Below are 52,179 nucleotides of genomic sequence, written 5' to 3'. Positions count from 1 at the left end.
CGGATAAATTTGCATCAAAAGCGGTCAAAAGAGCACGTTATTTCTACAGTTCTCTGAATTTATCTGCGAAAAGAGCCACTTTTTCCCAATTGGTGTACTCCACCTCTTTGGTCGTATCAGTTTCGCCACCCGTCATCGACATAATGAACCTAATCATAGTTCTGTCGAACCAGCTGTAACGTGGGTAATAAAGTGCACCAGCAAAAACACCTATTAGCGTTGGTTTCCAAGGCGACTTAATTAGGAACTTGTGAATGTAGGCACTACCTTCAGGTGTATCCTTTCCTTGGTCCTCTTTACGAGCGGTTAGGTTTACGCAGAAAAATGCCACTTTATTTTGCTCCAATTGATTGAGGTTTCGCTCAATAAACTGGTATAGCTTTTTATTAAGATGGCCATAGCGAATAGAGGCGCCTATCAATACTCTGTCGTATTGGCTGAAGTCAATCGTCTCGACATTATGTAAATCCACCAGCTCACAATCGAAGTCTGGAAGTTGTTCATCTATATAGTGGAGAATTTTTTTAGTCTGCCCTTCGCGGGAAGAGTATAGAAATAATGCTTTTGCCACGATTTCCCCTTAGCTACGCCAAAACGTCGGCGTAAGTAGAATAAGTAAGGTAAAGATTTCCAAACGACCAAACAGCATAGAAACTATCAATACCCATTTTGCTTTGTCGTTAACATCACCAAAGTGCAGCGCTACTTCTCCCAAGCCAGGACCGAGGTTGTTCAGAGTCGCAGCCACCGCCGAGAACGCACTGAGCTCATCCATTCCTGTTGCAATCAACCCCAACATACAAACCACAAATACCAATGCGTATGCGGAGAAGAAACCCCAAACCGCATCGACAACACGTTGCGGTAGGGCACTGCCACCTACTTTGATGGTGTAAACCGCGCGTGGATGGACTAAACGTTTTAGTTCACGCGCACCTTGTAAGGTAAGAAGCAGGATACGGATCACTTTCATGCCGCCGCCTGTTGAACCAGCACAACCACCTATAAAGGAAGAGAACAATAACAGCACAGGTAAGAAGAGCGGCCAATCCGCAAAACCTGTTGTCGTAAAGCCCGCTGTTGTGGATATTGATACAGTTTGGAACAGAGCCTGATCGAAAGCATCGTATGTCGATGTGTAAGAGTGATGTTTCAGTAATAATAGAAAGCAAATGATAAATAGCAGCACTTGAATAAACAAGAAGGCGCGAAACTCAGGATCTTTCCAGTAATACTTGGGATGTACGCCACCTGATGCAAATGCAGCAAAGTGCAGTGTGTAATTACATGCAGATATAAGCAGAAAAACCACCGTAATCAGGTTAATCGCGTAACTATCAAAGTATCCGATGCTGGCATCGTGGGTAGAGAAGCCACCAATGGCAATGGTGGAAAAGCTGTGACTGATGGCATCAAATGGCGTCATACCAGCTAACCAAAAAGCCGAAGCACAGGCGATAGTCAGGCTCAAATAGATGTACCAAAGCGCCTTAGCAGTTTCTGCTATGCGCGGCGTCACTTTAGTATCCTTGACTGGACCTGGGATCTCGGCGCGGTAAAGCTGCATACCACCGATGCCAAGTACTGGCAAAATCGCCACCGCTAATACGATGATTCCCATACCGCCGAACCACTGCAGTAACTGTCGATAGAATAGAATCGCTTTAGGTAACTCATCCAAACCAACAATAACGGTCGCCCCGGTCGTCGTGAGAGCAGAAAACGATTCAAAAAACGCATCTGTCACTGAGACGTTCGGATTGTCAGCAATGAGAAAGGGGATCGAGCCTGCACTGCCAAGTACTGTCCAGAATAAGACGACAATAAGAAAGCCATCTCGAGCTTTAAGCTCGTGCTTATACCTGCGGTTTGGGTACCAACAAACGGCCCCACAAAACAGCAGAACAAAAAATGTCGTGACAAAAGGCACACCAGCACCATCTCGATAGATCAGCGCAACGAGTGCTGGCGCAAGCATAGTGACACTGAAGAGTGCGAGCAGTAGCCCGACGATTCGAATAATTGAACGAAATTGCATGGATAAATTGACTAGCGAAGCTGTCCCTGTTGCTTCCTGTTTTTCATTATTGTCCGTCTAGCGGAGTGACAATTGCCTTTGCCCCGCTTTTATTGATGATTGCTTGGGTAAACGCGCTCACTTCTCGAAGCTCAATTTCCACCACTAATACGACCTGATCGCTGTATTCAGCCTCGACTTCTATCGCACCAAATTGCGGCATGATTGATTGTGCGATAGGCATAAACCCATAGTCTAACGTTAGTCTGAGCTTTGTGGTTATTTTTTTCTCAATAGTTTGAAGCAGCTTGAGCGCTTGTTGAACCCCACCCCCATACGCTTTAACCAAGCCGCCTGTACCTAACTTGATTCCACCAGAGTATCGCGTGACCACAGCCGTGATCTCCCCCACCCCAGATCCAGACAGCTGCGCCAGGATTGGTTTGCCTGCCGTCCCTGAAGGTTCTCCATCATCACTAAAGCCCCACTTCATCGAATCTTCTGGTCGACCAGCAACAAAGCCCCAACAGTTATGTCTAGCATCAGCGTGTTTAGCTTTGATTTGATCAACAAATGCTTTTGCAGCTTCGATACTTGGCGTGTGTGCCAAATAAGTAATGAAGACGCTCTTTTTAATTTCTTCTTCAAATTGAGCGGGCTCTGCTGGAATCAGATAAGGCTTGTCATTCATAGGATTATGGATTCATGTCTATTTGCCTGAAGTCTATCACGAGTGTGATTTACCCGTCGCATAAGATCTGCCACAGCGCACAATGTTAAACACTTGTTTAAAAAATGTATTGAAATTAAACAATCCACGATCCAAACTAACCTTACTGGTCAAACCAGAACAAAAATAAAACGACTTCCTCGATACCTATTTGCCGAGGTACACGGCGTCGTTGAAATAGGTATACAGACAATCCACGATTGTATGTCATGGAGATAGACAATGATTTACCAAGCCGAAACCCTACAGGTAAAGGAAATACAAGATGGTATTGCAGAGCTAAGCTTCTGCTCTCCAAAATCCGTCAACAAACTCGACCTAGCGACATTAGAATCGCTAGATAAAGCTCTTGATGCGCTCATTGCCCATCAAGGCCTCAAGGGGTTGTTGCTCACTTCAGATAAAGACGCATTCATTGTAGGCGCAGACATTACCGAGTTTTTAGGTCTGTTTGCTAAAACGGATGCCGAGCTCGACCAATGGCTGCAATTTGCTAATAGCATCTTTAACAAATTAGAAGACTTACCCGTTCCGACCATCTCAGTGATCAAAGGCCACGCTCTTGGTGGCGGTTGTGAATGTGTGCTAGCAACAGACATGCGTATTGGTGACAAAACCACCAGCATCGGCCTACCAGAAACGAAACTGGGAATCATGCCTGGCTTTGGTGGTTGTGTACGCTTACCTCGCGTTATTGGCGCAGACAGCGCAATGGAAATCATCACCCAAGGTAAAGCATGCCGAGCTGATGAAGCATTGAAAATTGGCTTACTCGATGCAGTTGTAGAGACTGATGCTTTATACGAATCAGCACTACAAACTCTTGACTCTGCAATTAACGAGAAACTTGACTGGCAAGCACGCCGAGCACAGAAAACATCTCCGCTAACGCTGAGTAAGCTTGAATCAATGATGAGCTTCACCATGGCGAAGGGTCTGGTGGCACAAAAAGCAGGCCCTCACTACCCTGCCCCAATGACAGCCGTTATCACGATTGAAGAAGGTGCTCGCTTTGCACGTAATGAAGCGTTAGACATTGAACGTAAGCACTTCGTGAAATTGGCTAAATCGGAAGAAGCAAAATCACTCGTTGGCCTATTCCTTAATGATCAATACATCAAAGGCATTGCGAAAAAAGCAGCGAAGTCAGCAAGTAAAGACACGCAACGTGCAGCCGTGTTAGGTGCAGGTATCATGGGTGGCGGCATTGCTTACCAATCAGCGCTAAAAGGTGTGCCTGTCTTAATGAAAGACATCGCGCAAGCGTCGCTCGACCTAGGCATGACTGAAGCATCTAAGCTGCTGAATAAACGCTTATCTCGCGGTCGCATTGATGGCTTTAAGATGGCGGGTATTTTAGCGTCAATCACACCGAGCCTACATTACGCAGGTATTGAAAACTCTGATGTGATTGTTGAAGCTGTCGTTGAAAACCCGAAAGTAAAAGCAGCAGTTTTAAGTGAAGTTGAATCCCATGTCGGTGACGACACCGTTATCACCTCAAACACCTCGACGATTCCTATCAACCTATTGGCAAAATCACTAAAACGCCCAGAAAACTTCTGTGGTATGCACTTCTTCAACCCAGTGCATCGTATGCCTCTTGTTGAGATCATCCGTGGTGAGCACACCTCTGATGAAACCATCAACCGTGTTGTGGCGTATGCTGCGAAAATGGGCAAATCACCAATTGTCGTTAATGACTGCCCAGGGTTCTTCGTTAACCGCGTATTGTTCCCATACTTTGGCGGTTTCAGCATGCTACTTCGTGATGGTGCTGACTTTACGAAAATCGACAAAGTCATGGAGCGTAAGTTTGGCTGGCCGATGGGACCGGCGTACTTGCTTGACGTAGTCGGCATTGATACCGCGCACCACGCACAAGCTGTGATGGCTGACGGTTTCCCTGAGCGTATGGGTAAACAAGGTCGTGATGCGATTGATGCACTGTTCGAAGCAGACAAATATGGTCAGAAAAATGGTAATGGCTTCTACAGCTACACCATAGATAAAAAAGGTAAGCCGAAGAAAACCTTCTCCGAAGCGATCTTACCGGTACTTGCTGACGTTTGTGCCGATAAGCAGGACTTTGACGATCAGACCATCATTCAACGTATGATGATTCCAATGATTAACGAAGTGGTGCTGTGCCTACAAGAAGGCATCATCGCGACTCCGCAGGAAGCAGATATGGCATTGGTTTATGGTCTTGGTTTCCCTCCATTCCGCGGTGGCGTATTCCGCTATCTAGACAGCGTGGGTATTGCTGAATACGTTGAAATGGCAAAACAACACGCCGAGCTAGGTGCGATGTACCAAGTACCGCAAATGCTGATTGATATGGCGGCGAAAGGTGAAAGCTTTTACGGTGCACAACAGCAAGGTTCTATCTAAGGAGGGATTCTAAAATGACTAATCAAACAAGAAATGTTGTCGTAGTCGATTGTCTACGTACTCCAATGGGTCGCTCTAAAGGTGGTGCTTTCCGTCATACACGAGCAGAAGATCTATCTGCGCGCCTAATGAAAGGCATTCTTGCGCGTAACCCACAAGTGAACCCAAGCGAGATTGAAGACATCTACTGGGGCTGTGTACAGCAAACACTAGAGCAAGGCTTTAACGTTGCACGTAATGCGGCGCTGCTTGCTGGTCTGCCGATTGAAATTGGCGCCGTGACGGTGAACCGCTTGTGTGGCTCATCAATGCAAGCGCTTCACGACGGTACACGTGCCATCATGACTGGCGATGCTGAAATCTGCCTAATTGGTGGTGTTGAGCACATGGGGCATGTGCCAATGAACCACGGTGTAGACTTTCACCCAGGTATGTCAAAGAACGTAGCAAAAGCTGCGGGCATGATGGGCTTAACGGCTGAAATGCTTGGTAAATTACATGGTATTAGCCGTGAGCAACAAGACGAGTTTGCCGCTCGCTCTCACGCTCGTGCGCACGCAGCAACCGTAGAGGGTCGTTTTAAAAACGAAATTCTACCAATTGAAGGCCACGCAGCAGACGGCACACTGTTCACTCTGGATTACGACGAAGTGATTCGCCCTGAAACATCCGTTGAAGGTCTATCTCAACTTCGCCCAGTGTTCGACCCTGCAAACGGTACAGTAACAGCCGGTACATCATCGGCTCTGTCCGATGGTGCATCAGCGATATTGATCATGAGTGAAGAGAAAGCTAATGAACTTGGCTTGAAGATTCGTGCACGTATTAAAGGCATGGCCATTGCGGGCTGCGATCCTTCTATTATGGGTTACGGTCCTGTACCTGCGACGAAAAAAGCGCTCAAGCGTGCCGGTCTTTCAATTGAAGACATGGATGTGGTTGAGCTAAACGAAGCATTTGCCGCGCAGTCTCTGCCGTGTGCTAAAGACTTAGGCCTGCTTGATGTTATGGATGAGAAGGTCAACCTTAACGGTGGTGCGATAGCATTGGGTCATCCACTAGGCTGTTCTGGTTCACGTATCTCAACAACGTTGATCAACCTAATGGAAGCGAAAGACGCGAAATACGGTCTGGCCACCATGTGTATCGGTTTGGGTCAGGGCATTGCGACAGTATTTGAACGACCATAACAGTTCAAGACGTTGTTGCAGTGATCGAGCCAACAATCATAAGCAAATGAACTAGTACTAAAATTTTTAGTATTACACTTAAGGGCGACAATTGATGTCGCCCTTTTTGTTTTACATCAAACATGCATGAAAAGCATACATTAAATGCTCAAGTTTCATTTTATTCATAGACAAAGAAGACATACACTTAGACCAGTTGATATCTTGCTGCATGTGACCCAGAGTCATGCTACCGCACAATCGGAGAACCTTATGTTTAATGCTCTAGTTCTAAATCAAGAAGACAAACGTACTATCGCTAACATCGAGCAAATCGATGAAACACAACTGCCTGAAGGCGACGTTCTGATTGACGTTGATTACTCATCGTTAAACTACAAAGACGGCCTTGCGATCACAGGTAAAGGTAAAATCATCCGTAACTTCCCGATGGTGCCAGGTATTGACTTAGCAGGTACGGTAGTAAGCTCAGAAGACGACCGCTACCAAGCTGGTGACAAAGTTGTCCTTACTGGCTGGGGCGTGGGTGAAAACCACTGGGGTGGTATGTCTCAGCGTGCTCGTCTAAAAGCAGATTGGCTAGTACCACTACCAAAAGGTCTAGACAGCAAGAAAGCAATGATGGTTGGTACTGCTGGTTTCACAGGCATGCTATGTGTTCAAGCACTGCTTGATGCAGGCATCAAACCTGAAAATGGTGAAATCCTTGTAACTGGCGCAAGTGGCGGTGTAGGCTCAGTCGCAGTAACGCTTCTAGCACAGCTTGGCTACAAAGTTGCTGCAGTGACAGGTCGTGTAGAAAAAAATGGCCCGCTACTTGAAAAACTAGGTGCTAGCCGCATCATCGACCGTACTGAATTTGAAGAACCAGCACGTCCACTTGAAAAGCAAGTATGGGCAGGTGCGGTTGATACTGTAGGCAGCAAAGTACTAGCAAAAGTATTGGCGCAAATGGATTACAACAGTGCAGTTGCAGCTTGTGGTCTTGCAGGTGGTTTTGATCTACCAACCACAGTGATGCCGTTCATCCTACGTAATGTTCGCCTACAAGGTGTGGACTCAGTAATGTGCCCAACAGAGAAACGTATCGCTGCATGGGAAAAGCTGGTCGAGCTACTACCAGACAGCTACTTCGAGCAAGCGTGTACTGAAGTTGCTCTTGCTGAAGCACCGAAATATGCAGAAGACATCACCAACGGTCAAGTAACGGGTCGTGTGGTTATCAAGCTATAAACACTGACTCAGTGTAAACAGACGAAGAGCCGGCATTGCTGGCTCTTTTTTGTTAGCAGTTCAGTCCCATATCTTCGATACGTTTAGCTATCAGACGGCTACACTCTTCACGCACAATCGTTCTTAACCATTCTTGAGCAGGAGAATGCTCGCAACGCGCATGCCAAATCATCGAGTATTCAAACGGCGTGAATTGGAATGGTAACGGTTTCACCACCAAGTCATAACGCTCGGCAACCAGATACGCCAAGTCCGCTGGCACTGTGATGATAATTGGCAAGGTATCCATGATCGCCAATGCGGCTTCTAAATGATAAGCCCGCAGAACCATTTTACGCTTAGGTTTCTCCATCAAAGCTTGTTCGATCAGTGCCTTAACACCATCACTGATGGCGATCATGGCATGTGGATGACTCAGATAATCATCCAAGCTCATTTCTTTATCCGCTAATGGATGCTGTTTTGAAAGCATACACAGCACCCCCACTCGCCCCAACACTTCACTGCGTAGAGGCTCCACCGGGCCTGTCGGGCGACAAATCGCTAAGTCTGCACCTTCATAAGTGAGCTGATCTGATAAACGGTCGTGTTGCAGTGGTAAGAAGTTGAAAGACACGTTTGGCGCTTCTTGGTAAATTCTCGGCAAAGCGAACGGTAAGATCGTTTGCATGGCATAGTCGGTGGTCACGATGTTGAAAGTCTGCACGCATTGCAATGGGTCAAACTCAACCGGAGATAACAACTGACGTAAAGACTCTAATGGTTCGCCCAATGAGCGATCGATCTCTAACGCTTTCTGAGTTGGGATCAAATGCTGTCCCTGACGAGTAAACAGCGGGTCTCCCAACAAGTCACGTAGACGACCAAGCACACGACTCATTGCCGATTGACTCAAGTTCAGACGTGTTGCCGCCTTACTGACACTGTTTTCTTCTATCAGTACTCGCAACGCAACCAGTAAATTTAAATCTCGGCGATAGATATCTTCCAGTTCCACGAATTAGCCACTTATTTTGTATGTGTTTGGGTAAATTGTACTCTTTAGGCAAAAAAAATCCCGCCTTTCAGCGGGGAAGCCCAAGAAAAATGGGGATAGTGTCGGAATGAAGTGTCGGTAAAAATAGGTGAGCGTTATTAAAAGCATTCTGATCCAAGCAAGAAGCGCTAATTTTCTGGCTCAGATGCGCCAGACCATCTGCGCATCTCGATCCAAATCCCAATAATAGTGGCAACCATGCCTACAAGAGGCGTCAAAGAGGTGTCAGCTGGCGTCCTGAGTAGCAATGCACAAAACGAGATAAAACACAGCACTGAGTAAATCGTAAGTCTGTCTAACGCTGTTAACATTGCCTCTCCCTTGCCAGTTGTTACCAAATTGTTAATTTAAGGTAAAACAAAAAATTCGGTTTGCCAAGTGGTTATTGAATATTTTTTCAACGAAAGTAAAATTCAACGCTCAGTTAGTTACGAGAATCACACTATGAGCTTTAATCCTGAACTGGCAAACAAGACATTAGAGGCGGAAGGACTGCGCTGCCCAGAGCCAGTGATGATGGTCAGGAAGACAATTCGCAACATGCAAGATGGTGAGATTTTGCTGGTCAAAGCAGACGATCCATCCACGACTCGAGACATTCCGAGTTTCTGCCGCTTTATGGACCACCAATTAGTTGCGGCGCAAACGGAGCAAGTTCCGTATCAGTACCTGATCAAGAAAGGATTGGAATAATCTGGTCGAACTAAAAACGGCAGCCAATATTGGCTGCCGTTTGTTTATTCGTCGTATTCGAGTGTGCGAACTTCTGATTGGAGCTTGTTAAGTTGTTTCTTCATTGCCCGCATCTCTTCATGCATAGGAATGATGTGAGCGACACGAATCCACGCTTCTACTGTCAATCCAGTAAGAACGAACGATCCTGCTACAATCGGTAACCACATATCAGTTAGCACCATCGCTAGTAAACACAGCGCTAAACCAAAAGTGAATAAATAACTCTGACTCTTCGGGGACATCCCCATGTAACGTGTAAGCATAAACTTGCCCTCTCGCTATCATTCACACCATTAAACTACCATGACAAGTATGACACTTATATGTCATCCGTCACGCAACGGAACGATTTTGAGTCAGAGTTTGAACTCGCGCAGCACGCCACTAATGATTGATAACTCACATCATTTCACGTGTAAAAAATCAGAACAGTGCAGCCCCTATTGCCAGAGCAATAAACAAAAATGCGGTGATTTTACGGATTAGTCCTAAAGGCATCTTGTCGGCCGACAATTTACCAATCAGGACCACAGGTACATTCGCCAGCAGCATACCGATTGTGGTACCGATAATCACCAAACTTAACGCATCCGCGTATTGTGCCCCTAAGATGGAAGTGGCGATCTGAGTTTTATCGCCTATCTCCGCAACGAAGAACGCGATAAAGCTGGCAATAAATGGGCCTCGATTAGAAATCTGCTCGTCATCATCCAGTTTGTCCGGGATCAGAACCCAAGCCGCCATCGCGACAAAACTGACCACCAGCACCCACTTTAAAATCTCAGGTGATAGATAGTCTGCGACAACCACACCTAACCATGCAGCCAAAGCGTGGTTGGCAATAGTTGCCAAAAAGATTGCTGCAATAATTGGGATTGGTTTTCGGTAACGACTTGCAAGTAATAGAGATAGCAATTGGGTCTTATCGCCAATTTCTGCTAACGCTACAGTAGTAATTGAAATAGCTAAAACGCTCACGACATGCTCATTGGGGCAGGGATTATTATTTTTAACCGAAGACAAACCTCACGCCCCTACCCCGGTTCGTGATGATTTGTCTAAGGTCTTGCTAAACTTGAAAGGCTTCAAGTCTCGAACGCCATGGTGATTTTGCACCAATTATGTTGACGGACGAACCAGATGAAACAGAAACTTCATCAGGTAAGCTACTCCCCAAAGACAGGCGCAATTCTAGCCACCTTTGTTGCGCTTCTCAAGAGCCAAAGCAGGCAAAAACTCCCTTTAAGGAAAAATACAGCAGATAACGCGGTAAAAATTCATTAAAGGAGAAAATCGCCCACGAATTAATCAAGATTAGCTCTACTCCCATGCTCAATATCTGGTTATACTAGATTGTTAATTTATTCAACCGTAATTACTCTTTATCGCCGTTGTTAGAGTTGAAAAACTCGGCATAGATGACGAATTAACGAGTAACAAGAGAATCGCGCGAACCTGACTTATGCAAAAATACGATATCAAAACCTTCCAGGGAATGATCCTCGCGCTGCAGGATTATTGGGCTCAAAATGGTTGTACCATTGTTCAACCGCTAGATATGGAAGTGGGTGCGGGTACCTCTCACCCAATGACCTGTCTACGAGCGCTTGGCCCAGAGCCAATGTCGACAGCTTACGTACAACCTTCACGTCGTCCTACTGATGGCCGTTACGGTGAAAACCCTAACCGTCTTCAGCACTACTACCAATTCCAAGTAGCGCTAAAACCATCGCCTGACAATATTCAAGAGTTGTACCTTGGCTCCCTTGAAGTTCTTGGTATTGACCCTCTTGTACACGACATCCGTTTCGTAGAAGACAACTGGGAAAACCCAACACTAGGCGCATGGGGTCTGGGCTGGGAAGTTTGGCTAAACGGCATGGAAGTGACCCAGTTTACTTACTTCCAGCAAGTTGGTGGTCTTGAGTGTAAGCCAGTAACTGGTGAGATCACTTACGGTATCGAACGTCTAGCAATGTACATCCAAGAAGTAGACTCTGTTTACGACCTCGTTTGGAACATCGCACCAGATGGCAGCAAAGTGACTTACGGTGATATCTTCCACCAAAATGAAGTAGAGCAATCGACTTACAACTTCGAGCACGCAGACGTTGAATTCCTATTTGGTTTCTTCGAACAGTGCGAGAAAGAGTGTAAAGAGCTGCTTGAGCTTGAAAAGCCACTGCCACTACCTGCTTACGAGCGCATTCTAAAAGCCGGTCACGCATTCAACCTACTAGACGCACGTAAAGCGATCTCAGTAACTGAACGCCAACGTTACATCCTACGCATCCGCAACCTGACTAAAGCAGTTGCAGAAGCATACTACGCATCGCGTGAAGCTCTAGGCTTCCCAATGTGTAAGAAAGAACAAGCGTAAGGGGTAGAGTAACATGGCAAAAGAATTTCTAATCGAGCTAGGTACAGAAGAGCTACCACCAACGCAACTTCGCACTCTAGCTGAAGCATTCGCAGCAAACTTCGAAGCAGAACTAAAAGGCGCTGAGCTTGCTCACGAAGGCGTGAAATGGTTCGCGGCACCTCGTCGTCTTGCTCTAAAAGTAGCAGCACTAGCAGACAGCCAGTCTGACAAAGTTGTTGAAAAACGTGGTCCTGCGGTTTCTGCAGCGTTTGACGCGGAAGGCAACCCAACAAAAGCGGCTCAAGGCTGGGCACGCGGTTGTGGCATCACGGTTGACCAAGCAGAACGCATGGTTACAGACAAAGGCGAATGGCTACTGTTCAAACAAGAAGTGAAAGGTCAGCCAACGTCTGAGATCGTAGTTGAACTTGCAGCGAAAGCACTAGCAAACCTACCTATCGCAAAACCAATGCGCTGGGGTAACAAAACAACTCAGTTCATCCGTCCAGTTAAGACGCTAACCATGCTAATGGGCAGCGACCTAATCGAAGGCGAGATCCTTGGTGTCGCTTCAGACCGCACTATCCGTGGTCACCGCTTCATGGGTGAGCAAGAGTTCACTATCGATTCTGCTGAGCAATACCCTGCGATTCTAGAAGAGCGCGGTAAAGTAATGGCAGATTACGAAGCGCGTAAAGCAATCATCCTAGCTGACGCACAAAAAGCGGCAGCAGCGGTTGGCGGTATCGCTGACCTAGAAGATGACCTAGTAGAAGAAGTAACGTCTCTGGTTGAATGGCCAGTGGTACTAACAGCGAAGTTTGAAGAAGAGTTCCTAAAAGTGCCTTCTGAAGCGTTGGTATACACCATGAAAGGTGACCAAAAATACTTCCCTGTTTACGACGAAAACAAGAAGCTACTACCTAACTTCATCTTCGTATCGAACATCGAATCAAAAGAGCCTCGTTACGTAATCGAAGGTAACGAGAAAGTAGTTCGCCCTCGTCTTGCTGACGCAGAGTTCTTCTTCAACACAGACCGTAAGCGTCCGCTTATCGACCGTCTACCTGAACTAGAGCAAGCGATCTTCCAAAAGCAACTGGGTACGATCAAAGACAAAACAGACCGCATCACAGAACTTGCTGGCTACATTGCTGAGCAAATCGGTGCTGACGTTGAGAAATCAAAGCGTGCTGGTCTACTAGCAAAATGTGACCTAATGACCTCAATGGTATTCGAATTCACGGATACTCAAGGTGTTATGGGTATGCACTATGCTCGCCACGACGGTGAAGCAGAAGAAGTTGCAGTAGCACTGAACGAGCAATACATGCCTCGTTTCGCAGGTGATGAACTACCATCTAACGGCGTTTCAACTGCAGTTGCAATGGCAGACAAGCTAGACACTATCGTAGGTATCTTCGGTATTGGTCAAGCGCCTAAAGGCAGCGACCCATTCGCACTACGCCGCGCATCTCTAGGTGTACTACGTATCATCGTTGAATACGGCTACAACCTAGATCTTGTTGACCTAGTAGCGAAAGCGAAGTCACTGTTTGGCGATCGCCTAACCAACGACAACGTTGAGCAAGACGTTATCGAGTTCATGCTTGGTCGTTTCCGTGCTTGGTACCAAGACGAAGGCTTCAGCGTAGACATCATTCAAGCGGTTCTAGCTCGTCGTCCGACGAAACCAGCAGACTTCGACCAACGAGTTAAAGCGGTTTCTCACTTCCGTGAACTAGAAGCAGCAGAGTCTCTAGCAGCAGCGAACAAACGTGTAGGTAATATCCTAGCGAAATTCGACGGCGAACTAGCAGCAGACATCGACCTAGCACTTCTACAAGAAGACGCAGAGAAAGCACTAGCAGAAAGCGTTGAAGTAATGACTGAAGCGCTAGAGCCAGCATTTGCTACAGGTAACTACCAAGAAGCCCTAAGCAAGCTAGCTGACCTACGTGAACCAGTTGATGCGTTCTTTGATAACGTAATGGTAATGGCAGACGACGAAGCACTTAAGAAGAACCGTCTGACACTACTGAACAACCTGCGTAACCTGTTCCTACAGATCGCAGACATTTCTTTGCTTCAAAAGTAATTCATTACTCTTCGAAGTGATTAAGAAATAAGTAAAAGGGAAGCAGATGCTTCCCTTTTTTGTTGCCTTCAAACCGATGAAGGTGACGCTTATTATTCATTTTGTGAACAAGACTAAAATTTGTAGGGTGAGACGCGTTTAACTTGTTGGTATAGAGCTCGGATTGTAGAGGCACAGTTTTGCTATAACTGGACTGTTTATTCGGGGGAAGGACACAATGAAAAAAACAATTCTCGCACTCTCTATTGGTCTACTGAGCGCCTGCAGCCAGATTCCAGAAAATGCCATCGTATTAAGCGTTGGTGATGATACCGCTGTTTTTGAGGAAAACTCACAGGGCTTACTTGTCGCCGAGCAAAAACTCGAAAAAGGCAGCTACACCTTTACCATTGCCGACAGTAATCAAAGCTGTGGCAGTAGCTTTGCCCTAGCAGAAGAAGATCGCATCAAGTTCAATCGTCCATTAAAAATGGATAACTGCGCCACTGATGCACAAATGCCGCTGCGCATCTTCAAAGCCAATACCTATCAATTTACGCTCAATCCAACCACCAACGAGCTGACGGTAAAAATCAAACCAAAACAGACTCAGGACATCACCTACTCTTGCCCTGTCGCAACTGACACGCCAAAAACCATCAATGTTGCTCAAACCTTTAATGATGGCACTGTCGTTCGTGACGCCTTAACCGGACAAGAAGCCACAGTCGCCAATGGCAGCGTCACCATGCAGCCGGGTCCTATGAGCCAAGGTCTATTGCTGCTAGAAGAAGTCGATCAGCAAGCCGACAAACCGTTCAGCTGGGATAACGCAACAGTGTACTTCGTCATGACTGACCGCTTCTACAATGGCAACCCTGACAACGACAACAGCTACGGTCGCAGTAAAGACGGAAAATATGAGATTGGTACCTTCCACGGTGGTGACTTAGCGGGTCTAACGAAAAAACTCGATTACATCGAATCACTTGGTGTGAATGCTATCTGGATAACCTCACCACTGGAACAAATCCACGGCTGGGTTGGCGGCGGCGATAAAGGCGACTTTAAGCACTACGGCTACCACGGCTACTATCACCAAGATTGGACCAAGCTTGATGCCAACATGGGTACCGAAGATGAACTCAGAACCTTCGTCGATACCGCCCACAAGAAAGGTATCCGCGTGATTTGGGATGTAGTCATGAACCACACAGGTTATGCGACATTAGCAGACATGCAGGAATTCGGCTTTGGTCAGCTTTACCTTGATGACCAAGAAGCCAAACAAGTCCTTGGTGAAAAATGGACCGACTGGCAGCCAAAATTAGGACAAAGCTGGCACAGCTTCAACGACTACATCAAATACGGTGATAGCGAAGCGTGGGATAAATGGTGGGGCAAAGATTGGATCCGCACCGACATTGGTGACTACGATGCTCCGGGCTACAACGATATCACCATGTCTTTGAACTACCTACCGGATCTCAAAACCGAATCGACTAAGAAAACCGGATTACCAAACTTCTTCCGCAATAAAGACACCAATGCGCAAGATGAGCTGCAAACCCCACGTGAACACCTGATTACCTGGTTATCCGATTGGGTACGTGACTACGGCATTGACGGCTTCCGTGTCGACACGGCCAAACACGTTGAAATGGAAGCGTGGGCAGAGTTGAAAGCCAGCACCACTCAAGCGCTTGCCCAGTGGAAGCAAAACAATCCAGACAAAGCACTAGATGACCTGCCATTTTGGATGACAGGTGAAGTGTGGGCACACAGCGTAGTGAAGAGCCCGTATTTCGATAACGGCTTCGATTCCATCATCAACTTCGAGTTCCAATCTGATGTGGCACCAAAAGCGCTGAAGTGTTTCGCTCAACTTGATAATGATTACCGCCGCTATGCAGAGCGCATCAATACCGATCCTGAGTTCAATGTGTTGAGCTACCTGTCTTCACACGATACACAACTGTTTTGGTCAGCTCGCAGCCGCAGCTTTGATGACCAAGCACGTGCGGCAAATGCTCTGATGCTGGCTCCGGGTGCAGTACAGATCTATTACGGTGATGAGATAGCTCGTGATTTTGGCATTACTGGTTCAGACGCCCACCAAGGCACACGCTCAGATATGCCATGGGATAAGATTCATGGCGAGCGTGAAGATCTGCTGCAACATTGGCAAAAATTGGGTGAATTCCGTAAACGCCACCCAGCGGTTGCTCAAGGTAAGCACATCACTCGCAATCAAGAAGGTTACTACGCGTTCGAACGCCAATACCAAGACGACAAGGTACTGATTGTTTACACCGGTGAGTAAATCACACTCTCTCCACCAGCAAGGGAAGCATAAGCTTCCCTTTTTTATTGTTCTTTTTGCCATTTAGTCTCGTCCCTCTGGTCTGATGACGCACTTTTTTCTTTTTCGGCTTAATTCACACTTTGCGTTAATTACACATTGAGGTAAGGTCAAGGATTACTCGATAAGCCGATAAAACATCGGCATAAACATACACAAAGCAATCACAATGAATTAGGTATAAGTCAGCATGCAGTTCTCAAAGTTTGGTGAAAAATTTAATCAGTATTCAGGTATTACGCAGTTAATGGACGATTTGAATGATGGTCTGCGCACACCAGGTGCCATCATGCTCGGTGGAGGTAATCCTGCCGCCATTCCTGCCATGCTCGATTACTTTCACCAAGCCAGTGAGGAAATGCTCGCCAGTGGGGAGCTCGTCGCCGCCCTCGCCAACTACGATGGCCCGCAGGGTAAAGACGCGTTCGTCAAAGCGCTAGCTCAGTTATTCCGTGAAACTTACGGCTGGGATATTTCCGAAAAGAACATCAGCCTAACTAACGGCAGCCAAAGTGGCTTCTTCTACTTGTTCAACTTGTTGGCAGGTAAACAGCCAGATGGTTCGCATAAGAAAGTGCTACTACCTATCGCACCTGAGTACATCGGTTATGGTGATGCAGGCATTGATGAAGATATCTTTATCTCTTACCACCCAGAAATCGAGCTGTTAGATAACGGTCTGTTTAAATACCACGTCGATTTTGAGCAACTAACCGTCGACGACTCTGTTGCGGCAATCTGCGCGTCTCGTCCAACCAACCCAACGGGTAATGTACTGACAGACGAAGAAGTACGTAAACTGGACAAGCTAGCATGTGAGAACAACATCCCGCTGATCATCGATAACGCCTACGGTCTACCTTTCCCGAACATCATCTTTGAAGATGTCGAACCGTTCTGGAATGAAAACACCATCCTATGCATGAGCCTATCTAAACTTGGCTTGCCAGGTGTGCGTTGTGGCATTGTGATTGCGAGTGAAGAAATCACTCAAGCGTTAACCAATATGAACGGCATCATCAGCCTAGCGCCGGGCAGTGTTGGTCCAGCGCTGGCAAACCATATAATTGGCAAAGGCGATCTGCTTAAACTGAGTTCAGAGGTGATTAAGCCGTTCTACAAGCAAAAATCACAACGTGCGGTTGAACTGCTCCAACAAGCAATTACCGATGAGCGATTCCGCATCCACAAGCCGGAAGGCGCTATCTTCTTGTGGTTATGGTTTGATGAACTGCCAATCACAACAATGGAACTGTACCAACGCTTGAAAGCGCGTGGCGTATTGATTGTCCCTGGTGAATATTTCTTTATTGGTCAGCAAGACGAGTGGGATCACGCGCACCAATGCCTGCGTATGAACTACGTTCAAGATGATGAAATGATGCAAAAAGGCATTGCGATTATCGCTGAAGAAGTGGAAAAGGCTTACCGCGAAGGTAAATAGATGGATTGAACTCAGCCGTTCTTCTCTTTGAAATTACGGCTTTAAAATAGCGGATTTGAAAACCCCAAACTAAAAAGAGCGCCCATATGGCGCTCTTTCTCATTCTATAACTGGGTGGTTAACTGATTAGTTGTTCTCAATCAGGTTGTTACCACCGATAGCAATCTTACGTGGTTGCATGGCTTCAGGGATTTCACGAACTAAATCGATATGAAGTAGACCGTTTTCCATTGATGCACCCACGACTTTTACGTAATCCGCTAGCTGGAATTTACGTTCAAAATCACGTTCTGCAATACCTTGGTAAACGTAGTTTTTGCCTTCTTCGGCTTTACGTTCGCCCTTCACAATCAACATGTTTTCGTTTTGAGTCAGATCGAGCTGTTCTTCAGCAAAGCCAGCAACGGCCATAGTAATACGGTAGTTGTGCTCGTCTTTTTGCTCAATGTTGTATGGAGGGTAACCGCCAGAAGTATTTTTCGCTGTATTCGCTTCCATCAGGTTTAGCAGACGATCAAAGCCAATTGCATTACGGTATAGTGGTGAGAAATCTACATTACGCATAAATCTATCCTCTTAATTAAGCAATAGTCTTAGTTCAGATGAGTTTCATCCTACTGGCGTGTTTATGCAAAAACCAACGCCGAACTAAGAGATTCTTATCATTCCACTGGCCTTGGTTTGGCTCGGAGACATGATATTGAATCTAAAGGTTTAAGTTGTGTGCTAAAACGCCATATCCTCTTCTGAGCGATCTCGTTTTAGCGATTTCAGAGGGCTGGTCTTCTAGTCTCTAGCAAGCCAGTCACCCTCTTCACAACTAGATATAAGGTCGTCAAAAATGACTTTCAAGGGAAAAAATAAAAAATTTTTAAAGCATCCACTATCCCCTTGAACAGCTTAGTTCCTCATCACTTCACGATCAGTGATAAAAAGCCCACCGTTCTGGAGGGCTCAATCTACACTTTACTTGCGGGAGGATTTACGCGCTTTTACAACGCCCTTTTCTGCCGCCTTTTCCTGCTTTAGTTTGCGCTTTTCTTTTAGACTCAACTGCGGTTGTTTCTTTTCTTTCTTACTCATGACTTCACCTCTATTTATTGGCACAACAGACAACCACACAGCATTTTCTGAGCTGGTGGCTGCGAGTGATGAACAATTTCAGTAATCACAAAGCAGCGTCGCTGATTAAAAATTTCCACTTCGAGCGCATCATTTTTAGCTCGACCTAACAGTCGAGATCCCAAATAAGAATCGACCGCGAGCATACCTGTCATCGGCTGCCCCTTGCGCGAGCTGACTAACGTCATGCGATATTGATAGGCGCGTTCAACATCCACTAAGCGAACCGTGTCCCCAACCGCAATACGAGTTCGGTTACGGCAATGGGCTTGTTGCTCGCAGGTTTCAAATAGCGATAACAACCTTAGTGGTGATTGATAGGTTAAAAAGCGACTGGTTAACCACCAAGTTCGCAGCGCCAAGCAGTACGCTGAGAACCAGCGTTCAAACATGATTATTTCCTTCTTAATGCCTTGTCTTACAAATAAATTCAGTGCATTGAACCGGAAGTGCATCACTTCCGGCTTAGTTCAGGAAAGTCATCACCATTTTCTTAGTCTCCTTAATCATCAGCTCTTCAGCACTATAGCGAGCAGAAAAAAGAAAGCAAAAGCGCTCAAGCGAACAAAATGGCGAGAAAAAAAGAAAACAGATATAAAATGGCAGGCTTGATCGGGTTGTTGGCAGTTAGTACCAGAAAAACATCCGCTTTAGCAGAAAGTGGCGATTTTAGCTGGTGGTACAACAAAAAAAGCAGCGATTTCTCGCTGCTTTTTACGATCACGAACAGTGTCGTTATACGTCTAGGTTCGCTACTTTCAGTGCGTTCTCTTCGATGAAGTTACGACGAGGTTCTACTTGGTCACCCATTAGCGTAGTGAACAGTTGATCTGCACCTACCGCATCTTCAATCGTTACCTGCATCATACGACGAGTTTCTGGGTCCATGGTGGTTTCCCAAAGTTGGTCTGGGTTCATCTCACCTAGACCTTTGTAGCGCTGACGGCTTAAGCCACGCATTGACTCTTTCACTAACCAGTCAAGCGCTTCTGCAAAGTTTGCCACTGGCATAGTACGCTCACCACGTTTGATGTACGCGCCTTCTTCCAGAAGTCCATCAAGTGCTTCTGATAGATCAGCCAACTTGCCGTACTCTTTCGAGTTTAGGAAGTCGATGCTAATTGCATGTTCGTGCGTCACGCCGTGAGTACGAACCACAATCTTAGGCAAGTTTAAGCCTAGCTCTTCGTGCTGCTCAACTTCGTAGCTGTACTGGCTTGCCCCCACTTCTTTCGCATTCAGCTGTTCAATAAGCTGCTTCGTCCAAGCTTCCACAACTGATGCGTCATGGCATTGCTCTGGCGTTAGGCGAGGAGTGTAAATCAACTCGTTTACCAAAGCACTTGGGTAGCGACGGCTCATACGTTCCGCCAGTTTAATACCCGCATTGTACTGTTGAACAAGCTTCTCTAGTGCTTCACCAGCCAGTGCAGGTGCTTCTGCGTTTACGTGTAGCGATGCATTATCCAGAGCTAATGATACTTGGTATTGGTTCATCGCTTCTTCATCTTTGATGTACTGCTCTTGTTTGCCTTTTTTCACTTTGTATAGTGGTGGCTGAGCGATGTACACGTAACCACGCTCGATAAGCTCTGGCATTTGACGGTAGAAGAAGGTCAACAGTAGCGTACGGATGTGCGAACCATCGACATCGGCATCGGTCATGATGATGATGTTGTGGTAACGAAGCTTGTCCGGGTTGTACTCGTCACGACCGATACCACAACCTAGTGCGGTGATCAGTGTTGCTACTTCTTGAGAAGATAGCATCTTGTCGAAACGTGCTTTTTCTACGTTAAGAATCTTACCTTTTAGCGGTAGGATTGCTTGGTTCTTACGGTTACGGCCTTGTTTTGCGGAGCCGCCTGCCGAATCACCCTCCACTATGTATAGTTCAGAGAGTGCCGGATCTTTTTCCTGACAGTCTGCAAGTTTACCTGGAAGGCCAGCTAGGTCTAGCGCACCTTTACGGCGCGTCATTTCACGAGCTTTACGCGCTGCTTCACGAGCACGTGCTGCATCGATGATTTTCGAACAAACCATCTTCGCTTCTGTCGGGTTCTCAATCAGGAACTCAGACAGTTTTTCACCCATTGCAGACTCAACAGCTGATTTCACTTCAGAAGAAACCAGTTTGTCTTTTGTTTGGCTTGAGAACTTAGGATCAGGCACTTTCACCGAAACAACCGCAGTTAGACCTTCACGCGCATCGTCGCCTGAAGTCGCTGTTTTCGCTTTCTTCGAGAAACCTTCTTTATCCATAAAGCTGTTCAATGTACGTGTTAGCGCAGCACGGAAACCAGCAAGGTGAGTACCACCATCACGCTGTGGGATATTGTTGGTAAAGCAGAAGATGTTCTCTTGGAAACCATCGTTCCATTGCATCGCCACTTCAACTGAAATGCCGTCTTCACGCTCAGAGTTAAAGTGGAAGATTTTTTCGATGATTGGCGTTTTGTTGGTGTTTAGGTGATCAACGAACGCTTGAATACCACCTTCATACATGAAGTGATCATGTTTGTCCGCTTCACGTTCATCAACCAATTTGATCGACACACCAGAGTTCAGGAATGACAGTTCACGCAGGCGCTTCGCCAGAATGTCATAGTGGAACTCTGTGTTAGAGAACGTCTCGGCACTTGGCCAGAAACGAATTTGTGTACCGGTTTTATCCGTATCACCCACAACGGCTAGTGGCGCTTGAGGCTCACCATGGCGGTAGGTTTGCGTATGGATATGGCCACCACGATGAATCGTTAGCTCAACTTTCTCTGATAGTGCGTTTACTACTGAAACACCTACCCCGTGAAGACCACCCGATACTTTGTATGAGTTATCGTCGAACTTACCACCCGCGTGAAGAACCGTCATGATTACTTCTGCTGCAGAGACATTTTCCTCTGAGTGGATTTCTGTTGGAATGCCACGACCATCATCGCTAACGGAAACCGAGTTATCCTCATGAATTGTCACAACGATGTCTTTACAGTGACCTGCCAACGCTTCATCAATTGAGTTATCCACCACCTCGAAAACCATGTGGTGAAGGCCGGTGCCGTCGTCCGTATCGCCGATGTACATTCCTGGACGCTTACGTACCGCATCCAGACCCTTCAGTACCTTAATACTCGATGAATCGTAATTTTCAGACATGAGTTTCTCTCTTCTAGTTTGACTCTATCCTGCCATGTTCCACATGAAACAATTTACCGTTATCGTCCAACATATCGGCGATTTGGCTTTCAGTGATAGAGCTTACAAATACTTGTGCGCCCGTCTCTTTTAAGCAGTCAGCAAGACGCTTGCGACGTTGGCTATCTAATTCCGACGCGAAGTCATCAATTAGGTAAATGCATTGTTTACCGGCCATCTCTGTCAGGTGTTGCCCTTGCGCTACACGCAATGCACACACCATGAGTTTTAATTGACCGCGTGACAGAACATCTTCAACGGGCGTTCCGTTCACTTTAATGCGCAAATCAGCTTTGTTTGGGCCACTAAAGGTGTATCCCAATGCCTGATCACGCTCAAAATTCTTTTCTAGTATCTCGTGGTATGGAGTGTCTTTATCCCAGCCACGATAATACTTCAATTGGATCTCAAATTCTGGCAAAAATGTCTGACAGATAGTTTCTGCGACGGTTTTCATCTGCTCGATGTAACTTGCTCGCCATTGGCTGATGTTTTCAGCCAACCCTGCCATTTCCTGATCCCAATAACTGAGCTCACGATAACTATTGGCGGTTTTCAACAACGCGTTGCGCTGCTTGTTCAGGCGCTTGAACCTTCCCCATGCTTGATAAAAAGCGGGCTCGGTATGAAACACGCCCCAATCAATAAACGCACGACGATGTTTAGGGCCATCTGTCAGTAAATCAAACCCTTCTGGGTGTATCAACTGCAGAGGCAGAACTTGTGCCAACTGCGCTAATTTTTGTCCAGATTGACCGCCTATTTTAACCTCTGTTGAGCCATCACGCTGCTTATTAATGCCGATAGGTAGCTCAAATTGATCCGAGTTCAAAAAACGACCATGAACAAACAGTTCGTCACACTCATTTTGTATCACTCGTCCGGTGAGAGAGCTCTTGAATGAGCGGCCATGCCCGAGCAGATAAACCGCTTCTAAGACACTGGTTTTACCGCTGCCGTTCGGCCCGATAAGAAAGTTAAAGCCTGCTGATAACTCAATATCACAGGCTTTAATGTTTCGAAACTGCTGAATGATGAGACGAGAAAGAGGCATTCAGTTGGCTTATAGACGAATTGGCATCACCACGTACATGGCACTGTCATCGTCGGCATTTTCAATCAACGCGCTGGCGTTAGCATCCGACATCGACACACGTACATTTTCACAACGCAACGTGTTCAGAACATCAAGCACATAGCTTACGTTAAAGCCGATTTCGATGGCGTCACCTTCAAAGGTTACATCAAGCATCTCTTCCGCTTCTTCTTGTTCTGGGTTATTCGCGGTTATGCGCATTTCAGTATCAGCCAGATTCACTCGCACGCCACGGAATTTTTCGTTGGAAAGAATCGCAGCACGAGAGAAGGCTTGGCGCAACTCGTCACAACTTGCTATTAGTGTCTTATTGGTGCTCTGAGGCAATACACGGCGGTAGTCAGGGAAACGACCATCAACCAACTTAGAGGTAAAAGTAAAGTTATTCACCTCAGCACGAACATTGGAGCTACCGATCTGAAGTACTACGGGCTGCTCTGGCGCATCCATCAACTTTACTAATTCTTGCACACCTTTGCGTGGCACGATGATTTGCTTCTGCGCAAAGTCCGCACCTAGCTGAGTTTGCGATACCGCCATACGGTGGCCGTCCGTCGCCACGCTGCGTAGCGTGGTGCCGTCAATTTCAAACAACATGCCGTTGAGGTAGTAACGAACGTCTTGATTCGCCATCGAGAACTGAGTTTTGTCGATCAGCGTACGTAAATCAGCTTGGCTCAGTGATACTTCCACTTCGCTTTGCCAGTCTTCAATATTAGGGAAATCGTTCGCAGGAAGCGTTGCCAACGAGAAACGGCTGCGACCAGAGCGAACTTGTACACGATCACCTTCTAATACAAATGTGATGATCGCATCGTCCGGTAAACCGCGGCAGATATCGAGAAACTTACGCGAAGGAACGGTAATGCTGCCCGCTTCAAAATCACCTTCTAGCGTCACTTTGCTTACTAACTCTACTTCAAGATCGGTTGCCGTCATCGACAATACGTTCTCTTCTACTTTAAGAAGTAGGTTACCCAGGATTGGCAGGGTTGGTCGGCCACCTAAAGCGCCCGAAACCTGCTGTAGCGGTTTGATTAAATGACTACGTTCAATGGTAAATTTCATGCTTGGCTCTTTACGCTGTCAGCTCAATAAATGATTTGCTTAGAATACCGTTATTCTAACCGATTACGAAGACAGGGTGCGAATCAAGTTAGAGTAATCTTCTTTAATGTCGTGGCTCTCTTCACGCAGCTGCTCAATCTTGCGACAAGCATGAAGTACGGTCGTATGATCGCGGCCCCCAAACGCATCGCCAATTTCAGGCAAGCTATGGTTGGTTAGTTCTTTTGCTAACGCCATAGCCAGCTGACGAGGACGCGCTACAGAACGAGAACGACGCTTAGACAGCAAGTCCGCTACTTTAATCTTGTAGTATTCCGCCACTGTCTTTTGAATGTTATCGATTGTCACAAGCTTCTCTTGTAGAGCAAGCAGATCGCGCAGCGCTTCACGAACAAAATCAATCGTAATTGGACGGCCAGTAAAGTTCGCGTTCGCAATAACACGGTTCAGTGCACCTTCTAGCTCACGAACGTTCGAACGCAGACGCTTGGCAATGAAGAATGCCACTTCATCAGCAAGGTGGATTTGGTGATCTTCAGCTTTTTTCATCAAGATCGCCACACGCGTTTCAAGCTCAGGCGGCTCGATCGCAACAGTAAGACCCCAACCAAAGCGAGATTTAAGACGATCTTCAACGCCATTAATTTCTTTAGGATAACGGTCAGACGTTAGAATGATCTGCTGATTACCTTCCAATAGTGCGTTGAAGGTATGGAAGAATTCTTCTTGTGAACGTTCTTTATTAGCAAAGAATTGGATGTCATCGATAAGGAGCGCATCCACGCTGCGGTAGTAGCGTTTGAATTCTTCAATCGCATTGTTTTGCAGCGCTTTCACCATGTCTTGCACAAAACGTTCTGAGTGCATGTAGACCACTTTTGCGTTCGGGTTGTTATCCACAATCGCGTTACCCACCGCATGCAATAAGTGGGTTTTACCCAAACCCGTGCCGCCGTATAGGAATAGTGGGTTGTAAGCTGCACCTGGGTTATCCGATACCTGACGCGCCGCAGCCAAACCCAGTTGGTTCGACTTACCTTCAACAAAGTTATCGAACTTGTGTTTTGGGTTCATGTTTGAGCGGTGATTGATAGCCGCAATCGCTTGAGCGTCGTCATCCCAGGTTTTGTGTACTGGCTTACGCGCCTGTAATTGCGCAGGTGCAGATGACTCGGCAGCCACATCTGCAGGCGTACGTGTCGGCGCTGGTTTTGGTGCAGAGACAGGTCGGCTCCCCACTTCAAAACGTAAGTTAGGAATATCGCCACCGCAGTATTCCTGCAGTAAGCGAGTAATATTGTTCAGATACTTATCACGCACCCAGTCCAACACAAAGCGGTTTGGCGCGAATAGAGTGAGAGTATTGTCATTGAGCTCCGCTTGTAGCGGACGAACCCACATGCTGAATTCTGTAGCTGGTAGCTCTTCTTGAAGCTGCTGCAAACATTGCAGCCAAAGCGAAGATGACACGGTGCCCCCACTGAGTAATTGAATTATCGGAAAAGACTGGCAATTTTACCTGTTGATAACCAAGATCGCCAGCGATTGATCGACGATCCAGTGAATAAGATCCAAGTTATTCACAATTATTTCTGCAAACTTGATGAGATCAACACACCTTGCCCCAAATTTGCCCACACAACGATCCACAATTGGGCAAAACTCACAAGATCGAGCGATTGGTGATAAGTCTGTGTATTATTTTATTCCCAATGCTGATTTTGTCGATCATTTCGCTAGGTTCAGTTCGCATTTTCGTCACATTTAACATTCTTCTTCTATTATCTAATAACTCACAGGTCTAGGTTATTGCTCTTGGTTATTTATTTAATTGAGCTAACTAACAGTAGTATTTCCAACCATAAAATTATGGAGATGTATTATGAAAAACTGGATTAAGGTTGCCGTTGCAGCCATTGCACTGTCGGCAGCAACCGTACAAGCCGCTACTGAAGTCAAAGTTGGTATGTCAGGTCGCTACTTCCCGTTTACTTTTGTAAAGCAAGACAAGCTACAAGGCTTTGAAGTCGACATGTGGGATGAAATCGGTAAACGTAACGATTACAAAATCGAATACGTAACAGCCAACTTCTCTGGTTTATTTGGTCTTTTAGAAACTGGTCGTATCGATACGATCTCCAACCAAATCACCATGACTGATGAGCGTAAAGCTAAATACCTATTTGCTGACCCTTACGTTGTAGATGGCGCACAAATTACCGTGCGTAAAGGCAACGACAGCATCAAAGGTGTTGACGATCTTGCGGGCAAAACCGTTGCGGTGAACCTAGGCTCTAACTTTGAGCAACTGCTGCGTCAATACGACAAAGACGGCAAGATCAACATTAAAACGTACGACACAGGTATCGAACATGACGTGGCGCTCGGTCGTGCAGACGCGTTTGTAATGGATCGTCTTTCTGCGTTAGAGCTGATTAAGAAAACTGGCCTTCCTCTGGAATTGGCAGGCGAACCGTTTGAGACCATTCAAAACGCATGGCCTTTCGTTGACAACGAGAAAGGTCGTAAGCTGCAAGAAGAAGTAAACAAAGCACTGGCTGAGATGCGCGCAGATGGTACAGTAGAGAAAATTTCCGTGAAGTGGTTTGGCGCTGACATCACGAAATAAGAACTCTTTGTACTTTAGGCCGCAAAGTGGTATCACTCTCGGACTAAAATAAACTTACGTAAAGGTGGAACTTGTTTTCCACCTTTTCTTTTCTCTAGCCTTTAGGTAAGCCGTATGGGATTTGACTTTAATTACATGTTGGAACTGCTGCCGATATTGCTGAAATATCTTGGCACAACCATGGAAATGGCGACATGGGGATTGGTGTTTTCGCTGATTTTATCCGTCATTTTAGCCAATATTCGCGTATTTAAACTGCCAGTTCTGGATCAATTAAGCCAACTGTACATCAGCTTCTTCCGTGGCACCCCACTGTTGGTTCAGCTTTTCCTGCTTTATTACGGCTTACCGCAAATTTTTCCATTGATGGTCGGTATCGACGCCTTTTCAGCAGCGGTGATCGGTTTAACGCTGCACTTTGCCGCTTATATGGCGGAAAGTATTCGTGCCGCCATTATTGGCATTGATCGCAGCCAAATGGAAGCGAGCTTATCGGTCGGTATGACGACATCCCAAGCAATGCGCCGAGTGATTTTACCTCAAGCAACGCGTGTCGCACTGCCTTCATTGATGAACTATTTCATCGATATGATCAAGTCAACGTCTCTCGCTTTCACGCTTGGTGTGGCCGAAATCATGGCGAAAGCACAGATGGAAGCCTCATCAAGTTTCCGTTTCTTTGAAGCTTTCCTTGCGGTTGCTCTTATTTACTGGGGAGTGGTGGTGATTCTGACTCGCGTACAAATCTGGGCAGAAGCAAAACTGAATAAGGCGTACGTACGATGATTAAGTTAGAAAATATTCACAAACGTTTTGGTGAGACTGAAGTGCTGAAAGGCATCGACCTCGATATTAAGCAAGGTGAGATCATCGTGATTATCGGCTCAAGTGGCACGGGTAAATCAACCTTGCTGCGTACGGTGAACTTTCTAGAACAAGCAGATGAAGGTCGTATCACGATAGATGACATCTCCGTTGATACTCAAAAACACACTAAAGCCGAAGTATTAGCGCTGCGTCGTCGAACTGGCTTTGTGTTCCAAAACTATGCCCTGTTTGCCCACATGAATGCGCGCCAGAACATTGCCGAAGGTCTAGTGACCGTTCGAGGCTGGAAAAAAGCCGATGCTCTCAAACGAGCGCAACAAATTCTGGATGACATCGGTCTTGGGGATAAAGGCGATAGTTATCCAGCGGCATTGTCTGGCGGCCAACAACAACGTGTGGGTATCGGCCGAGCGATGGCGCTGCAACCAGAACTGCTGTTGTTTGACGAACCAACTTCTGCGCTGGATCCGGAATGGGTCGGTGAAGTTCTCTCATTAATGAAGAAGTTAGCTAATCAGCATCAAACCATGCTGGTGGTAACACACGAGATGCAATTTGCTAAAGAAGTCGCTGATAGAGTGATCTTCATGGCGGAAGGCAATATCGTTGAGCAAGGTTCTCCACAGGATATCTTCGATAATCCACAAGATCCTCGTTTGAAAAAATTCCTTAACCAAGTAGGAATAGAGTAACGATCAAGCATCAGGATCGATTGATCCTTGAGATTTTACTCACACTACGTATAATCGCCCGGCCGGAATTTCGTACTCATTGAGTCATTGACACATTATGTGAGTGTGATTACAATTCCGCCTCTTTGTTGAGAGGCGTCGGTTGTCCTTCTCTATATAAAGAGCTTCTTTATATAAGAAAGCAAATACCCACGCCGGGTTTAACAAGAACCTAAAACTACTGATCAGTAAAGGTAATTATCATGAAACGCACTTTTCAACCTACAGTTCTAAAGCGCAAGCGTACTCACGGCTTCCGTGCTCGCATGGCAACTAAGAACGGTCGTAAAGTTATCAACGCACGTCGTGCAAAAGGCCGTGCGCGCCTATCAAAATAATCGCTAGTTTATTTTGAACACGTACGCGTTTAATCGGGAGTTACGTTTGTTAACTCCCGAGCATTATCAAAACGTCTTCCAGCAAGCTCATCGAGCTGGCTCGCCTCATTTCACCATCATTGCTCGCAATAACAAACTTTCTCACCCACGATTAGGTTTAGCGGTTCCCAAAAAGCAAATCAAAACGGCTGTCGGTCGTAACCGATTTAAGCGTTTGGCTCGTGAAAGCTTTCGTAACAATCAACATCAGCTTCCAAACAAAGATTTTGTTGTGATTGCGAAGAAAAGCGCGCAAGATTTAAGCAATGAGGAAATTTTTAAGTTGTTTGATAAGCTATGGCAACGCCTGTCTCGCCCTTCACGTGGATAGCCATTGGGCTCGTTTATCTGTATCGCTGGTTTATCAGCCCTTTGATTGGTCCTCGTTGCCGGTTCACACCAACCTGTTCCACTTACGCGCTAGAAGCTTTGAGAGCTCACGGTTTTGTAAAAGGATGTTGGTTATCAGGCAAACGTCTATTAAAATGCCACCCTTTGAATGAAGGGGGGTATGACCCCGTTCCACCAGTCCAAAAACAAGACAGAGATAACTAACGATGGATTCTCAACGTAATATCCTGCTCATCGGTTTGGCCCTGGTTTCTTTTTTGCTGTTTCAACAATGGCAAGTTGCAAAGAATCCAGAACCTCAAGCAGTTGAACAGGCTCAATCAAGCAGCACTCTACCTGCACCATCTTTTGCTGATGAACTTGACCCAGTTCCTGGTCAACAGCAAGCTTCTGCAAAAACTATCACAGTAACGACTGATGTTTTAACTCTGTCGATCGACACCGTTGGTGGCGATGTGGTACATGCCAACCTTAACGAATACTCTGCTGAGTTAGATTCATCAGATTCCTTTGTTCTGCTTAAAGACGCTCAAGGTCACCAATTTATCGCTCAAAGCGGTCTAGTGGGTCCTCAAGGTATCGACTTGAGCAGCACAAATCGCCCTCACTACAACGTAAGTGCAGACAGCTTCACAATGGCTGACGGTCAAGATGAACTTCGCGTTCCGATGACATTCACTGCAAACGGCATCGAATACACCAAAACTTACATCTTTAAACGCGGCAGCTACGCGCTTAATGTTGAATACGATGTAGTGAACAACTCAGGCAACAACGCAACATTTGGTATGTACGCTCACCTACGTCAAAACCTAATGGACGATGGTGGTAGCATCACAATGCCTACTTACCGTGGTGGCGCATACTCAACAGAAGATACGCGTTACAAGAAGTACAGCTTTGATGATATGCAGGATCGCAACCTGTCTCTTAACCTAGCCGATGGCCAAGGTTGGGCAGCAATGATTCAGCACTACTTTGCCGCAGCTTGGATCCCACGTAACGAACCAGGTACTAACCTATACACTCGTGTAATTGGCAACCTCGGCGACATCGGCGTTCGTATGCCGAACAAAACTATCGCAACAGGCGATCAGGCTAAGTTTGAAGCAACACTTTGGGTTGGTCCAAAACTGCAAGATGAAATGGCAGAAGTGGCACCTAACCTAGACCTAGTAGTGGACTACGGCTGGTTATGGTTCATTGCGAAGCCTCTTCATATGTTGCTTTCATTCATCCAGAGCTTTGTTGGCAACTGGGGTGTGGCAATCATCTGTCTGACCTTCATCGTTCGTGGTGCAATGTACCCACTAACAAAAGCGCAATACACGTCTATGGCGAAAATGCGCATGCTACAGCCTAAGCTGCAAGCAATGCGTGAGCGTATCGGTGATGACCGTCAGCGCATGAGCCAAGAAATGATGGAACTGTACAAGAAAGAGAAAGTGAACCCACTAGGTGGCTGTTTACCTCTTATCCTACAGATGCCTATCTTCATCGCGCTTTACTGGGCACTAATGGAATCGGTTGAGCTACGTCACTCTCCATTCTTCGGTTGGATTCATGACCTTTCAGCGCAGGACCCTTACTACATCCTGCCTCTACTGATGGGTGCGTCAATGTTCCTAATCCAGAAGATGAGCCCGACAACAGTAACGGATCCAATGCAGCAGAAGATCATGACCTTTATGCCGGTTATGTTTACCTTCTTCTTCTTGTTCTTCCCATCAGGTCTCGTTCTGTACTGGTTGGTGTCGAACATCGTAACGCTTATCCAGCAAACTCTGATCTACAAAGGATTAGAGAAAAAAGGCTTACACAGCAAGTAACCTTTTAGGAAATGATTGAGAAAGGCGGCCAAAAGGTCGCCTTTTTGTTTTTGGCTGATTACAATTCAGCTAATTAATTGTGATGGCTCCCTAGGTATCTTCCCTATAGCCCAGCTCAAAAGGCAAAATTATGACTACAGATACGATTGTCGCTCAAGCGACCGCGCCTGGTCGTGGCGGTGTCGGTATTATTCGAGTTTCTGGCCCTAAAGCCAACCAAGTGGCGTTAGAAGTCACTGGCAAAACACTAAAGCCCCGCTACGCAGAGTACCTGCCGTTTAAGTCAGAAGATGGCACTGTGCTTGATCAGGGCATCGCACTGTACTTCCCTAACCCACACTCATTTACCGGTGAAGACGTACTTGAGCTGCAAGGCCATGGCGGCCCTGTCGTGATGGATATGCTGATAAAACGCATTCTAGGTATAGATGGTATTCGAGCTGCTCGCCCTGGTGAGTTCTCTGAACGCGCATTTCTGAACGATAAACTCGACCTCGCTCAAGCCGAGGCGATCGCAGACCTCATTGATGCCAGTTCTGAAGAAGCAGCAAAATCGGCACTGCAATCCTTACAGGGCGCATTTTCAGGCCGCATTAATACCTTAGTTGAGTCGCTGATTCATTTGCGTATCTATGTTGAAGCAGCCATCGACTTCCCTGAAGAAGAGATCGACTTTTTGGCCGACGGTAAAGTGGCTGGTGACCTACAAGCCATCATCGACAACCTAGATGCGGTGCGCAAAGAAGCTAACCAAGGCGCTATTATGCGTGAAGGGATGAAAGTCGTGATTGCGGGTCGTCCAAATGCGGGCAAATCAAGCCTACTGAACGCGCTATCGGGTAAAGAATCTGCAATCGTAACCGACATCGCAGGAACCACGCGTGATGTACTGCGTGAGCATATCCATATTGATGGCATGCCACTACACATTATTGATACAGCAGGTTTGCGTGATGCTTCCGATGAAGTAGAGAAAATCGGTATCGAACGCGCGTGGGATGAAATAGCCCAAGCAGACCGCGTGTTGTTCATGGTGGATGGCACGACAACCGATGCCACCGATCCGAAAGATATCTGGCCAGATTTTGTGGATCGCCTACCAGACAACATTGGCATAACTGTGATCCGTAATAAAGCGGATCAAACGGGTGAAGATATGGGGATCTGCCACGTCAATAACCCTACTCTTATCCGTTTGTCAGCGAAGACTGGTGCAGGGGTTGAAGCTCTGCGCGATCATCTCAAGGAGTGTATGGGCTTCTCTGGCAACAGTGAAGGTGGGTTTATGGCTCGTCGTCGTCATCTCGATGCATTAGAACGTGCCGCACAGCACCTTCAAATAGGCCAGGAGCAGCTTGAAGGCTATATGGCAGGTGAAATATTGGCTGAAGAGCTACGTATCACCCAACAACATCTCAATGAGATTACCGGTGAGTTCAGTTCTGACGACTTACTGGGACGAATCTTCTCTTCATTCTGTATCGGGAAGTAAAGTGGGCAAATAACGGAAAACAACAGCAAGCAACGGTAGATAACATACTGATTTTATTAAATCGTCATTTGCCGTTTGTTTCCATCCGTTGCCGTTAATTGCCAAATCTAGTCCCCAGTTGGTCCCCAATGACATGATAAATGCCGTATTGGGGACCAATTGGGGACAAACATGAAAATTTTCATTGAAAAACGGACACTTAAAGCAGATGGAACGCGAACATTGCGTCTCATTTATGACCACGGTTATACCACTAAATCAAACGGATCTCGTCAGCGAAAACGTGAACACGAAGTGCTGGATCTGTTTATCTATGACAAACCCAAAACACCAGCTCAGCGAAAACATAACAAAGAGCACCTTCTCCTAGCCGAAACCATTAAGAGTAAACGACTGGTTGAGTGGCAATCCCAAAAGCATGGTTTTGAGGATAGAACTAAGCGTTCAGCTAGCTTCATTGATTACTTTCAACGGCAAATTGACATCAAAGAACAAACCACCTCAACCTCCAACCACTCGATCTGGCTTTCAGCACGTAAGCACCTGCTGTTCTACTGCGGGAAACATGACCTTAGCTTTGATGAGCTGGATAAAGACTGGTTAGACGGATTTAAGTATTACCTGACCAATGAAGCGAAAACCAAAAGTGATACCGCGTTATCTCGCAACACACAAAGCTCCTACTTCAATAAAGTTCGCGCGGCGATCAACGAAGCGCATCGAGAAGGTATTATTCGTGATAACCCGCTTTCACAAGTGACCAGTATCAAAGCGAAAACGACTAAGCGTGTTTATCTCACATTGGATGAGGTCAACGCTTTAGCTCACACAGAATGTCGCTACCCAGTCCTTAAACGTGCGTTTTTGTTCTCATGTGCAACGGGGATGCGTTGGTGCGATATCCATCGACTTACTTGGTCAGAAGTAGAGACATTCAATAATCACAAACGAATTATCTTCGACCAAGCCAAACTCTCTCAGGGCGATGCTAAGAGCCTTCAGTATTTAGACATACCAAAGTCAGCAGAATCACTTTTGGGTAGCCCCAAAGCCTCTCACGAGCGCGTATTCAAGGGATTAAAATACTCTTCTTATATAAATGTAGAGCTGCTTAGATGGGCTCTGGCTGCTGGAATAAGTAAGCACGTTACGTTCCATGCTGGTCGTCATACTTTTGCTGTAATTCAGCTTAGCCGAGGAATCGATATATACGCAGTATCGAAACTGCTCGGCCACAGCGAACTCAAGACAACCGAGATCTACGCTGACATCATAGAACAACGTAGGATGGAAGCCATGCTCACATTCCCCGATATTTTTGCTTCTTCTGGAAAGGATTCAGCGGCCTAAGGCCGCTGCTATAGAAGGTACTACTTACGAGAAGTGGTGGCGACATAGTTTGCTGCCCTTTTTTCGATCTCATAGTGAGATGAAACACGCTGCTCCTCAACCCATTTCATTATGGCTTGACGCTCAAATCGGAGATGCTTACCAAGTTTAAAAAATGGTATTTCCGCAGAGCTAGTCAACTTGTACAGCTGATTTGTAGACAAACCGAGTAAGACAGCACATTCATCAACCGTTAGAATGTCCTTTCCAAGGAGTTCCACCTTTTGTTGCTGCAAACGCTGCTCTAACACAACCCGCTCGACATGATCGATTTTAGCCAAAATGGACTGGAGAAGGACCTGTTCATTGCTTGTCATAACTCCTCCTCCATGTCACTACGTTGGGAAATGTGGGAAAACTGGGAAACGGATTACGCATCGGCTGTCAGCTCCTCTAGTTCTTCGATAATTTGGGAAGGTGTAAAGGCAAAGAACCTTTCCAACTTGCCATTCACTTTTACTCGTAGCGTCCCCCTGGCTCCCTCGTTTGATTCAAACCAGCGCCTTTGAACTAGAGGAGTCAATTGACTGATGTATTGCTTGCGCAGCTGGAGATCACGGATAAACACATTTTTATGGATCAGCCACTGGATCTCATCTCCGTCTTGCCGGTAGTACCCCGTACTTGATGATCTTCCGCTGGATATCTCACTTAACTGCTTTTCCCATCTGGCGAGAGCTTGTTTCAATGCCAATAGCACTTCAAACTCTTCATGATTTTGAGTGTGTCCTCTCGCTGCAATCCAGCGCTGAAAAATGCTGTACACAGAGAATAAAGACTCTTCTTCGCTCCACGGTACAAGTTTGTGTCGAGAGGCCAGTGAGAGCGCAACGGCAACTAAGCAAAAGCGATGTAGAACTCTGAGAACTTGAGCTGACATGCAGCTTTCCTTCCAGCGCTGCATCAACCTATCCGTTTCCGATCTTAACAACAGTTCCAGATCTGGCTGCTTTACTATCAAGCACATCCAAGCTGGAAATAACGAACCATAGTGCTTTTTCGTTGCCTCTTCCAAATGTTTGGCAAATTCGTGAGAGTCATTAAATCGGTGAATGCTAGAAAAACAGCCATATTTTTCCGTCAGCGGTATCTCAACTATTCTGACCAATTGGCCTGCGGCGGGTTTTTTGCCGATCTCTTCCAGCAAATCAATCAAACCAACCTCACCAGTGCTAAGTACAAGGGTTCGCCACTTTGCTTGTTTACCCAAAGCACCTGTAATTAACATTCTTAACTTTCCATCGCCATTCACAATCTGGTAAGCCGCTGTATCCAAATTCTCACTTCTCGCCATGCCAATCTCATCGAGCGGCAACATGACATCGTTGTAATTGACTGATACAGATTCGATACCATTGTTCGTGCTATACCAAGTCTTCTTGTAAGAGTGGGAACCATAAACAGACGATCCGACGTAAATAGCACCAGACTTACCTTGGCTTGATGAACCCATTAAATGAAACACTGAGCTTTCTCCTCCCGATGGTGCTAGTAGCGGTGCGGCAAGTGCGACTCCAACAGCAAATATCAAGGTTGGGTTTCCACTCAAAAGACAACCTATCTCCTGTTGCCAATTAGCTAGACTACCTTTGACTTGAAAATTACTATCAACAATTGCTCCAGCGTAAAAATATGGCTCCTCGGATGCACCAAAAGTGGTTTCCGTCGTCACGAATACATCGTCATGCCAGCCTGTATTAAATGCACTGATGCCAGATGGCGCTTGTTTTATCTGTTGGCGTAAGTAACGCAATATAAGGCCCCAATTGTATTTATCATCTTCTAGCCAAAAGCCGCGATCAAATAGCTCCTCACGAAGTGTGTTACTTGCGCTACCTAAAATTCGATTTGCAGGTACAACCAACCGGACAGGAACAAGATCCATATTCACAAACTCAATACAGGCACCGTAACCTGACTTTTTATCTTGCGCTCTAACTCGTGCTACGACAGAAAGCTCAGAGCTAATAGCCAACCAACCTTCTTCCTTGTCACAGTATTCCAGTGCGTTATTTTTGTTTCTATACATACACACCTCACCGTCACAGGCTCAAAAGCCACTTCTGCACATCTTCAAGACGAAACCTCACACTTCGTGCACCTGGTGATAAGTTCACTGGAGAAGGAAAGGAACCATTTTTCACGTAACGGCGAATCGTCGCTTGAGATAGTTGCGTTAGTTTGCAAACTTCTTGATAGCTTAATAGCTGATTTGATTGTTTTTGTTCGGTCATAACTACTCCTGACAGTTAGTGAATAATCAAGGAATAGTTTGCAGGGAGAGCAACGCAAAGGCGCGCGGTACTCAGGCCCATTTTGGGCAGTTTTGAATGAAAGATGGCCTGTAAAATAGGGTATTTAGAATTACAGAAGCAGATAATGAGGCGGTAATGTGAGTGGGCATTGCTTCACCGTTATTCACCAAGCCACAAAGCGCTATGCGTTAAGTAACCTGCTCATGCGTTAAGCTGTTCATCATGGTTAACGCATAGTGATTAGAGACACACTTTCACATGTGAAAGTAGCAAAACATGATGCTTTGAACGGACAAAACAACTAAGTGTACCGATTTGACGAAAACGGTACACCTCCCTCATCCCAAGCAATCACTACGCCAATTTCTTCTCGCTTTTTTGACCCAAGTACTCACCACTACACATAAAACCCGCTAAGATACAAAAATTACAATTTGTAGGTTTGTAAGCCACATGAAATCAACCAAGATAGACCCTCAACTACTTGAAAAAGCGACGAGTATCTTTGCTGAGTTAGGTTTACCGATTGAACAGGCCATCAACGTATTTTTAGCAAAGTCCGTTCAAGCAAAAGGCTTTCCGTTTTCGGTTGCCCTTGAAAATGAAGCAGGGGCACAAGGAGCCTTACACAGCCAAATACAAAACAAAATCAGCAATGCCGAAATAACCGAAGCTATCCAAGACTTGGTTGAACACGCTCTGCCACTGAGTGAAATAGAAAACCTCACGCAGCTAACCTATTGTCGCAACACCTTCGGGTTGTCATTCCCGGTGCTAAAACTGGCTAAATCACCACGGCCAGAAGACATTCGCAGTGCAGCAAAAGATGCCAAAGAGCGAAACCGCTACTCCACCACGAAAGTGGCCCAGCGAGGTGAAAAAAACTACGTGATTTGCACCCAGTGGACCGACAGGCACCGCAATGCGTTTTGTCGGTGGCAAGCCATCTTTAGCAATGGAGCGTAATAACTCATCAAAAGAACAACCAAGCACCAAATTAAAGACGGGCCACCTAGCACAATAAGGAGAGCGATAATGCTTAAGAAAATACAATACATTAAGAAGCTTGGTGTCTTCAAAGACTTCAGTTGGGATAGTGAAGTAAAAAACAAAGGTGGTGCTGTTCAGAACTTTGTTGATATCAACATCATCTATGGTCGCAACTACTCGGGTAAAACCACACTATCACGTATTGCGCGTGCCCTAGAGACTGGCTATTTATCTGACAAATATGGAGCGCCATCGTTCCAGCTAAAATTTGCTGACAACTCAGATGTAACACTCGAAACCTTATCTAGCCGTAATAAGAATATTCGCGTATTTAACGAAGATTTTATTAAAGAGAATCTACGCTTTATCACTAATCCTGACGACAGCATTGAGCCATTTGCTATTTTAGGTGATGACAATAATAAGATCGAAAAAGAGATTGAAGCTCTAGAGGTAGAGCTCGGTTCTAGTATTGAAGGACAAGAAACCGGTTTGTTTGCCGAAAAAAATCAGGCCGCAGTTGCATACAGCAATGCTTTTACCGCTCATAAACAATCGAATGATAGTCTAGAAAAACAATTGGGTGATAAAGCGACCAATAAAGACATCGGCATTAAATACAAGCCTGAGCGTTTTGGTGATCAAAACTACACCATTACTAAATTAAAGGCTGATATTAAAACTGTAAGTAGCCCTGATTTTCAGCAGTTAACATCAGAGCAAGTGAGCGAGCACGAAAAGCTGATTGATGAAAAAGTTTTACCTGCTATACCGGCTTTTTCGCCGCCTAAGCTAAGTTTTTTGAGCTTGGCACAACAAGTTGAAACGCTGGTAACCAAGCCCATCAGTGAGTCTGACAAAATTCAGGAGTTAGTAAAAGATGCAGTGCTTAACCGCTGGGTCAATGAAGGTCGAACCCACCATCGAAACAAGTATGAAAAATGCGCATTTTGCGACAATGAAATTTCGTCAGAGCGATGGGCAGAGCTTGATAAGCACTTTGATGAAGAATCTGAGCTATTGGAAAAGTCGATTGACGCGTTACTTGCTAAGATTGAAACCGAAAACCAAACAGTTCATGCCGCACTCACCATTGATCAATCTGTTTTTTACTCCAAGTTTTACTCACAACTGACCGCATTGGATTGCAGATTAAAATCTGCAACCAAAGACTATCTGCTTGCTTTAGGTAATCTAGCCAAGCAACTGAAGGCGCGAAAAGGTGATATTTTAAACGCTAAAGATTATGAGAGCGTCGATGATGACACCTCGAAACTAACGCAAATCTGGCAGGAATATAGTGACCTTTGCGCTCAATCAGAGCTATTTAGTAGCTCATTAGCCGACGAACAAACCAAGGCTAAAGCCGACTTGCGATTGAAAGAGGTCGCTGAGTATTTGCTTACGATTGATTACCAAACACAGCTCAATTCAATTGAAACCTTACAGCAAAAAAGAGACGAGGCTCAGCAAGCGCAGGAGGCTATCAATGCAAATATTTCCAAAAAACAAGCACAAGTTACGGCTAAGAAACGTGAACTGAATGATGAAGAAAAAGGGGCTAAAAAGGTAAATGAATATCTGAATAATTTTTTCGGGCATCAGTTTTTGACGTTGGAGGCTAAAAAGGATGAAGGACCAACGCAAGAGGAAAAACGTATTCGGTTTGAAGTGCTCCGTGACGGTAAGAAAGCTTATCACCTAAGCGAAGGTGAGTGCAGCTTGCTGGCATTCTGCTACTTTTTGGCCAAGTTGGATGATGTCGCAACCAAAGACTCTAAACCCATTATTTGGATTGATGATCCTATCTCCTCGCTCGATGGCAACCATATTTTCTTTATTTATAGCTTGTTGAATGCGGAAGTGGTCGAGAAGGGGAAATTTGCACAGCTATTTGTTTCAACACACAACCTTGATTTCTTAAAGTATTTGAAGAGGCTTAAAGACAATTACCTTACTGCTGAAGGCGACAAGGTGAAATGTCAGAAAGCTTACTTTGTTGTGGTTAGGCAGGATAAAAAATCCACCTTACAGGTAATGCCGTCGTACTTAAAAGAATATGTTACTGAGTTTAACTACCTGTTTCATCAGATCCATAAATGTGCCTCTCTTGATACTATCGATGATACCAACTACGTAACCTTTTATAATTTTGCCAACAATGCGAGGAAGTTTTTCGAGATTTATCTCTATTACAGATATCCCGATCAAGGCATGACGCCGGAGACCCTAAGTGCATTTTTTGGTGAAGATAGTATTCCGGCGGTTTTAACTGACAGGATTAACAATGAGTATTCTCACCTGTCAGGAGTCTTTGAGAGGGGCGCATCCCCTGTTGAAGTTCCAGAAATGCAAACTACCGCTAGACAAATCATTGAACGACTCAAGCAAGATAGCGACCAATTTACTTCATTGATGAAAAGTGTTGGTGAGGCAGTTGAGGTGGAAACCGTATGATCTGGGATACTGACTCAGTATTCATAACTCATAACGTGCGAGGCTGAACTTATGGCAGATAAAAGCCCACACAGCCTCTCAAGGGGAGTTTGTTCTTTTTACAAGTGCCGACAGTCAAACCCGTTTAGAGTGCCGCTTTGAATCAGACACCTTGTTGCTGTCACAAGCTGCGAAGCAAACCGTTGTACAGGCAAGTTATGTTGAGCTGATTTTTGACATGATGAAGCAAAATAGCAGCATGAATGAATAGAGAACGCTTGGGTAACTAAGGGCTCTATACGTAAAACGTTAAGTAATGAGATAAGAAATGACCTATCGCGATGAAGACCTGAAACTGGCTAAATCTCAGGCAAGAGAAATATGGAAGATACTTGATTATGTTCGAGGGGCATCTCCTATATCGAACTATCGCTCATTAGCCTATTCAATTTTCTTTATACGTTATCTCCAATCCAATACCGGTCAGCATTTTGAGGCACCAAGGTTCGATTCTTTTAATGTTATTGCTCGTTACTCTTATGAGTTGGTTGAGCATGCTGTTCATCTAGGATTAATTCATCACGATGTGTCCAATTTTCTGTGTGATTACTTAGAAAATACATTTCGTTCATTCGACAACATTAATGAGTCTTTTGTTCGTCATGCAATCAGAGATAGGCTATTAAATAGAAGTGCTTCCATAGCGTCACTTTCTCTATCTGAATTAAATTTGCTCTTTGCTGAGAATGAAGGCAAATCAGGGGGGGAATTTTACACTCCCAAAGATGTAAACCACTTGGTCACAGCGCTAGGTTTGCGCTATCAACCAAAGTCAGTGTGCGACCCATTTGCAGGGGCTGGAAACACAGCATTTTCTTTTTCCAATGTAAGTAAAGAAAGAGTTTATATAGATACTCAAGAAGTCAACAAGGACGCTTATTTTCAACTAATAATAAGCCGAGTAATCAGGGGGATAAAAGGTAGAGATTTTTTTGGTGACTCCTTATCGAATCCCATCTATCAGAAAAATGAATACGACCTAATTGTTTCCTTTCCACCTTTTGGAATGAAAATCCCCAAATCATCTCGGGAAGATATTTACCATTCAATGGGTAATGAGTGGCTAGACGTAGCCAGCATTCTGCCTGAAAGTAGAAGTGATTGGTTTATAACGCTATCAATGCTGTCAGCCCTTACTGAGAGAGGTAAGTTGTTAGTTGGTATGTCTCTAGGGGCCTTAACGAGAACAGGCTCTGAAGCCAAAGTTCGCGAGTATTTAGTGTCTCAAGGAGTTATCGAACAGGTCATTTTATTACCTAAAAACATCCATTACTCGACGTCAATTCCGACAGTGCTTCTCGTTCTCAATTCAGGGTTAGAGAATAAAAACAATAGAAGCGTCAAATTTGTCGATGCTTCGTTGTTTTATGAACCAGCTCGAGGTCGAAATGTTCTCTCACCCGACAATATAAATGCGATTGTTGAGGCTTGTGACAATGACGGCCGATTTAGTGTTAGCTTGCCCCCTCGGCAGATAGCAGAAAGACAATTTAACTTAGATCCTTCTCTTTACGTACGCAAAGACCTCAAAGTTAGTGAAGTTTCTGTAAGCAACTTTAGGGGATACACGGATTTTAAAGTGCCAATGCATTCTTCTCTGAATGTCTTGGTTGGTGAAAATGGTGCCGGTAAAACTTCAATTTTAGAAGCGGTGGCTTGTGGTCTTGGTCCTTTTCTTACCGCTATGCCTGATGCAAAGGGAAAGCTGATAAAAAAATCGGATATTCATGTTAGTTCAAACGGGGTTGCGAGCCATGCTCGTATAGCGATTGAGACAACATCAAGTTTGAGTTGGGACCTTGTAGCTAAAGGTGCGGGGACTTCAGAGCCTCCGAAGATAGGAACGGCAGCATTAACTGGCTATGCCAGTCAGTTGGTTGATAGCCAATCTGAATTTCCATTGATCGCCTACTATGGAACAAGTCGCGCCCTCACCCCAACAAGTTCTAAAGTAGCAATAAACCCCTTCGAAAAAGATATTCGTGGCGAAGGTTATGACTCTGCTCTAGATGCTAAGGTGAACTACGGCATTATAAAAAACTGGTTCTCGAAAATTGAAGTAGATGAGCTTCGAAAGCGTGATGAGCTAAAACAACACAAGTTTATCCACCCGGCAAAGAGACTTGTCTCTGAAGCTGTTTATCAGATTGTAGAGCGAGCAACGAGCATAGAATTTGATAAAAACAGCAATGATGTTGTGGTGCATTGGAAAAATGAGAAGGATGAGTGTGTACAGCTTACCTTAGAGCAGCTAAGCGAAGGCTATAGAAATATGGTCGCTTTAACAATCGACTTAGTACGACGTGCCTATTTACTTAACCCTGCCAGTAATAACCCATTAGCAGTGAATGGGATTGTTCTAATCGATGAAATTGAGCTTCACCTACACCCAAGATGGCAGCAGAAAGTTCTAAATGATCTTACAAGCTTGTTTAAGAACGTCCAATTTATTGTTACTACGCATAGTCCTCAAGTACTTACCACTGTTCATGCAGAATCAATCCGAATTGTTTCTGCCGATGAAAGTGAAGCAAAACTATTAACAGGAACTAGTACTTATGGCTCTGAAAGTACAAGAATGTTGGAAGACGTCTTGGGTGGCAATATTCGACCTCAACACATTGATATTGTCAAAAAGCTAAATCGTTATACGGAATTGGTAGAAGCTGATCAATGGGATACAGATGAGGCGTTAGAGCTTAAAACTGTTCTATATCGATGGGGTGGGCAGACAGAAGCTGAACTTCAAAAATTAGAAACTGATATTCGTATTCGTGAGTTTGATCGAGACAATGAAAACCATCAATAAAGGAGCGGAACCAAACCGACTGGGTGTATTCAGAGCAGCAAACCCTGACGCTTTGTGGGATAAAGATAAAAAAGACAATGAATTAATTGGCGAAACTTTCCGCTGTTGCGGAGCAAGATATCAGGAAACACAGCAACAACTACGGACGGACCAAGGCAATTTATGTGCATATTGTGAACAGGATTTATTGTCAGGAACAAACGGAGCTCTAGATGACTGCCGCATCGAGCATTTTCACCCAAAATCGAAACGCGAGCAGGGAGAGCCTAACTGGGGGTTAGATTGGGCTAACTTACTAGTTGTTTGCTGTGGTGGAAATCAAAGCAAAGTTGTTGAGCCTGAGCAGAGGTTCGATACTGATCGGAAAAACTATTCTTGTGATGTACCAAAAGATGACAAAATTCTGGATACGACTATCTTCAACCCACTAAATTTACCTCACCACAACATTTGGAAGTTTTCTCGAACTACGGGCCAAATGGATGTAAATGAGAGTGCTTGTGAAGTTCAGGGGCTAGACACTGAAATGGCGCGCCAAACAATTAAAGAACTAAATTTAAATTCTCCACGCTTAATGCGGGCTCGAAAAATGATTCTTGAAGACCTCAATAGTCGAATCACAGAAAGAGTGGGACGTGGGCTAACGATAGAACAGGCTCGTAGTTCATTAGCCACATCTATACTTAGGAAAAATCGAGCTGGAGACTGGCCATCGTTTTTTAGTGCAATACGCTTTTACTTAGGGCAGCAAGCTGAACACACTTTAGTTCATCCACTTTAAATAACATTGATCTGTTTAGTTTCAACCATTAGACAAACCACCTCGTTAGAGTCACACAGTATGAAATGAACTATCCGGAAATTCCGGATAGTTCATCACAAAGCTTTATTTCGATGGCCTTTGGATTCAAGCTCCAGTGCGAGTATCAAACCCACCAACCGAAAAGCACCCCAAAAGCGCTCTTACTCACAGCCCACCGCGTGCAGCCCCATGGGCTTTCACATGTGAAAGTACATAAGCCCTCATGCACTACAACAAATAGGCCAAATCCCACAATAATCTAGAAATTTACCGTCACAATCCCATCAAAAGAAATAATCGACACTCAGGTCCCACAATGATTGGAGTACAACTCCCCTACATCCCCGCCAAAACAATAAAGCAACGAAAATAATCCGTAACAACGTCCCACAAAGATAGGTATCTGGAAAGCACAGGGATAGGTCCCAGGAGAGGAATCGCTGTCATGCTTACCAATCAACGGTGGGACACGAGGAAAATTACGCACCCCAAAAGGGCAATTACAGATGCGTAAGTAATAGTACGTTTGCGCTACCTTGAGCAAAACAAACAAGGAGCCAATATGACTGTATTAAATGAACATTCCGCCGCCTATCAATGGCATCAACGAGCCCAGCAGCGACACCCCGAAAATGAACATGAATGCTTTGAACTCGCGCTTTCCCAATCACTAAAAGCCCTTGCCGATATCGAGAACTTTGCAATGCAGGAGCCCTACTTGCTTGAGTTTTTAGCCAGTTGCTACGCTAACCAGTTTTGGCGAATCCATCGAGCCCATAAGGACACCTCACCTGGCCGCTACGGCTGCCGTGTTCGGGTTCGGAACCATCGCTTTGAAGCGGCTTGGTACTACAACTGGTACATCAGTGCTAACCAAATGTCTCAGCGAAACAACAAAGAACAACGCGTTCGCTCAAAGCATTTAGCCAAAGGAAAAGGCTTTCGTTACCCACCGGGGCGCTTTTCAAAAGCCAACGATGAATGGGAATCCGATCTTATTGAGTACACAGAAGATGCCTTCGCACTGATCCGTGAAGTACGCCATGAAATCCTCACCATCAAACAAAAAGCGCAAATCTGTACAAAACGACTTAACAAGCTTCGTGAGCACTTTCAAAAATCCCAAAATGGAGAAGCATAATGACTAAGAAAACCATACCAAACGTCGGTATTACCGACTATTGCGGAGAGCTAGATCTATCAGATTTTGATATTGCACTGCCAGAACAATCTCCGTTGCCAAAATTAATCAAAGATTTACCTCTGTTTGTCGCCGATGAATCGAAGATACTAACGCTTGCGGCTAAAGACCTTGAGGCACGATTGGAAAAGCTGTGCAAAGCTCTGACAGCTGAGTACAAAGTGAAATATCCAATACGCTACAAATTCAAAGTCAAAAAATCAAAAGGCTTTCCAGAGATCACATGGTATCGCCTAATTCTTCATCGCTATCCAGACGAAGAGCTTGAAGAAAAAGAAGTATCCGAAGGGGTATTGAGACGTTTTTCAAACGCAATGCCCTGGGAGATCCCGCTGTATTTGCATTTGCTCGACGAGTTAGAAAAGCTTAATCAACGTGTTATCCGTATCATCACACTGGCCGAAGCCATTAAAGAACTCACTAAAGCCACTAAGAAATACAACACTTAACGTACTGGGTTGCTCCATACTTGCCGGTGTGGAGCTCCACTTAGTCATGGACTTGTAGTTTGAAAATAGGTGGTAAAATTAAGGAAGTAGAGGCTTAGGAATACTAAGCTAAAGAGAAACAAAATTAATGGAGGTTTTATGGAGCTTTGGATTTGGCTGGGTGGTTTATTACTGACAGTCGCCGCAGTCGGTGGGGTATTTTGGTATTCAGGACGAGAGCGATAGCTTTATTGCGAACCTTTGGGTTCCTTTTTAATTTGCTAATCGCCAATGCGATAGATGTCTTCTTTAATATCTATGCCTAGACCTAATGTCCTACTTTTCTTTTTAGTAGGATAGTGCTTACTAATTGGTGTTTGTTGATGAACAAGAACAGCCTTCACAATAGAGAATAGTAAATATGCCGATATTGAAATCACTGCAATTTGCCAATTCATATAAGCTATCGCAGCCCAAAAAACTATAGCTGAAAAATGGCTTCTATGTACTAATACGATAAAACTCATAGCCCAATAGACAATTGGAACTGACATCAAAGCCCAGCCCCAAGCCGTATCGGTAGCCATAGCGAACCCCAGCAACAAAAGAAATAAACCGAAAACATTAACCATATGCTTCATACTTACGAACTCAATGAATTTTATATATCTAGTGTATCATAGAATAAGAAAATGCAATTGTGCACATATGTTTTGCTGCTCACTTTCACATGTGAAAGTGCGATAGCTGGTAGCCAAAAAAAACAGCAAACTTAAATCCTTCCCTTAATCGAGGATTTTCCAGTTAACGGAGAACCCTCAAAGAAATTTGAGGTGTTGTATGTCAAAAATCGAAGTTAACGGTCTGATTACACTTAATGATGCACATGTTCATCAAAGGCGTGGGGTAACAGCCTCTAGAACGTATCGGCTAGAACGAGGTTCGAGTCAATGCAGTGGATACGCGGCTCTGTAAAAACTCTACCAGAAAGCTTGGATTGTCCAAAATGGGCAGATCCAGAGTCTTTGCAGAGCAAATTGGATTGATATTATTTATCTAATTTCCCCCCCCACGAAAGGAGAATGAAAATGACTAAATGTGATTATGTTAATATTGAAAAAATGCAGGAAGCTGTTCAAGCATTGGATCGCGCAATTGATGCTGATATTGGTGAACAGGTTGTTCAAGCACTTGAATCGGAAGATGTTATTGATATTGGTGTCATTGTTGACAAAAACGGACATCCTGGCATTGGTAATGGCTTGCTGTTTGATGTCTACACCTCTAAGGATGACGCTACTTTGGTCGCTACGGCGCTAAATGAAGCAGATGCTTTCTTGCTGTCGCTTATAGATAACCCAGCCCAGCAGGAACGTCGTTCTGATTACCAGGTTCAACAAGACACAATCCTCGCCCTTGTTAACAATTTTACCGATGTTGATTTGGATAATGTACCAAGCTTAGTGGTAGGTAATATCCAAGAAGCTAAACGGGTGCTAGAGGACGCTATACAGGGGTTGTTGTAATCACTACTTCGGTTTGACCGCTGAACAATGTGAAATGCGATCGCTGGAACTGGATCGAATCGAGCTGGAATTTGTTATCGCCTTGGATGCTGCTGAAAGCGGTGAATCTTGGGAGGAAGTTTTTGGTGTCGATGAAGCAGCTCATTGATCGTGAAAAAAACCGGGTTTCCCGGCTTTTTTAGTTTCTGATTTAGCGTTCGTAGATGGTGACAAGTGTTCTAATGCCCTGATCATTTAGTACTAGGAAGTAGAGCTCACTGCTCGGATGGCCCCATTCTTCTATATTGTCAGCGGTGCCGTACTTTTGGACTTTGCGACGACGCTCTCGTTCCGCAAGAGGGTAAATGCGAAGCTCCGGGTTCTGGATGCGTTTGACCAGTGACAGCCACGGGGCTTTGGGCTTGCCTGAGGTTATCCGCTCGCTGTATCGTGATACAGCGTGAGCTGTTACCAAGACCGTGCCCATTGCAGGTGTTTCGATAGCATCAAAGGTGCCTGCGTATTGCTTTCGTTCAGCCAGCAGTAGTTCTGTAGCCTCTTCTTCAATGTTGGCCATGTACTCTGTTTTAGTGGAGACCTCGATCTGCACTCCTGCCAAACGAGATTGTAGGAAGGCTGCAAACTTTTTGGCGCACTTTTTGTCAGATCTTCCCCGTACCAGTTTCTTGATGGCACCTTTTGATACAACCAGTTTGTAGCCTCTTCCTGTTCCTGGAACTCGGCCAAAAACTTGTTTTTCGAGCAGCAGGTAGCGAATGGCGCATAACTCGCAGAATAGGGCGCTATCGTTGCTTTCAAAATCGAGGGTGACATTGAGTATGCCTTTTCGTTGGGTACCCACACGCCAAAATACTCGGCTCTGGATGCTACTGAGTTGTTCTGATACGGTCGTTAATGTCATCATAATTTTGTTTCCATTGAGGAACTGGTATGCAGCGTCGCCAGTTCCGCTCTTATATGGCTTCAGTTAGCTTTGAGGAGTTACGAACATAAGTTGTTGACCATGTTCATAAAGCACCGGGTAAGGTAGTGTTTGCCCATCCTTAAAGACGGTATTGGGAGGAAAGTACATAGCTGACCATGCAGGGAGGCTGGCACTTAACTGCCGATAGAATTCATCGACCGGAAAGGAAACCTTTTCAGTTGTCTGCTGGAAAATAATTCGGCTGTATTGACTAGGGTGATTAGAATCTAGAATAAAACTTGCATCTGGCCCAGAAGTGATAAATTCAGGTGTTTGCCAATCACTTATCCGAGCAACGTGAGTTGCAATTACGCAATGCTCAGGTTTGCAGCCGAACTGAGGCGCATCTACTGTCCATATATTGATATCCCAGCCATTCAGTTTTGGCATCGTAATACCTTTGTCGGCCAGTTTTTCAACGATTATTCCCATATTCTGGGCTGTATTTATTAGGCTTGTATCCACAAGTTCCTCGAATTTGATACGAGCATCATCTTTATTAGTAGCTTCTGTTTTGGGCATCCAGGCCATTAATGATGGGCGAGCGGACGGGTTATCAGGCGTCGCCATGATATTTCCTGCATTGAATGCTAGAGTCTGAGCGCCAGTCATCCCAGACAATGGTGCATCGAGTGAAGTTAGTAGGGCTGTTGCATTTAGTGCGCGAAGCAAAAGTGATTTTTTGTAGGAGCTAGTACCATCTGAAGAGTCTTGTAAATCTTGATCGTAAATCCCGCCAGCTCTAGCAATGTTTAGTGCTCTACTCTGTTGTGCATCGTATTGCTTTGGTGATGCAGCGCAGCCGTTTAAAAAGAGGCTGTAAATGATAGTTGATAATAACAGTGTCAATTTGTGGTTCATTCGTCATTCTCCATTTATTGATATTTGTTTCATATATAACATCTCATGGAAAACCATAAACGCAAGCCTAAGAAAGTGACTTTTTCAAATGTTTTTAACCTGTTACGACAGAACAATTTAAAGTTAATCCCGATTTCTCCCAAAATGCGCTTTCAGAAGCTGAACCGTTATGGGGAAGACGACTCGCAAGTATGGATCAATCCTAAAGGAAATCTTTATTTTCAGTTAATTAAGTCTGAAAAGCACTTGCTACTGGTGACTGTCTTTTCAAAACTCAGCTACTCATTTACGGATTTAGGAGCTTAGGAAGGCTAAGCTAAACATTAAAAAATTATCGAGGAGATGTTATGGAACTTTGGATATGGTTGTGTGGCTTACTATTGACTGTAGCGGCTGTAGGTGGCGTCTTCTGGTACGCTGGGCGGGATAAGTAGAACTAAGCGCTATCTGACTTATTCAGCTCTTGCTTAAGGTGAGTGATGAGTGCTTGTTTTTCCTTTTCATTAAGCTGTTCTATTAGGCAAGCCAGCTCAGCTGAACTATCAGAGTCAGAGAAGAAAAACGCAACAGGCACACCAAGCTCCTGAGCGAGCTTTTGTAGCGTACCGATATCGGGCATATGACGCCCTTTTTCATAATGATTCATACGGCCACTCGCTGAACTTGGGTCCATACCCAAACGGATACCAAGCTCCCTCTGGCTGATACCAACGCGATTTCTTGCCTGTTTAAGGCGCTGTGGAAATGGATTTGTTTTAGACAAGCGAGAATCATCATCAACCTACGATGCTTAGATTTTCTAAGTTTTAATTATACCTGTATACTTAGGAAAACTAAGCACAAAATGGAGACTAAGATGAAAACACTAAAAAAGTTCGCACTATTTTGCGTTTTTTGTCTTGGTGCGTTAGTGACTGTATATCAGAGCTGGGGAGTGATGTTGATGGCCATCCCAAGCGTTATTTGGCTACATAAGCCTTTGGTTGTTATCCACACAAATAAGTACATCGCGTTGTTATTTTGGTTTGTACTCTTTTATATAAACTGGCTATTCGCCACTGCCGCCGCCCTCACCTATTTCTTTGTTCATGTCTGGCATTTGCACCAACAGAACATTCCGCTCAATTACTCGTATTGCACCAAGCGAACGCCTCGCCTCATCAACCCAAGCACTGGTTTGTTGATGAAGAACAGGCACTTTGATATCGCAGGTAATGCTTATGGCTGGAAGAATGATTGATCTGAGTAGGTGATGATCACACTCGTCCCTACAGGAAAGGATCGTAAATACAAAATGATCCACGATCCATAGCAAAAGCCTCCGATCAATAACTGATGAGTTTAATGATCAAAAGATATCTCCTGCTTATCCACAATGAGTCAACTTGGTGATCAACCGATAAATAACTGCAAAATCAGATTGTTTTGAAAAGGAAATTTCTCATGAAACCGAAGGCTAGGTTCACTCAGTTATCGTTACTAATTTTGCTCACTGGATGTGCCTCTACATCAAGTCCTATCCAATATGACAACAGCCAAAGCCGTGCTCATAACATTGCTCATGCAGGTGGGCTCTACCAAACAGAAGACAAAGTCATTCCAATGAGAGACTTTGAAGCATTTAAGCTCGCGAAAGCTGCCGCAGGAAATACATTGTTGCTCACGTCTTCAGTAGGTGTGGGACTTGAGTTAAGTGAAGGACTGGACCTTAGTTTGCTAACGTCATTACTGGAACAGCCTGATACCGCTTCGCGAAACAGCATTATTGCTTGGATGCCTATACAAGAATCGACATCCGCTCGAGACGCACAGCAAAAGTTGATCTACCACTTCAACGCAGCCATCGAAACCGTGCTTCAAGAACAATCTATTCACTATGAGCGCACTAATGGCAATTCAGAACAAAAGATAGAGTTCTGCTTCCATGTGCAGACTACCAATGCCCAAAATACCAAGCTGGTATGACAAACCAGGACCTATGCTACATCACCGCTGAAGTTTTCGAACCGAGAAGAACGATGTCACCGTCTTTCGTCAACAATGGACAGGAAAGTTATGCATTTGAGTCTCACAGCAGTATATCATTAAGGGATACCTGAACAATTGATAAAGATACCAGCGTAGCAAATGCTGCGCTGGTAGACTTGGTTATGAATAGACGGTTACACGTTAAACCACGCGAAAACTAATATCAGTTGACCATTTCTCACTGTTATACACTTCCAAGTGTTTGACATACTCCTCTATAATTTCAACTTGCTCAGTCCAATGAGCATTGAAACTATATTGAAGCGGCTTGTTTTGCCAGCCGGTCATTTTCAAACGCCAGTAGCCAAACCCCTGATCAAGCCTTATGACTACCCGCTTACCGGATTTAAGAGTAAGGGTCAGCATTCGGCGATGAGCAATATCGCTACGGTTTTCGAATAGGACAACTTCAGGTGCAATGCTTGTTGCTTGCTCAATGACCCTTGTCATAACAAGTCTTTGATCATCCTTGTGATACCAATCCTGGTGAAGAAATCTTGCATTTTGTTCTTTCTCACTGAAAAGCGTTTCAATGGTCAAAGTTGGGCTTGTCTTCATAACGCTAGTCAGTGAAGAGAATACCTGACGTAAGAACAGCAGAGCAGCAGGTGATTGAAGATATCTATCTGAATATTGAATCGCTTCAATATTATCATTCTGCATCAGTGTTTTCAGATCTGGGTTATTTAATAAAAGATGCTGCCAGAAACTAACACCAAAGGAGTCTAACTTACCATTTAGTTCGCTAACGATTTCCGCTTCGCCATATTGAGTAGGCTGATTGAACTCTGCCAACTCCAAAGCAACGGGCACAGAATCAACTAAAGCTAGTGTTTTGCTAATAGTTGAAGCGCCCGATGACATCATCCAATATCGACCAGGTACGCGAAGTGCATCTGCGTCCCGAGCGGCAAAAGAGACAACGCCTGAATCGTCAACAATCTGTGCAACGAGGTTTTCTGGGCTAAGAACTGCTTCTTCTACTTCAACGCCCATTGCACGATATGCATTCAGTTCGGATTTTGTTTCTTCATCCAGAACAATATTTTTAGGTAAGATAAACTTAACAACACGATCTTCATTTAAAACAAAGCTAGCTAGCTGTTTCTTGAAAACTGGATGGCAGAGATCCCAGTCATTTACGCTATCTGAGAGTAAGAAAACAACCTTCGAACAGCCCCTCTGAACATAATGGTCAACATTCTCTGCAACTGAGAAAGGACTATACGACCCTCCATCAATCACTTCTGGACCCGTGTTCGATAGATCCAACCCTTCAAGCCAGTCTAAAGCAGCGAGTCTGTCGAGTTTTTCAACATCATGCCTTGAATCGGTCTCTAGTAGGCAGTCACCACAAACTGATTGGCACTTTGGACACTTCAACTTTGATACGGTCTTTGCCAGTAAAGCCTCTATATGCTTTGGTGCTGATGAAGCGAAACCCGCACCACCACTGATTATATCGAAGAGCTGTAAGGCCAAACCTGCTTCACCATTGGGTAGAATTATCGGTCGAACCGCATAACCCATTTCATTAACCGCAACACCAAGAAGCTCAGCAAGAGCAGCACGAAGAGACACAGCAAGCGTGGTAGCAACTGTTCTCCCATCTTCATTGTCTGCAATAAACTCATTTCGAAGCGGATGCTTGAGAACAAGCTCAAAAACGTCTGTCTTTATGTGACTCCCCAAATGAACATCTTTCAATATTGTCGTGCTACCGCCACACGAGGCTCGAGGGTCCTCACCATCAAGCTTACCTGCCTGCAACGGAACATGAGGTACGGACGGTGAGAAGTGTTTAGGAAACTCGCCGCTAGAAGTCATTGACTCAGCGCGACCGCATGACATACACAGTGCATACCCTTTGCCAGATGCACCTGCTGTGTGATTGAAGACTCTCCCATCAGGGCTAGCAACCATATAACCCATATCAGGGTTAGGTAAGTTCTTTTGTGTTCCAGAAACAGAGATCCATGGTGCCTCAACGGGGATAAAAGCCTGCTGCGAGATATCGTTTGAAGGACTGTGATAGAAGTCTGTAACGAACCCTGTTGGCTGAAGCACCTTGCGCTGATTCTTCGTGTCTATCTTCTCGCCACATTTTTCGTTATCACAATAGATATCATCTTGTT

Annotated in this window: 47 protein-coding genes (1 of these 47 cut by a window edge); 26 read left to right on the top strand and 21 right to left on the bottom strand. The window is 45.1% G+C overall.

Annotated elements, in window-relative coordinates; genetic code table 11:
- Positions 1-43: 43 nt before the first annotated feature.
- The 3 genes from hemG to R8N47_RS19000 are packed head-to-tail and all read right to left on the bottom strand — an operon-like array spanning position 44 to position 2,708.
- Positions 44-571: a menaquinone-dependent protoporphyrinogen IX dehydrogenase gene (hemG, locus tag R8N47_RS19010; protein ID WP_054577148.1), complete on the bottom strand. Its 528-nt coding sequence runs from the start codon at positions 569-571 to the stop codon at positions 44-46.
- A 9-nt stretch (positions 572-580) separates the two neighbouring features.
- Complete coding sequence (locus tag R8N47_RS19005; RefSeq protein WP_005378893.1) at positions 581-2,038, bottom strand: TrkH family potassium uptake protein; 1,458 nt, start codon at positions 2,036-2,038, stop codon at positions 581-583.
- A gap of 46 nt (positions 2,039-2,084) precedes the next feature.
- Complete coding sequence (locus R8N47_RS19000; RefSeq protein WP_005378891.1) at positions 2,085-2,708, bottom strand: YigZ family protein; 624 nt, start codon at positions 2,706-2,708, stop codon at positions 2,085-2,087.
- A gap of 261 nt (positions 2,709-2,969) precedes the next feature.
- On the opposite strand from R8N47_RS19000, the gene fadB reads away from it, so the two are divergent.
- From fadB to R8N47_RS18985, 3 genes are all read left to right on the top strand, one after another.
- Complete coding sequence (gene fadB / locus R8N47_RS18995) at positions 2,970-5,141, top strand: fatty acid oxidation complex subunit alpha FadB (RefSeq protein ID WP_064353498.1); 2,172 nt, start codon at positions 2,970-2,972, stop codon at positions 5,139-5,141.
- A 14-nt stretch (positions 5,142-5,155) separates the two neighbouring features.
- Entirely contained in the window at positions 5,156-6,331 is a 1,176-nt protein-coding gene (gene fadA, locus R8N47_RS18990; RefSeq protein WP_064353497.1) for an acetyl-CoA C-acyltransferase FadA, read from the top strand.
- A 252-nt stretch (positions 6,332-6,583) separates the two neighbouring features.
- A complete protein-coding gene (locus R8N47_RS18985) occupies positions 6,584-7,564 on the top strand; it encodes an MDR family oxidoreductase (protein WP_005378882.1) in 981 nt (326 codons plus the stop codon).
- Positions 7,565-7,616: 52 nt separating this feature from the next.
- On the opposite strand, the gene R8N47_RS18980 is transcribed toward R8N47_RS18985, so the two are convergent.
- Together R8N47_RS18980 and R8N47_RS18975 are read right to left on the bottom strand one after the other, a co-directional pair.
- Positions 7,617-8,561 (bottom strand): LysR family transcriptional regulator, encoded by a 945-nt coding sequence (locus R8N47_RS18980; RefSeq protein ID WP_005378881.1) that lies wholly within the window; start codon positions 8,559-8,561, stop codon positions 7,617-7,619.
- Positions 8,562-8,728: 167 nt separating this feature from the next.
- The gene (locus R8N47_RS18975; RefSeq protein WP_064353496.1) at positions 8,729-8,911 is read right to left on the bottom strand and encodes a hypothetical protein; all 183 of its coding nucleotides are present in this window, start codon (positions 8,909-8,911) and stop codon (positions 8,729-8,731) included.
- A gap of 133 nt (positions 8,912-9,044) precedes the next feature.
- Here R8N47_RS18975 and tusA point away from each other — a divergent pair, with 133 nt between their 5' ends.
- Positions 9,045-9,293, top strand: a complete 249-nt coding sequence (tusA, locus tag R8N47_RS18970) for a sulfurtransferase TusA (protein ID WP_005378879.1) — start codon at positions 9,045-9,047, stop codon at positions 9,291-9,293.
- A gap of 44 nt (positions 9,294-9,337) precedes the next feature.
- Here tusA and R8N47_RS18965 read toward each other — a convergent pair whose 3' ends face one another.
- The gene (locus tag R8N47_RS18965; protein WP_005378878.1) at positions 9,338-9,598 is read right to left on the bottom strand and encodes a hypothetical protein; all 261 of its coding nucleotides are present in this window, start codon (positions 9,596-9,598) and stop codon (positions 9,338-9,340) included.
- Positions 9,599-9,758: 160 nt separating this feature from the next.
- A complete protein-coding gene (locus tag R8N47_RS18960) occupies positions 9,759-10,313 on the bottom strand; it encodes a TMEM165/GDT1 family protein (RefSeq protein ID WP_005378877.1) in 555 nt (184 codons plus the stop codon).
- A gap of 484 nt (positions 10,314-10,797) precedes the next feature.
- Here R8N47_RS18960 and glyQ point away from each other — a divergent pair, with 484 nt between their 5' ends.
- From glyQ to R8N47_RS18940, 4 genes are all read left to right on the top strand, one after another.
- Complete coding sequence (glyQ, locus tag R8N47_RS18955) at positions 10,798-11,715, top strand: glycine--tRNA ligase subunit alpha (RefSeq protein WP_005383818.1); 918 nt, start codon at positions 10,798-10,800, stop codon at positions 11,713-11,715.
- Positions 11,716-11,728: 13 nt separating this feature from the next.
- Complete coding sequence (gene glyS, locus R8N47_RS18950) at positions 11,729-13,795, top strand: glycine--tRNA ligase subunit beta (RefSeq protein ID WP_005378875.1); 2,067 nt, start codon at positions 11,729-11,731, stop codon at positions 13,793-13,795.
- Between the two features lie 217 nt (positions 13,796-14,012).
- Entirely contained in the window at positions 14,013-16,097 is a 2,085-nt protein-coding gene (locus R8N47_RS18945; RefSeq protein ID WP_064353495.1) for an alpha-amylase, read from the top strand.
- A 229-nt stretch (positions 16,098-16,326) separates the two neighbouring features.
- Complete coding sequence (locus R8N47_RS18940) at positions 16,327-17,580, top strand: valine--pyruvate transaminase (protein WP_064353494.1); 1,254 nt, start codon at positions 16,327-16,329, stop codon at positions 17,578-17,580.
- Positions 17,581-17,706: 126 nt separating this feature from the next.
- On the opposite strand, the gene R8N47_RS18935 is transcribed toward R8N47_RS18940, so the two are convergent.
- From R8N47_RS18935 to dnaA, 6 genes are all read right to left on the bottom strand, one after another.
- Positions 17,707-18,144, bottom strand: a complete 438-nt coding sequence (locus R8N47_RS18935) for an Hsp20 family protein (RefSeq protein ID WP_005378857.1) — start codon at positions 18,142-18,144, stop codon at positions 17,707-17,709.
- A 533-nt stretch (positions 18,145-18,677) separates the two neighbouring features.
- Entirely contained in the window at positions 18,678-19,094 is a 417-nt protein-coding gene (locus R8N47_RS18930) for a GreA/GreB family elongation factor (protein ID WP_054579440.1), read from the bottom strand.
- A 343-nt stretch (positions 19,095-19,437) separates the two neighbouring features.
- Positions 19,438-21,855 carry a DNA topoisomerase (ATP-hydrolyzing) subunit B gene (gene gyrB, locus R8N47_RS18925; protein WP_005378841.1) on the bottom strand — a complete coding sequence of 806 codons (2,418 nt, stop codon included), beginning with the start codon at positions 21,853-21,855 and terminating at the stop codon, positions 19,438-19,440.
- 13 nt (positions 21,856-21,868) lie between these two features.
- Positions 21,869-22,948, bottom strand: a complete 1,080-nt coding sequence (gene recF, locus R8N47_RS18920; RefSeq protein WP_005378839.1) for a DNA replication/repair protein RecF — start codon at positions 22,946-22,948, stop codon at positions 21,869-21,871.
- Positions 22,949-22,957: 9 nt separating this feature from the next.
- Entirely contained in the window at positions 22,958-24,058 is a 1,101-nt protein-coding gene (gene dnaN, locus R8N47_RS18915; protein WP_005394106.1) for a DNA polymerase III subunit beta, read from the bottom strand.
- A 63-nt stretch (positions 24,059-24,121) separates the two neighbouring features.
- Positions 24,122-25,528 (bottom strand): chromosomal replication initiator protein DnaA, encoded by a 1,407-nt coding sequence (dnaA, locus tag R8N47_RS18910; protein ID WP_005378835.1) that lies wholly within the window; start codon positions 25,526-25,528, stop codon positions 24,122-24,124.
- A gap of 412 nt (positions 25,529-25,940) precedes the next feature.
- Between dnaA and R8N47_RS18905 the strand changes: the two genes are divergently transcribed.
- The 9 genes from R8N47_RS18905 (at position 25,941) to R8N47_RS18865 (ending at position 33,645) form a co-directional block, all read left to right on the top strand.
- Complete coding sequence (locus R8N47_RS18905; RefSeq protein ID WP_005378831.1) at positions 25,941-26,687, top strand: amino acid ABC transporter substrate-binding protein; 747 nt, start codon at positions 25,941-25,943, stop codon at positions 26,685-26,687.
- Between the two features lie 114 nt (positions 26,688-26,801).
- The gene (locus R8N47_RS18900; RefSeq protein WP_005378829.1) at positions 26,802-27,473 is read left to right on the top strand and encodes an amino acid ABC transporter permease; all 672 of its coding nucleotides are present in this window, start codon (positions 26,802-26,804) and stop codon (positions 27,471-27,473) included.
- Entirely contained in the window at positions 27,470-28,207 is a 738-nt protein-coding gene (locus R8N47_RS18895; RefSeq protein WP_005378827.1) for an amino acid ABC transporter ATP-binding protein, read from the top strand. Before R8N47_RS18900 ends, R8N47_RS18895 begins: the two co-directional genes overlap by 4 nt.
- 242 nt (positions 28,208-28,449) lie before the next feature.
- Entirely contained in the window at positions 28,450-28,584 is a 135-nt protein-coding gene (gene rpmH, locus R8N47_RS18890; protein ID WP_005378825.1) for a 50S ribosomal protein L34, read from the top strand.
- 46 nt (positions 28,585-28,630) lie between these two features.
- Positions 28,631-28,954: a ribonuclease P protein component gene (gene rnpA, locus R8N47_RS18885; protein ID WP_005394102.1), complete on the top strand. Its 324-nt coding sequence runs from the start codon at positions 28,631-28,633 to the stop codon at positions 28,952-28,954.
- Positions 28,921-29,178, top strand: a complete 258-nt coding sequence (yidD, locus tag R8N47_RS18880; RefSeq protein WP_005378822.1) for a membrane protein insertion efficiency factor YidD — start codon at positions 28,921-28,923, stop codon at positions 29,176-29,178. The genes rnpA and yidD overlap by 34 nt, the downstream gene beginning before the upstream one ends.
- A gap of 2 nt (positions 29,179-29,180) precedes the next feature.
- Positions 29,181-30,803, top strand: a complete 1,623-nt coding sequence (gene yidC, locus R8N47_RS18875; protein ID WP_005383834.1) for a membrane protein insertase YidC — start codon at positions 29,181-29,183, stop codon at positions 30,801-30,803.
- 130 nt (positions 30,804-30,933) lie between these two features.
- A complete protein-coding gene (gene mnmE, locus R8N47_RS18870; protein ID WP_005383836.1) occupies positions 30,934-32,295 on the top strand; it encodes a tRNA uridine-5-carboxymethylaminomethyl(34) synthesis GTPase MnmE in 1,362 nt (453 codons plus the stop codon).
- A gap of 171 nt (positions 32,296-32,466) precedes the next feature.
- Entirely contained in the window at positions 32,467-33,645 is a 1,179-nt protein-coding gene (locus tag R8N47_RS18865; protein ID WP_102589823.1) for a site-specific integrase, read from the top strand.
- Between the two features lie 20 nt (positions 33,646-33,665).
- On the opposite strand, the gene R8N47_RS18860 is transcribed toward R8N47_RS18865, so the two are convergent.
- Genes R8N47_RS18860 through R8N47_RS18850 form a run of 3 tightly spaced genes read right to left on the bottom strand, consistent with a single transcriptional unit; the run spans position 33,666 to position 35,918 of the window.
- Positions 33,666-34,001, bottom strand: coding sequence for a helix-turn-helix domain-containing protein (locus R8N47_RS18860; protein WP_193243349.1), 336 nt, complete (start codon positions 33,999-34,001; stop codon positions 33,666-33,668).
- A 53-nt stretch (positions 34,002-34,054) separates the two neighbouring features.
- Complete coding sequence (locus R8N47_RS18855) at positions 34,055-35,713, bottom strand: DUF927 domain-containing protein (RefSeq protein WP_025796235.1); 1,659 nt, start codon at positions 35,711-35,713, stop codon at positions 34,055-34,057.
- A gap of 13 nt (positions 35,714-35,726) precedes the next feature.
- Positions 35,727-35,918: a helix-turn-helix transcriptional regulator gene (locus R8N47_RS18850; protein ID WP_025796237.1), complete on the bottom strand. Its 192-nt coding sequence runs from the start codon at positions 35,916-35,918 to the stop codon at positions 35,727-35,729.
- Between the two features lie 474 nt (positions 35,919-36,392).
- Between R8N47_RS18850 and R8N47_RS18845 the strand changes: the two genes are divergently transcribed.
- From R8N47_RS18845 to R8N47_RS18820, 6 genes are all read left to right on the top strand, one after another.
- Entirely contained in the window at positions 36,393-36,905 is a 513-nt protein-coding gene (locus R8N47_RS18845) for a type II toxin-antitoxin system RelB/DinJ family antitoxin (RefSeq protein WP_318070374.1), read from the top strand.
- 69 nt (positions 36,906-36,974) lie between these two features.
- Positions 36,975-39,386 (top strand): AAA family ATPase, encoded by a 2,412-nt coding sequence (locus R8N47_RS18840; protein WP_203487942.1) that lies wholly within the window; start codon positions 36,975-36,977, stop codon positions 39,384-39,386.
- A gap of 307 nt (positions 39,387-39,693) precedes the next feature.
- Positions 39,694-42,234, top strand: coding sequence for an N-6 DNA methylase (locus R8N47_RS18835; RefSeq protein ID WP_318070373.1), 2,541 nt, complete (start codon positions 39,694-39,696; stop codon positions 42,232-42,234).
- Complete coding sequence (locus R8N47_RS18830; RefSeq protein ID WP_069505182.1) at positions 42,218-43,015, top strand: retron system putative HNH endonuclease; 798 nt, start codon at positions 42,218-42,220, stop codon at positions 43,013-43,015. Before R8N47_RS18835 ends, R8N47_RS18830 begins: the two co-directional genes overlap by 17 nt.
- 583 nt (positions 43,016-43,598) lie before the next feature.
- Positions 43,599-44,177 carry a conjugative transfer protein MobI(A/C) gene (mobI, locus tag R8N47_RS18825; RefSeq protein ID WP_318070372.1) on the top strand — a complete coding sequence of 193 codons (579 nt, stop codon included), beginning with the start codon at positions 43,599-43,601 and terminating at the stop codon, positions 44,175-44,177.
- Entirely contained in the window at positions 44,177-44,686 is a 510-nt protein-coding gene (locus R8N47_RS18820; RefSeq protein ID WP_193253930.1) for a hypothetical protein, read from the top strand. Before mobI ends, R8N47_RS18820 begins: the two co-directional genes overlap by 1 nt.
- A 260-nt stretch (positions 44,687-44,946) precedes the next feature.
- Here R8N47_RS18820 and R8N47_RS18815 read toward each other — a convergent pair whose 3' ends face one another.
- Positions 44,947-45,252: a hypothetical protein gene (locus tag R8N47_RS18815; RefSeq protein ID WP_318185863.1), complete on the bottom strand. Its 306-nt coding sequence runs from the start codon at positions 45,250-45,252 to the stop codon at positions 44,947-44,949.
- Positions 45,253-45,753: 501 nt separating this feature from the next.
- Between R8N47_RS18815 and R8N47_RS18810 the strand changes: the two genes are divergently transcribed.
- Positions 45,754-46,191, top strand: a complete 438-nt coding sequence (locus R8N47_RS18810) for a hypothetical protein (RefSeq protein WP_318070371.1) — start codon at positions 45,754-45,756, stop codon at positions 46,189-46,191.
- A 190-nt stretch (positions 46,192-46,381) separates the two neighbouring features.
- Here R8N47_RS18810 and R8N47_RS18805 read toward each other — a convergent pair whose 3' ends face one another.
- The 3 genes from R8N47_RS18805 to R8N47_RS18795 form a co-directional block, all read right to left on the bottom strand.
- Positions 46,382-47,095: a hypothetical protein gene (locus R8N47_RS18805; protein WP_318070369.1), complete on the bottom strand. Its 714-nt coding sequence runs from the start codon at positions 47,093-47,095 to the stop codon at positions 46,382-46,384.
- 63 nt (positions 47,096-47,158) lie between these two features.
- Positions 47,159-48,016 carry a hypothetical protein gene (locus R8N47_RS18800; protein ID WP_206625922.1) on the bottom strand — a complete coding sequence of 286 codons (858 nt, stop codon included), beginning with the start codon at positions 48,014-48,016 and terminating at the stop codon, positions 47,159-47,161.
- 436 nt (positions 48,017-48,452) lie between these two features.
- On the bottom strand, positions 48,453-48,779 hold the full coding sequence (locus tag R8N47_RS18795) for a helix-turn-helix transcriptional regulator (protein WP_318070368.1): 327 nt from the start codon (positions 48,777-48,779) through the stop codon (positions 48,453-48,455).
- A gap of 93 nt (positions 48,780-48,872) precedes the next feature.
- Here R8N47_RS18795 and R8N47_RS18790 point away from each other — a divergent pair, with 93 nt between their 5' ends.
- Both R8N47_RS18790 and R8N47_RS18785 read left to right on the top strand, forming a co-directional pair.
- Entirely contained in the window at positions 48,873-49,256 is a 384-nt protein-coding gene (locus R8N47_RS18790) for a hypothetical protein (RefSeq protein ID WP_086586893.1), read from the top strand.
- Between the two features lie 203 nt (positions 49,257-49,459).
- The gene (locus R8N47_RS18785) at positions 49,460-49,981 is read left to right on the top strand and encodes a hypothetical protein (protein WP_318070367.1); all 522 of its coding nucleotides are present in this window, start codon (positions 49,460-49,462) and stop codon (positions 49,979-49,981) included.
- A gap of 204 nt (positions 49,982-50,185) precedes the next feature.
- Here R8N47_RS18785 and R8N47_RS18780 read toward each other — a convergent pair whose 3' ends face one another.
- Positions 50,186-52,179 carry the end of a DEAD/DEAH box helicase gene (locus tag R8N47_RS18780; protein ID WP_318070366.1) on the bottom strand. It continues 4,291 nt past the right edge of the window, so the window shows 1,994 of its 6,285 coding nt (coding positions 4,292-6,285); the start codon falls outside the window, past its right edge; the stop codon is at positions 50,186-50,188.

It is taken from the genome of Vibrio sp. 2132-1 (assembly GCF_033344315.1).
This window is presented reverse-complemented; position numbering and strand designations above follow the sequence as displayed.

What these genes read in the sequence shown, in the direction of transcription:
- R8N47_RS19005 (WP_005378893.1), bottom strand. Translation starts at nt 2,038, where the DNA reads ATGCAATTTCGTTCAATTATTCGAATCGTCGGGCTACTGCTCGCACTC.
- R8N47_RS19000 (WP_005378891.1), bottom strand. Translation starts at nt 2,708, where the DNA reads ATGAATGACAAGCCTTATCTGATTCCAGCAGAGCCCGCTCAATTTGAA.
- fadB (WP_064353498.1), top strand. Translation starts at nt 2,970, where the DNA reads ATGATTTACCAAGCCGAAACCCTACAGGTAAAGGAAATACAAGATGGT.
- fadA (WP_064353497.1), top strand. Translation starts at nt 5,156, where the DNA reads ATGACTAATCAAACAAGAAATGTTGTCGTAGTCGATTGTCTACGTACT.
- R8N47_RS18985 (WP_005378882.1), top strand. Translation starts at nt 6,584, where the DNA reads ATGTTTAATGCTCTAGTTCTAAATCAAGAAGACAAACGTACTATCGCT.
- R8N47_RS18975 (WP_064353496.1), bottom strand. Translation starts at nt 8,911, where the DNA reads ATGTTAACAGCGTTAGACAGACTTACGATTTACTCAGTGCTGTGTTTT.
- tusA (WP_005378879.1), top strand. Translation starts at nt 9,045, where the DNA reads ATGAGCTTTAATCCTGAACTGGCAAACAAGACATTAGAGGCGGAAGGA.
- R8N47_RS18965 (WP_005378878.1), bottom strand. Translation starts at nt 9,598, where the DNA reads ATGCTTACACGTTACATGGGGATGTCCCCGAAGAGTCAGAGTTATTTA.
- glyQ (WP_005383818.1), top strand. Translation starts at nt 10,798, where the DNA reads ATGCAAAAATACGATATCAAAACCTTCCAGGGAATGATCCTCGCGCTG.
- glyS (WP_005378875.1), top strand. Translation starts at nt 11,729, where the DNA reads ATGGCAAAAGAATTTCTAATCGAGCTAGGTACAGAAGAGCTACCACCA.
- R8N47_RS18945 (WP_064353495.1), top strand. Translation starts at nt 14,013, where the DNA reads ATGAAAAAAACAATTCTCGCACTCTCTATTGGTCTACTGAGCGCCTGC.
- R8N47_RS18940 (WP_064353494.1), top strand. Translation starts at nt 16,327, where the DNA reads ATGCAGTTCTCAAAGTTTGGTGAAAAATTTAATCAGTATTCAGGTATT.
- R8N47_RS18935 (WP_005378857.1), bottom strand. Translation starts at nt 18,144, where the DNA reads ATGCGTAATGTAGATTTCTCACCACTATACCGTAATGCAATTGGCTTT.
- R8N47_RS18930 (WP_054579440.1), bottom strand. Translation starts at nt 19,094, where the DNA reads ATGTTTGAACGCTGGTTCTCAGCGTACTGCTTGGCGCTGCGAACTTGG.
- gyrB (WP_005378841.1), bottom strand. Translation starts at nt 21,855, where the DNA reads ATGTCTGAAAATTACGATTCATCGAGTATTAAGGTACTGAAGGGTCTG.
- recF (WP_005378839.1), bottom strand. Translation starts at nt 22,948, where the DNA reads ATGCCTCTTTCTCGTCTCATCATTCAGCAGTTTCGAAACATTAAAGCC.
- dnaN (WP_005394106.1), bottom strand. Translation starts at nt 24,058, where the DNA reads ATGAAATTTACCATTGAACGTAGTCATTTAATCAAACCGCTACAGCAG.
- R8N47_RS18905 (WP_005378831.1), top strand. Translation starts at nt 25,941, where the DNA reads ATGAAAAACTGGATTAAGGTTGCCGTTGCAGCCATTGCACTGTCGGCA.
- R8N47_RS18900 (WP_005378829.1), top strand. Translation starts at nt 26,802, where the DNA reads ATGGGATTTGACTTTAATTACATGTTGGAACTGCTGCCGATATTGCTG.
- R8N47_RS18895 (WP_005378827.1), top strand. Translation starts at nt 27,470, where the DNA reads ATGATTAAGTTAGAAAATATTCACAAACGTTTTGGTGAGACTGAAGTG.
- rpmH (WP_005378825.1), top strand. Translation starts at nt 28,450, where the DNA reads ATGAAACGCACTTTTCAACCTACAGTTCTAAAGCGCAAGCGTACTCAC.
- yidD (WP_005378822.1), top strand. Translation starts at nt 28,921, where the DNA reads ATGGCAACGCCTGTCTCGCCCTTCACGTGGATAGCCATTGGGCTCGTT.
- yidC (WP_005383834.1), top strand. Translation starts at nt 29,181, where the DNA reads ATGGATTCTCAACGTAATATCCTGCTCATCGGTTTGGCCCTGGTTTCT.
- mnmE (WP_005383836.1), top strand. Translation starts at nt 30,934, where the DNA reads ATGACTACAGATACGATTGTCGCTCAAGCGACCGCGCCTGGTCGTGGC.
- R8N47_RS18865 (WP_102589823.1), top strand. Translation starts at nt 32,467, where the DNA reads ATGAAAATTTTCATTGAAAAACGGACACTTAAAGCAGATGGAACGCGA.
- R8N47_RS18860 (WP_193243349.1), bottom strand. Translation starts at nt 34,001, where the DNA reads ATGACAAGCAATGAACAGGTCCTTCTCCAGTCCATTTTGGCTAAAATC.
- R8N47_RS18855 (WP_025796235.1), bottom strand. Translation starts at nt 35,713, where the DNA reads ATGTATAGAAACAAAAATAACGCACTGGAATACTGTGACAAGGAAGAA.
- R8N47_RS18850 (WP_025796237.1), bottom strand. Translation starts at nt 35,918, where the DNA reads ATGACCGAACAAAAACAATCAAATCAGCTATTAAGCTATCAAGAAGTT.
- R8N47_RS18845 (WP_318070374.1), top strand. Translation starts at nt 36,393, where the DNA reads ATGAAATCAACCAAGATAGACCCTCAACTACTTGAAAAAGCGACGAGT.
- R8N47_RS18840 (WP_203487942.1), top strand. Translation starts at nt 36,975, where the DNA reads ATGCTTAAGAAAATACAATACATTAAGAAGCTTGGTGTCTTCAAAGAC.
- R8N47_RS18835 (WP_318070373.1), top strand. Translation starts at nt 39,694, where the DNA reads ATGACCTATCGCGATGAAGACCTGAAACTGGCTAAATCTCAGGCAAGA.
- R8N47_RS18830 (WP_069505182.1), top strand. Translation starts at nt 42,218, where the DNA reads ATGAAAACCATCAATAAAGGAGCGGAACCAAACCGACTGGGTGTATTC.
- mobI (WP_318070372.1), top strand. Translation starts at nt 43,599, where the DNA reads ATGACTGTATTAAATGAACATTCCGCCGCCTATCAATGGCATCAACGA.
- R8N47_RS18820 (WP_193253930.1), top strand. Translation starts at nt 44,177, where the DNA reads ATGACTAAGAAAACCATACCAAACGTCGGTATTACCGACTATTGCGGA.
- R8N47_RS18815 (WP_318185863.1), bottom strand. Translation starts at nt 45,252, where the DNA reads ATGGCTACCGATACGGCTTGGGGCTGGGCTTTGATGTCAGTTCCAATT.
- R8N47_RS18810 (WP_318070371.1), top strand. Translation starts at nt 45,754, where the DNA reads ATGACTAAATGTGATTATGTTAATATTGAAAAAATGCAGGAAGCTGTT.
- R8N47_RS18805 (WP_318070369.1), bottom strand. Translation starts at nt 47,095, where the DNA reads ATGATGACATTAACGACCGTATCAGAACAACTCAGTAGCATCCAGAGC.
- R8N47_RS18800 (WP_206625922.1), bottom strand. Translation starts at nt 48,016, where the DNA reads ATGAACCACAAATTGACACTGTTATTATCAACTATCATTTACAGCCTC.
- R8N47_RS18790 (WP_086586893.1), top strand. Translation starts at nt 48,873, where the DNA reads ATGAAAACACTAAAAAAGTTCGCACTATTTTGCGTTTTTTGTCTTGGT.
- R8N47_RS18785 (WP_318070367.1), top strand. Translation starts at nt 49,460, where the DNA reads ATGAAACCGAAGGCTAGGTTCACTCAGTTATCGTTACTAATTTTGCTC.